Raw genomic sequence first — 57,671 nt, 5'->3', positions numbered from 1 at the left:
TCGTAATGCCCCCATTTTCAACTTGATTTAAGAATGGTCGAGACATACCTACAGCTTTAGCCCCTAATGCTAGGCTCTTAACAACATCTAGAGGTGTACGTACACCCCCACTAGCAAAGACATTAAGTGAATCTTGATAAGCTGAACTTTCAAGCAATGACTCTACAGTTGACTGTCCCCAATTTGCAAGATAGTCCATATCTTTATTTGAACGACGCTCATTTTCAATTGTGACAAAGTTTGTTCCACCTTTACCACTTACATCAACGTATGTAACACCAACATCAATTAAATCTTTATATAGTTCTTTGCTCATGCCGAAGCCAACTTCTTTAATAATAACTGGAACATCAACACGTTGAACAATAGCTGCTACATTATCTAACCAAGTCGAGAATTCACGATTTCCTTCAGGCATCACAAGTTCTTGTGGTGCGTTCACATGAATTTGTAAAGCCTGTGCATCTAATAAACTAACCGCTTCTACGGCTTTATCTACAGGAACATCTGCACCAACATTACTAAAAATTATACCTTCTGGGTTGGTTTGACGTGCAATACTGAATGATTCCGCCATTTTAGGATTTCTCAAAGCGGCATGTGTAGAGCCTACAGCCATTGCTAATCCAGTTTCTCTAGCGACAACTGCAAGTTTCTCATTAATTTGTTTTGTCCATTCACTGCCGCCTGTCATCGCATTGATATAAATAGGATATGTCATATCAAAATCTGTTATTTGACTTGTTAAGTCTACTTCATCTACATTTATGCTAGGGATTGAATGATGCACGAATCTCACTCGATCAAAGTCTGATTGAGGTGCATCACTTTGAGCCATTGCTATTTCAACATGTTCATTTTTCCTCTGTTCTCTTTGAAAGTCACTCATCTTTGTACCTACCTTTGCTTAAATTAATAAAGTTTCATATTATATTAGAACCATTTTTTTCTTTTGAAAAAGATAATCAATGCAATAGCTATAATTAACATGACGATCATACAAATTGGATAACTATATTGCCATTTAAGTTCTGGCATATATTCGAAATTCATGCCATAGACACCTGCAATAAATGTCAAAGGTGAGAAAATGACTGAAACCAATGTTAATACTTGCATGATACTATTCATTCGAAATGATGAATAAGATTCGAAGTTCTCTCTTATTTCATTAGCCATCTCCTGTGATGTTCTTATGATATTATTTTGCTTTATAAGATGGTCATCGATATGTTGAATATACATCGAATGCTTACTATCTACAACCAAATTACCTTCAGTTTTAATTGTATTAACTAATTCTTGCATAGGGAATAATACCCTTTTAATTTTGATTAAATCAGATTTAATTTGAAAAACATTATCCATTATTTTTTTACTTTGAGTATCATCTACATGTGCATCTTCAAAGTTATATGTTTTATCCTCAATTGTATATACGAATTCAAAATATTTATCAACCATCATATCTAAAATATGTATCACTATATCTGCACAATCCAAGTCTGAATCATGATGTTGTGCATTCATTTTAGCCACTTCATTTAACGATTCAAAATGTTTGTGGTGATATGTAACAAGTACTTTCTCACTTAAAAATACATTTAAAGAAATTGGAGAAAAATCATCTTTGTACATACTGTGAAATACTAAATATTGATACGATTCATAGGATTTATATTTTACACGTGGCACACCTGTAATGGCGTCTTCTAACTCTAAATAGTTAAATTCAAATTGACTTATTAAATAGTCATTCTCTGCTTGTGTTGCATTTTCAAAATCAAACCATACAATTGTTGCTGTTTCAGGAATCTCCTTCACACTATCAACTTGAGTGAGCGATTGATTTTTAGTTTGATATCGAATTGTCATTGTCATTGTTACGTTTACCTCCTACATAACCATACGTCTTTCATTCTACCATGATTTAAATCATGTGTATGTGTTATTTTTATTTAGTAAAATAGAACTATCAATATATGAGCGAGGTCTTTAGTAATGAGTAATCCTGTAATTATTAATAAAGTGGTAGCAACAAATCAAATTGATCATAACAACCACATGCATGACTCAGAATATAATAAAGTGTTTAGTGAAGCTGTAAATGAATTTAACTACACGCATGGACTTTCTTTAAAGGAACGTGAGGTACTTCAATACACAATGTTCACTTTAGAAGAACATACAACGTACCTAGCAGAGTTATCACTCAATTCAGCATACCGAATCGAAGTTTATATTTATGATTATGATTATAAACGTGTACATTTCTTTTTAATGCTTTATACAGATGAAGATGAACTAGCTGCAACTAACGAAGTTATCATGATGGGAATTGATAGTAACAAACATAAGTCTGCTCCTTTTCCAAGTGATTATCATCAAAGCATTGCTAATTATTATAGTCAACAAGGTACTATTGAATGGCCTAAACAATTAGGTCATCAAATAGGAATACCTAAAAAGGAGAACTAAAAATGGTATCACAATTCCGCAGTCAACTTTTAGAATTATTATATGATTTAAATGATGAGCTTAAAGTAAACTTAATAGAACTCAATATTACTAAACAATTATTTATGAATGGTCCCAGTCAGGAATTGCTTAAAAGAGCATTTAATATTAGTTATTATCAAGGACAGAAACAAGCTATTGAAGCATTACAAAATATCGTTGCATCAGAGGAAAATGAAGAAGTTTTAAAACATTTATTAAATGACTATGCAAGTCAATTTGCGAACTTATCATCGAATTTAGTGAATTTGTTAAATCAACAAGATGTATCTCAAATAGATTTGGCACAAGGCATAGACAATTATTATCATAACTTAGGTCAACAAACAGTTATAACTAAAGTTCAAAATTTAATTTAAAATTTTGAACAATGAAGTTATTCATATTTCATGATTTGAAGTGACAGAAGACGAGAACTCATCTTCAACAAAAAGAACTGAGAAGGGACAATTAAATGCCCTTCTCAGTTCAATTACCTGCGTCATATCTGCTAAGTAGACTTAGAGTACTTTTTTATATCAAACTATGTTTTGTTTGATGTTAATTAAGCATCAATCGTCTTAGTAATTTGTTTAATTACTTTGTGTGACTCACGTATAGGGAATAAAGGGAAATCGTGGAACATTTTCGGATACTCAAAGAATTGAACTGGTTGTCCCTTATCCTCCAAATTATATACAAAACGCTTCATATCTGGATGATAAATTTCTCTGCCACCACCGAATAAAACGATGGGTGGTAAATCGTGTAGTTGTCCATAAATTGGTGATATTAATGGATTAGCTAGTGCTTTTCCTTGCGTCCATACATTGAATATACGTTGTAAACCATCCCTATTGACGAAACGGTCTTTATTGCTTAAATCCTCAGTTATTTCAGGATTAGTCAATGTTGCATCCAACATTGGTGAAAGTAGATAAACTTTATTAGGTAATGGTTGATTTTTAGCCACAAGTTGTTGAACGTAACTTAGTGCTAATGCGCCCCCAGTACCATCCCCCATAATAACGATATGCTTGGCATCCACTTCTTCTAATAAAGATTGATATATCCCATCGATTGCTTTAAATGTGTCTTGAATATGGTGTTCTGGTGCTTTAGGATAAATTGGCAACACAACTTCATAAAGCGTACTAAGTGCAAGTTTATCCATAAACCTCCAATGAAATGGTGAGGGTTGTAACGTATTATAACCACCATGAATATAGAGAATTTTCTTTTTTGTTTCATGACGAAAATTAAATCTAAATACTTGCATATCATCGTGTGACAACTTATCTAAATTAGATTTAACATTTAAACTTGAAGGTTGCTTATGCTTCGCTTTATTAATATCTTTTCTTTTATCCATGAACTTATCGAAATCTGAATCATTATCAAACATTATTGAACGATTGTGCAGTAAGTATCGATTGATGATTCGATTAACCATATGTGATCTCATAAAATTCTACCTACCTTAATTAATAATAAATTACTTAAACGTCATTACATTAAGCACAAAAAGCGATATAATGAAAACTATGTTCTAAAAAATCATGATTAAATATTTAATATAATATTGTTAATTGCATATTAAATTCAGTATAAATTAGTCAATCTTAGAAAACAAATGAATTATAGAAAAGGAGTTAGAAAAGTGTCAGAAAGAAAAACAACACAATATGATAATAAATCTCCTATTGATAATCACAACTATCTTCGTTCTAATCGTAACAACCGAAAAAGAAGATCTTGGGTGAGTTTAATTATCCAAATCATAACTTTCATATTAGTAGCTATTACGGGTTATAGTATGTACAAACAACCTATCTTTAATTTAGCATTTGCTAATCAACCCATTAGTTACGGTCAGATTAAAGATTTTCAGTATACGGTTACACAAATAGGTACACTTAATATTAATTTAAGCCAATTAGCTAATCTTGAAGATGTGGCCAATCGTCTCGTATTTGTTTTTAATACATTTTTCATTTTAACAATTGTAAGTTTAGTTATCACTATTTTGACTATTATCTTCAATCGAACTTTATTAAAGATTTTAAATTTTATTGTGATTTCAATATTATTGATCATGTCACTGTATTTTGGATATGCAATACAAGTAATTGGTCAACGAATTGCTGATAAACTACAAAGTTTCTCGTTAAATGTTTCTGCTAATCAAATTATTAGTGAAGCGGATGCTATTCATAATGCGCTTATTTTATTAGTATGTAGTCTAGCTTTATTAATTATTAGTTTCTTTTTCAGAAATCGAAAAACGAACCATCCTAAAATCAAATAATATATTTTTTGCCATTGTAGACGCGTTCATTTAGTCACAATGGCTTTTTTCTAATAAAAAAGTATCGATCACACTTAAAGAAGTGTACCGATACTTTAAAAATAATGTCCCCCAACATCATTTTATTTAAATTTATTACTTTCTGCATGCATCATTCTTTCATGTTCTGCATCAGCGCCTTTTTTACCTTTTAAGAATAAACTTAAAATAAATGCTAAGACTGCTAATCCAGTCGCAATCCAGAATGCATCGTTAATGCCTTCGATATATGCAAGCTGATTTACGTATTTTAAGATAGCTTGTACTGCTTCAGATTGACCACCATATTGTGCTGCCATTTGACGGACGTGGTCTTGGATCACAGGATTTGTTTTATCTAATTCATCTGTAAATGCACCAACATGATTTGTTGTTTGCGTCGTCATAACAGTAACAAGAATCGCAGTACCAATTGAACCAGCTAATTGTCTCATCGTGTTTAGGAATGCATTACCATGAGAAATAAGTCTTGGTGGCAGTGCGTTAATGGCCGCTGTCATAAGTGGCATCATTACAAACGCCATACCGAATGATCGAATCACATAAATACTCATTATATGAAGATATGGTGTATCCATATTTAATTTAGTAAGTTCCCATGTTCCGTAAGCCATTACAGCTATACCAAACAATGCTAAAGGTTTTAAACCAATTGTATCAAGTAGCTTACCAGTAATTGGTCCTAATATACCCATCACTAATGAACCAGGAAGTAATAACAATCCTGAATCAAGTGCTGAGAAGCCACGTAAATTTTGTAAGTAGATTGGTAATAAAATCATACCACCGAATAAACTCATCATAACAACCATGTTAATAATAGTTGTTAGTGTAAATGTTGATGATTTCAACACTTCAAGATTTAACATTGGCGCTCTCATTGTTAATTCACGAATGACGAATGCAGAAATGAATATCGCACCAATTATGAACATCGTTACGATTTCAGCTGAACCCCAACCTTTATTACCGGCTTCACTGAATCCGTATAATAGTGCACCAAATCCAATCGTACTGTAGACGATACCTTGATAGTCGGCTCTTGGATTTGTTGTTCTTTGATATAATCTGAACCAGAAATAACCGAGTATCATTGCAGCAATTCCTAGGAAGAACATACCATAGAACATAACGTTCCAATGATAATTTTGAACGATGTAACCTGATAAAGTTGGTCCAATAGCTGGCGCCAATATCATTGCTATACCCATCGTTCCCATTGCAACGCCACGTTTTTCTGGTGGGAAGATTGTAACGATTACGTTAGAACCTAATGGCATTAACACACCAGCACCAATGGCTTGTAATACACGTCCACCCATCATCATAGGGAAGTTATTAGAAAGTGCACAGACTAGTGAACCAATAGTGAATAATAAAAGTGCAATAATAAATAACTTACGATAAGAGTATTTATTAAATAAGAATGCACTTATTGGAATTAAAATACCATTTACTAACATGAATCCTGTCATCAACCATTGTCCAGTTGACGCAGAAATATTGAATTCTGTATTAATCTTAGGCAATGCAACGTTTAATAACGTTTGGTTTAAGATGGCTATAAACATACCAAACAACATTGCTGCTAAAATTTTATTTCTTGTAATCCCTTTTCCAAAAACAAAATCTTCTTTTTGTTTCTTAATACGTTCGTTTACACGTCCTTCTTGAGAATCAGGATTAATCGGTTCATAAATTGAATCATTAGGTAGATGGTGATTGTTTACATCACCATCTTTTTTGTCATCCTCAGTAGCATCATCAGCATAATGTAAGGAATGTGATGCTTGCTTTTGCTCAGGATGTATTTGCTCTGATGCATGATCTTGCTGATCTTGTTCATTCTCGAAATGATTTTTTCGTTTATCATTTTCAATGTGTCTATCTTCAGAGTTCGTGTGACCCTGTTTATCATCGTCTCTTTGAGAATCTTGCGTGCGATTCGACGCTTTATCTCGGTCTAAGTCACTGATTTTAAATTTAGATGGATTACTTTGACTTTTAGATTCTTCATTTACGTGTTGTCCCTTAGCTTGGTTCTTACGCTTCTTACGTGATTTCAACACAAGAACGTTAACTAAACCAACTAAAATGACCGCTAAAACAATATATCCAACAATGAAGGTCGTTGTCATTCTATGACCTCCTTAGTCTTTATGAATTTTTACTTCAGCGTTCATTCCAGGAACAACATTTTTAGATGGTGCAGAATCTAAAGAAATTTTAACTGGTACTACTTGAGATACTTTAGTGTAGTTACCGTCAGTGTTAGATGATGGCATTAATGAGAAGCTAGCTGCAGTTGCTTGGCCTACTTCTTCAACTTTACCGTCAACGTCAGAATCTTCACCGTCGATTGTTACGTCAACTTTGTCGCCTTTTTCTACACTGCTAACATCTTTTTCGTCAATATTTGCTGTAATATATAAATCATCTAAATTGTAAGCATAAGCAATTGGTGAACCTGCTTGTGCAACTGAACCTTCCATACCACTTGTTTTAACGATAGTTCCGTTTTGTGGCATTTTGATATCCATTGTTTGTGACTCACCACTTTGGCTTTGACCACTCACTTCTGCTACTTTGTCACCTTTTTTAACTTTGTCCCCTTGTTTTACATCAAGAGATTTAATTTGACCTGAAGTTGGGCTAGAGATTTGAATTTGTTCTCCATCAACTTTGGCATTATCAGTTGTTACAAAGCTTGTAGCATTATGATATAAGTAGAAACCTACAATACCAACTACAACTAGAACAACGATTGTAATGATATTAATTAACACCATTTTCTTCATTGAACATTTCCTCCTATTTGCTTTTCAAAATCACTTATAATATTATAAAGACATATAAATAAAATTAACACCAACAATTATTAGTAAATTGTCGGCTAAATGAAGTACAAGTTAAATCAGGTGTCAAGATGAAGCAAAACGCTAAATATAAAATTATAAAAAGTTTAATTGATTTATTAGAAATTTATCCCTTCGAAAATATATCTATAAAGATGATTTGTGCAAATAGTAATGTCAATCGGTCAACTTTCTATGATCACTTTCAAGATAAATTTGACTTGCTATCTAAAATCCAAAATTATCATTTGAATAAATACGAACACTTACTCAACACATTCTCTTTTAATTTTGATAATATTAAAAAAAATCCTGAAAAAGTTTATAAATTCTTCCATATTATTCTAAAATATATCTATAGAAAAAAAGCGTTTTACCACGCTATTTTTATTTCTCATCCAAATAAAGAATTAGTTATGGAATATATTGATATTACGAAACAGTATTACACGAGAATTTTAGGAGAAAATAATACAACCATTCAAAACGTGCCTTTTTTTATAACTTATACAATGAGTGGTCAAATAGGTGTCATTTTAAATTGGTTAAGATTAGGGTGTCAAGAAAGCCCGGATGAAGTAGCAAGTGCATTACTAGCTAATACTTTAAAAGTTCAAAGATAGTTGTATTTAACCAATGAAGAAGCCATTAATTGAGTTAACTCGATTAATGGCTTCTTCATTTTGATACTGTATTAAATTGTTTCATCGTAGCATAGTAATTAATTTCTTTTATAATTTGTCATGTTTAAATACTTTAATATTTAATAATTGTAAAATGATAAGTAAAATTGCTGTGAGACTAATAATAATGATATAAGGCATACTGTTATATTCACCTTTTAGATTAACAAGTGGTGTCACAAGGCCGCCTAATAAAGATTGTAATAATCCCAATAAACTTGATGCGCTCCCGCTTCCGGTTGTACGTTCTTCCATTGCAATTGAAAATCCTAATGTCGCGACGCCTGTAACAGGTGCCACTAAAACGATAAAACCTATAACTAATAACGCAAAATGCCAATGATTTATTAATGTTAATGACACAATCACAACGCCAAAGATTTGGATAATTGTAAATGTACGTAGTAGCACTTGTGGGTGAAAATAGTCTACTAATTTTCCAGCAATCTGACTCGCAATAATAAGTGTGATTCCCACTCCTGCAAACATCCAACTAAAGTGTAATGGCGAAACACCATATACTTTTTGAACTAAAAATGGTGATGCAGAAATGTAACTAAATAACATGATGAATGTAACGCCTTGAATGAGCATTGGTAAGACAAATCGTGGTGTTGTGAGTAGACTTTTAAAGTTACTAAAAATCACATTCACTCCACTGCTATCACGATTTTCTACCGATAAAGATTCAGGAACTTTGAACAATGAACCTAACACCATTAATACACCAAATAGCGTTAAAATGACAAAAACCATTCGCCAAACAGCAAAACTCAAAATCAAGCCCCCTAAAGCTGGCGCAATCACAGGTGCTACACCATTAACTAGCATGAGCAGTGCTAAAAATTTAGTCAGTTCATTTCCACGATACATGTCACTAGCAATCGCTCTTGATATAACAGCTCCAGCGCCTCCAGTAAACCCTTGAATAAATCTAAGAAATACCATAATCCAAATATTTTCAACGAAGACAATACCTAAACTTGCTAAAGCAAATATAATCATTGATATAACTAGTGGTTTCTTTCGCCCAATACTATCGGATATTGGACCTACAATCAGATTACCTAACCCTAAACCTATCATAAACAAAGATAAAGTTAGTTGTGCATTAGCAGTAGTCGTATTAAAATCTTTTTTTAATTCTGGTAGCCCTGGCAAAAACATATCTATAGATAAAGCACCTATAGCAGTTAAAGCACCCAATATAATAATAAATAACGGTGAATTTTTCTTTTGCTTTTGCTCTATATCCATTATATTATCCCACCTTTTTAGGTTTCATATTTTTATGTATTGATTAAAATTTAATAAGTTGGAATAAAACATGCTTCAATATTACTCTAGCTTTCGAATTTTTAAACCACTTACTGAAATTTTAAGTTTGTGTTTCGTTCATTCTCTTATAAATGACTAGAACTGAGAAAAGCTTCATTTAATCACCTTCTCAGTTCAGTCTACAAATACTTATTTAGAATGAATGTTAAAGATACAATTTCGATCGCTACTCATTCATTTATTTTGAATCAACTAATTGAATATTACCCGTATCACTATCTTCTCTTAATTCATAATTAGTGATTTCATACTGCCCATTACTATTTAAATGTTGCACTTTAGTATTAATCGTGTTGCCTTTTTGACTAGCACTTACAACTTGTGGATTAATAAAAGCAACTGATTGGTTTAAATTGTTTTTTATAGACTTATAGATACTCGATTTATCTTTTAAAAATGTACTCACTAAATTGAAATCACTTTGTGAAATAGCTGAATTCAAAGTGAAAGAATAATTACTAAAGAAATTACTTAGCTTTGTTTTCAAACTATTTTCTTCCGCTTCTTTTTCCTCGATATAATCACTAATCTCTTCATCATCAAACTCTAATGTAGCACTATTAATATTACCTAAATCTCTTGCTTTGATTGTTTTTGTCTCTGCATGGAATGTTTTACCTTTTGCCTTACCTAGTGCAGAAACTGTAACATCTTTCGTTTGAGGATAAGGTCCATATTCTCTAGAACTGCTATATTTCATTTGTTTATCATTTATTTCAACTTTTAATGAGCCTTTGTCTAAATCACTTTTTCCTTTTAATTTGACTGTTAATAATGCTTCGTTGAAATTTTCATTTACTTCAACTGTGTTACTCTTTCCATATCTAAAGTCAAATTTAAGTTGACCACTAAACTCTCCATATTCTGTTTCTTTTTTAGCATCAACAGAATATATACCGGGGATATAAGTACCTAGTGAAGTCGTCTTATTCGCATCAGCAATAACTGTTTTCTTTTTTCCACCATCTTTAAATTCATATTTCGTATCCAATTTAGGTTTCACAATTGCCTTCTTTGTAGGAGCAGTGTAACTCATATTATCGAATATTAATAATCGTGTACCATCTTTACTTACACGTAAGTAGTTATTACCTGCACGCGTTTTTAAATTAATTGCCTCTTTAGAATCACTTTTATTGAGTGTTTCTACTGTAGATTTAATATCGCGCGCAAACTTCTTCATTCCAACTTCACTTCTAATATAGTCTATATATACACTTGCCTCATCAGAATCTATATGAGAATTTTTAGAGCTTAATAGCGTCGCTACTTTTTGTGAATCATTATTATCAATTGCATTAACTAAAATCTTTGTTTGCGCATTAGGTGAATTGTAATTTCTAACCAATACAAACACAATAATTAGTAAAACAATGATAAACGCAACGATAGCCCAAGGAATAAACTTTCTTATCCTAATATTAGATGTGTTGATTTGAGGGGAATTTATTTGATTGTCTTTATTGTCTAATTTATTCCCACAATTAGGACATTTGTTTAAGTTACTATCAATTTTCTGTCCACATTTCGGACATGTACTCATTTAGTCACCAACTTCCCCTCTACTAGAATATATTTATCGATTGATATTTTAATTTCAAATTAAGAATATGATTTCTATTATATAATAATCATTCTAGACCTTCATACTAATTTAAACTTTTGAATTAAATTTTTTTACTCTCTCATCTATTATATATAATACAGTTAAAGCTTTCTCAATATCTTTACTTGATAAATCAGCTACCATATCACTAACCATATCGCTAACTATTTTATTGTTTTCTTCAGTATATTTTCTACCTTTTTCCGTTAGAGCAACATATTTTAGTCGTTGATCAATATTGTTATTTGGCTTTTGTAATGCTACGAAGCCACTATCGATTAGTTTCTTGATACGTCGACTTACTGCTGCTTTATTAACACCTTGTTTTTCAATTATTTCAGTAATTGATAATACTTGATGATGGCTTAGCAATCTTAGAACATTGGATTGCTCCATTGAAATACCATACTTGCTTTGCTGATCTTTTAATAACTTTGCAGTTAAAGTATTAGTATCATCAATGAATTGCTTCATAAATTCGATGTGGTTTCTTGAAATTATGCTCATTACTTTACTCCTTGTTAAATAGTAATCAATAGCGTTTTACATACTCTGTTAAATAATATCAATAAACAATTCTCTTGAAAACCTCATTACTTTATTAATAGTTGCTAATTGGTAAGTTGTTCGATTACATTTATATATATAAAGAAATTAGAGGTATTCCTTATGATTGCAATTATCTTAGCTCTCGTTGTGTTATTGATTGTACTAGGTGTATTATTCAACGTGAAATGGCTTCTGAATTTAAGAATGTTTATTACAACTATTATATTATGTATGTTAATTTCTGTTTTGAATCTATTAACAATGACACTCCCTACTACACTAATAATAATCATGATTATTACTATGGGTGGTTTACTAGTGAAGCACAACCATCTTTTCTCCTTACAAAAAGGTCAAACTTTTTTAAATAAAATGACGAAACTTCTCATACTAGGAGTACTCTTTACATCGATTCTTGCATATCTTAGCACTATGCCTATTCCTATAATTAATGGTGTTTTCTTATGGCTAACTATGATTGCGATAAGTACTTGTTATGCATTATTGCTTTACATGTCTTGGTCATCAGCTTTAGGTCGCATCTCAACTCATAAGCAGTACGACTTAATTATGGTATTAGGAGCTGGAATCTTCACAGAAAAAGTTACACCAATGTTAGCCGAAAGATTAAATCGTGCACTTAGTGTATATCAACATCAAACTGACAAATGTAAAATAATTGTTAGTGGTGGTCAGGGGCCAGATGAACCCATATCTGAAGCATTAGCAATGCAGCGTTATTTAATACAACATGGGGTTCCCCAATCTAGTATTATTATGGAATCTCAATCTGCAAATACGTTTGAAAACTTCTATTATTCAAAAAAAGGCATACACAACCTATACTTAAATAGCCCCAATATACTTTGTGTTACGAGCCAATTTCATATCTTACGAGGAATGAAATTGGCGCATACGAATCGAATGAAAGTTGACGGTATAGGAAGTCACACTCCTTATCATTTTTTTGATGTCGCATTAGTGAGAGATTTCTTAGCACTAATGTATCAATATAAATTACTATTGACCATTTACTTTGCAGTTTTATTTTTTGCTTCTCTTTTCATTCTATTTTAAAAAAGCAGGAGTGGAACAGTATGTTTTGTTCCACTCCCGCAAAATGAATATAGCTGAGAGAAGTTTGATTATTTTGTGGTTTAAATGACACAACTAATTAAACTTTCTAAGTTTATTTTTTATAACTCGATTTTACCATCTTCAATTTCAATCACTCTATTCGCATATTCAAATAATCTTTTATCATGCGTAATCATAATACCAATCATATTTTTAGTTTGAACATGTGCTTTAATCATTTGCACAACAGATGTCGCTCTATCTGCATCTAAACTGGCAGTTGGCTCATCTGCTAATATGATTTTAGGTTCATTCATAAAAGCTCTCATTATAGCGACGCGTTGTTTCTCTCCTCCAGATAACATATGGGGATAAACATCTAAACGATGACTCAGACCTATCTCATTTAATAGTCTTTGTGCTTTATCTTTAGCCTCTTTACGCTTTATACCCGCTTCTTTAGCTACAATCATTAATTGTTCTCTAACTGTTAGATAAGGAACTAAATGAGATGATTGAAAAATAAAACCTATATCATTTAGTCTTAGACTTGTTTTATCTACTTCATTTGACAATAAATGCTCACCATTATACAAAACATCTCCACTAGACGGACTTAGTAATCCACCTAAAATATTAAGAAGTGTAGATTTACCAGATCCAGATGCGCCACTTAGTATGATGAATTCACCTTGATTCACATTAAAATTAATATTCTTTAATACTTCTGTTTGTGCATCTCCCTTGCCAAATGTCTTAGTAATGTGTTTGAGTTGTAATGCCATTATTCCATACCTCCAATTGCTTCTATAGGATCTACTTTTAGAACTTTTATAAAGGATAATAATGCACCGATTAACCCTACAATTAGAAATACGACTATCATTAATAACACCTGACTATAACTTAAATAAAATGGCATAGTTACAGGCATAAAGGCATTTAATATAAGTATGAGAGAAAATGCTAAAATAACACCTAACATTGTCGTTAAAATAATTTGTAGTAAAAGTGCAGTTAATAAATGTTTCGTTTTAATACCTATGGCTTTAAGAATGCCTATTTGAGGTATTTTTTGAATCGTCATCACATAGAAGAACGCACTTAAAACGATTGCTGTAATCACGAATAGACTAATAATCATTAAATTAAGTGGCATTTGTTCTGCTTGATAACTAGCAATGTTATCAGTTAATGTCTTTTCATTTACAACCTTGATGCCTTTAATTTGTTTAAGTGATTGTTTTTCATCTTTGTTGATTTTGTCAACCGGATAAAATGTTGATACTTGTTTATTTAATGACTTAAACGCTTCTTTATTCATTAATATCATTGAACTATGTGCGTACATTGACTCATTCATTATGCCGCTAATTTTATAGTCTTGATTATGTCCTTTAAAAGTTACAGTATCTCCAACTTTCAAGTCATTTCCAGTCAGTTTCTCACTAATAGCTATTTCATTCTGTTTTTTTGGATAATTACCACTTACAAGTTTTGGCGTAAGATGTTTAGGCGTATTTAGCGTGATGACATCTTGATCTTGTTGGTTTATTTTAAGTGTTTGCGTCCCCATTTGAGTTGCATTTTCATGAATGATATTCTCTATTTTGTTTTGTTGTGATTGGTTCAACTGAGAACTTTCTAACTTCGGTTCCTTATTATCTTCGACTATATAATGTTCAGCTGGCATATTATTTAAATATGATATATTTTCTCGTGCTAAGCCTTGAGCTAATCCACTAATAAATAACACCATGCTTCCTAATAGAAATATAATTAACATGATTAATGTATAACGAAATCTGTAAAATTTTATTTCTTTCCATGCTAAATTCATATTTAGTACCTCCCACTGCTATTTCAATACATAGTTTAATGACACATTGTGAACTGAATATGAACTTTAAGAAGAATTGTTTTCTGATATAGTTATTCATATAATCATTTTATGAATAATAAAGGAGTAAAACTAATGGTGAAGTGTTTAATAGTAGATGACGACTATAAGATATTACATTATGTATCTCAACATCTCGAAGCAGCCCAAATTCAAACCGTCACTCACGCAAGTGGTGAAAGTGCCATCGCGTACCTTGCAAATAATAAAGTCGACATTGCAGTTGTTGATATTATGATGACTGGCATGGATGGATTTGAATTATGTCAATTGCTTAAAAATGATTATGATCTACCTGTCATAATGTTGACGGCAAGAGATGCTTTGAGTGATAAAGAACGTGCATTTGTAAGTGGGACAGACGATTACGTTACCAAGCCTTTTGAAATAAAAGAATTGTTATTTAGAATACAAGCTGTGTTAAGACGTTACCAAATTAATTCTCAAGACATTATAAAGTTAGGAAATGTTACTTTAATTCAAGAGTATATGGAATTATCTGTCGACTCTAAAAATGTCAATTTGCCTACAAAAGAGTTTCAATTATTATTTTTATTGTGCGGTAAACCAAAACATATTTTCACAAGAAACACACTAATTGAGCGAATTTGGGGATTCGATTATGAGGGAGATGAAAGAACTATAGACGTTCACATTAAGCGACTACGTCATCGTTTAAATCAATTAAAAGCCACAATTGAGATACAAACAGTTCGTGGACAAGGATACAGGGTGATTACACATGTTTAAGACGCTTTATACACGTATTGCGATTTACACGATTACAGTCATTCTTTTTAGTGCTTTAGTCAGTTTTCTTTTTGCAAACGTGTACTATCATTTCAATTTAAAAGCACATAATGACGCAAAAATTATGCGTACTTTAGAAGAGGCAAGAGCATTTCATACATCTTCAAATCAATCTGACACTCAATCATATTTTAAACATTTAGGAGATATGAACTATCAAATTATGATTGTAGATCACTCACATCATAAAACATTTTTTGGTGAACCATTCCGAAAAGACACTATTTCAGATTCAGCTATTAACCAAGTACTAAAAGGTAAAACCTACCATGGTATTAAAAATAAACCTTTCGAACTATTTATAACTGGCTTTTTTGATAATGAAACGGATAATACTGTGGGTATCCCTTTTAATCAAAATAATCAAAAACTTGCCGTATTCATGCGTCCTGATATAGGTGAAACATTTAGTGAGTTTCGCACTTTTCTTGCTGTTCTTTTAATATGCTTATTAAGTATATCTATCACACTCGTTATTGCATCTACATATTCAATTATTAAACCTATAAAAATATTGAAGCAAGCAACTGAACGTTTAATGCATGGTGATTTTAATTCACCAATTTATCAAAGTCGTCATGACGAAATTGGTACGTTACAATATCGATTTGAAGCGATGCGACAATCTTTAAAACAAGTAGATGATATGCGACAACACTTTGTTCAAAATGTTTCACATGAAATCAAGACGCCATTAACGCACATTCATCGTCTACTTAGTACGTTACAAAGCAATGTAAATCAAGGAGAGCGTGATCAGATTATTCACGAAATTCATGAAGAGGTTACTCATTTAAGTAATTTAACAAAAGAATTATTATTATTATCCGAACTAGATAACGCTACTCATCTAAAATTTGAAGATAATGTTCACTTTAAAGAATTAATAACTGACATCATTCGTCACGAGCAATATGGGATAGATAACAAACAATTAATGTTGATGTCTGATATAGATACGATTCATTTCCGAGGAAATAATCGTTTATTACATCAAGCATGTTCTAATCTCATTCAAAATGCAATTAAGTATTCTAATCCCAATAGTATGATTGATGTGAAATTATTTATTAACGAAGGAATTATTTATTTTACCGTTAAAAATGAAGGGCATACCATTCCAGAATCAGTGCAACCTCATCTATTCGATCGTTTTTATAAGCGTAATGCTGAGGATAATAGCAATGGATTAGGATTAGCAATTACTCAATCTATCATTCATTTACATCGTGGACAAATATCAGTAACTAGTAATGAACGTGACGGAACGACGTTTACAGTGACATTGCCTGAAACTAACTAATTAATTTAGTTAGATATTATTTTACAAAGCTAACCACTTACTTCAATATATCTACCATTTAATATTGTTCTAAAAATTTTCTATACATTTGTGGTTAAATGACGTTGAGGAGGCATTAGTCAAATGAAACTACGGTTACATATATCGCCCGAAGAAGATGAGAAGTATATCGCGATTCACGCACCTGAATTTGATGATGAAGTACAACAAGTTATTACAAATATTGAAGATTTGAATAGTTTAAAGCAACTCTATGGCAAACAAGATGACATGATCCATATTATAGAAATTCAAACCATCATTAGTTTTCGTACACATAAAAATCAAGTCATTGCAATTAGAGACGGCGAACAATTTAAATTGAAAGAACGATTATATGAACTTGAAGAAAAACTTCCTACTTCATTTATTCGAATTTCTAAATCTGAAATTGTAAATATTAATAAGATTAAAAAATTGCAATTAGAACCTAATGGTTTGATTAGAATTTATTTGCAACATATTGATTATACCTACTCCTCTAGAAGATATTTAAAATCCATAAAGGAGAGACTTTCATTATGAGAAAATTATATCAATTTGTTAGTATTTCTTTAGTGATAGGTTTAGCACTTTCTATCATTTTTAGTTATATCAATGCTGGCGGTGAATATTATCCAATTTCACCAGTTACAACACTAGGTAAGTTATATTATTCACACTTGTCTGAACCATTAGTAATGTTCATCGCCATTTGTTTGTGGCTTTTAATTGGTGCATTATTTTACTTAGCAAACTTTTTCTTTACGCACACAGATTGGAGCATCACACGTAGCACATTAATGCATTTTATATTGAGTTATGTTGGATTATTACCAATTGGTATTTTATCCGGATGGTTTTCGATAAGTGTTTCAAATATATTTATTTTTACATTCTATTTCATCATTATCTACATCATTATTTGGATTATAGAGTTTTTAAAAAGTAGAAAATATGTTTCTGAAATCAATAACCAATTAAATAAAAAATAATTACTAATGGAAAAGCTCCTTATAAAGCAAACACTTAAAGTGCAAACTTTATAAGGAGCTTAATGTTATTTTATATTGAAATGATACTTATTTTACATTTAAGTATTTTTGAATTTCTTTATTAACAGCGCGATAGACGTCCTCATGCTCTGTTAATTTAAGTCCGAAAGAAGGTACCATTTCTTTAATTTTCGGAATCCAATTTTTAAATTCATTACCATAACAACGTTGTAATAAATCTAACATAATATCTACTGCAGTTGATGCACCAGGTGAAGCACCTAATAATGCTGCAAGAGAACCATCATCAGATGTAATTACCTCAGTACCAAACTGTAACTTACCTTTACTATCTTCAGTATCTTTAATCACTTGTACACGTTGACCTGCAACAATAACCTCCCAATCTTCGTCTTTTGCATTAGGCACAAATACACGTAAATCATTCATACGATCTTCATGTTTTAACATAAGTTGTGATACGAGATATTTAGTTAGATCTATTTCTTTAACACCTGCTGATAGCATTGTTAATAAATTATTAGGTTTAACTGAACGTATTAAGTCTAAATTTGAACCTGTTTTTAAGAATTTAGGTGAAAAGCCTGCAAATGGACCGAATAATAAAGCACGTTCACCATTTACAAATCGTGTATCTAAATGAGGTACCGACATTGGTGGTGCACCTACACTTGCCTTACCATAAACTTTAGCATGATGTTTTTCGATAACGTCTTTATTAGTACAACGTAAGAACAGACCACTTACTGGGAAACCACCGATATGTTTTGATTGCTTGATACCTGTTTTTTGGAGTAACGGTAAACTTGCACCGCCGGCCCCAATAAATACAAATTCTGATTCATACGTATGACTTTGTCCAGAATTAAGATCTTTAACAGTCACTTTCCAGTTTCCATTATCTATCTTCTCAATATTTTCAACTTCTTGTTTATAAGAGACTTCTACATTTCTTTCTTTTAAATTAGAGATGAGTTTTTTTGTTAACGCACCAAAGTTTACATCTGTCCCACTTTCATCACGAGATAATGCAATTGGAACATGTGATGTTCTTCCTTCAACCATTAAAGGTACCCATTCTTTAATTTTTTCACGATCTTCAGTAATATCCATTTTTTCAAATAGTATATTTTCTTTTAATGCTGCCACTCTGTTTTTAAGGAATTTTACATTGAAGATACCTTTTACGAAACTCATATGTGGCACTGATTGAATGAAGTTAGATGGATTTTCTAATTGTCCAGTTCTTACTAAATGTGCCCAAAATTGCTTAGATACTTGGAATTGTTCATTGATTTTAATTGCTTTTGAAATATCAACAGAGCCTTCTTTGCCTTCTTTAGTATAATTCAATTCACAAAGTGCAGAATGCCCTGTGCCAGCATTATTCCAAACATTTGAACTTTCTTCACCAGATTGTTCTAATTTTTCAAATATTTTAATTTCTTTGTCTGGAGATAATTCTTTTAATAACGTACCGAGTGTTGCGCTCATTATACCGCCACCTATTAAGATGACATCTGTTTTGCTATGTTCTGAACTCATAACAATACAGTCCCCCTTTTTTTCACATCTTTAGTCGATAGGAAATTGATCTTGGCTTAATAAATTAAAACGCTTTCTTTATTTATTAAAATTTTTAATATTAACTTTACGCAGAACGTAAATCGACTTTTTTAATAACTAGTTTAATTATATACATAATCGTTCTATGAAAAAAGTGTTAACATAAAGTTTTCATCTTTTATCTAGAATAAAGGATAGACACCTAATATCTTAGTTAGCATTGGCTATTACTATTAGACACATCTCAGAAATGCTATAATTTTCTATTATGAATTATTTGAGGTGTAACTATGAAATCATTCACATTTTTCATGCATAATATTTATGCATTAGGTGGAACAGTTAAAGCAGTTTCTGAATTAGCTAATACACTTGCTGACAAAGGACATCACATAGAAATTATTTCTGTGTTTCGAGCTCAAGACGAGCCTTACTTTGAAATAAATGACAAAATAAAAATAAAGACATTAGTAGACTACCGTTTAAAACTTCAGAACACTAAAGCAATAATGATGAATCGTTTAAATAAATATACTTCACTATTGAAACCAAAAGAAATAAATCAGTTTGAGCCGGGGTTAAATCAATTTTCCAAATATGTAGAACATAAAATGATTAAAGCAATTAAAAAAGTAGATACAGATGTACTCGTAGGTACTAGAGCGAGCTTTAATATTTTAATTTCAAAGTATCATTCAAACGATGTCATAACTGTGGGAATGGAACATATGAACCTACATGCTCATCCAGAAAATTATCAACAAGATATACTCACTGCCTATCACAACATAGATTTAGTCACAACGCTTACTCAACAAGATCAATTGAATTACGAGCAACAAATCGACACACCTGTTTATACAATTCCAAATATCATCAATCCAGTAAAACATGCTACTAAGAAAGAAAATATCATTATTAGTGCAGGTAGATTAGAATTTGAAAAAGGGTTTGATATTTTAATAGAAAGTGTTCGCCGTATTCAAAACGACCTTAAGCGATTGAATTTTAAAGTAGAAATATACGGTGATGGTCAAGAGCGTGAACATTTGCAACAATTAATTAATCAGCATCAATTAAATGATTTAATTACTATCTATCCTGCAACTCAACAACTTAATACCAAATTATCTAACAGTAAAATTACTGTGGTTCCGTCGAGAAATGAAGGCTTTGGTATGGTTTTATTAGAAGCTATGGCTCGAGATAATATTGTTATCAGCTTTAAAGATATACTTGGACCTGGTAGCATTATTAATCATAATTCCAATGGCTATTTAGCCAATTATGGTGATGCTGGTTCATTAGCAAAATATATAGACATCGCTATGAATCACGTCGATGAAGCTAGTCAGATGATCAATGAAGGACATGTTACTTTGAAACAATATACGCCTAACACGGTTTATGAAAAATTTATGACCGCAATTAATAACGTTTAATTCTACTTATAATTATGTTTATTTATGGGGACTGCTATGAATATTGAAAAAGCCCGTAAACGAATTTTTACAATTCATTTACGGGCAATTTTTGAAATAATTATGTCTTAGAATAATATTGTATATTAATTACAGAATTAGAGATAAGATAAATGTCCAAATACAGATGAAGATTAGTAATCCAACACTGTAACGTAATGTCATTTTAAGTAATTCTGATTCTTTACCTACTTCTTTAACAGCAGCAGTCGCAATTGCTATTGATTGAGGTGAAATTAATTTCGCCGCTACACCACCCACTGTATTTGAAGCTACTAGTAATGAACCACTTGTTCCAATTTGTTGTGCAACTGAAGCTTGAATTGGTGCGAATAATGAGTTGTTATTAACAACTGATCCTGTCATAAATACGCCTATCCAACCTAAGATTGGTGATAACACTGGGAACACGTTTCCAGCTTTAGCAATACCTTGACCCATTGCTGCACTTAAACCACCATATGTAGTGATTTTTGAGATTGCTAAGATGAAACAAATTGTTAAAACTGGTAACCATAGTTCTTTAAAAGTTACACCGAATAAACGTCCTGCATCTCCGAAACTTACTTTCTTAGCCATTAATATTGTAATAATAATTGTAATTAAAATCGCAGTACCAGTTTGACCAATAAAATTGAAACTTAACATAATTGGTTTATGAGCGACTTCACTGAAAGTACCTGGTAAATTAAAGTTAAGCACTAATGAAGATAATTTACCATTTGGTAAGAATAAGTTTTTAAAGAATGGTGCGCTCCAAATCATAACTACAACTGTTAATATAACAAATGGACTCCATGCATAGATAATTTCTTTTGCATTGTGATGTTTCGCCGGTTCAGGTTCCACATCTTTCTGTACTCTGAAAATATGTTTTGGTTGGAATTTTCTAGAGAATAAAGCTAAAGCTCCCATAGTTACTAATGGTGGGATAATATCAGCTAATTCAGGTCCGTTAAATACTGTTAGTAAACCTTGTAATACTGTATACGTAACAGATACAACTAAGATAGCAGGTAATGTTTCTTTTACACCTTTTAAACCATCAATGATAAAGATAAGTAAAAATGGTATAAAGAAGTTAATAATTGCTAATGTTAATGTAGATGTTTGAGATACGCCCATTGCGTGAACGCCACCTGGTAAGTGTAGTGTATCTACAACACCTACTGGAATTCCTATAGCACCAAAAGCACCTGAAGCAGCATTTGCTACTAAACATAACATTGCAGCTTGTAAAGGTCTAAAACCTAATTGAGCAAGTAATAACGCACAAATTGCAATCGGTACACCAAAACCAGCTGCACCTTCTAAAAATGCATTAAATGAGAAACCAATGAGTAATAATTGTATACGTTGGTCTTGTGAAATACTTGTAATACTGTCTTGAATCGTATTAAATTGACCAGATTCTTGAGTGATTTTATAAAGTAATACTGCCATCATGACAATATAACCAATCGGAATAATACCTTGATAGAATCCTTCTACAACACCACCTGTTGCAATGCCAAGTGGTAATTTGAAGAACGGGATAGCAATAAGTAATGTAACAACTAACGTTGTGATAGCTGCATAGATACCTTTCATTTTAAAAACGGTTAAGCATAATAAGAATAGAATAATAGGTACTGCGGCTATTAAACTAGATAATACCAAATTATCAAATGGATTAAATGTTTGAACTAACATAATTCTGACTCTTCTTTCCTTTAGTTTGTATTAATGATCACTCTAGCGATATTGACAATTGAAGTTTGACCATACTTCTAATTGTTATATTGTTTATTAGTTTGTCGACAAGTTAATAATGCTAGATTTCACAAATTTATATCTTGTGAACTTTTTCACAATAAAAATATACCATCTTTCTACTTAAATGACAATACTATATAGTACTTTTTATAAAATTTTTGTTAAATTTTCAACAAAATAAAATCCCACTATTTTTCAATGAAAATTTCCAAACATTTCAATTATATAATGATGTAATTTTTGTAAATATGAATTTTTTTTAGTCACATGGTAAAATATATTTAAGAAATTTAAGAGTTAAAGGACAATGTATGATGATTAAACAAATAAATATTTCTAACATGCGCCATCTTGCATTACAATTAAACAAAGCCAAATCAGCTGGTTTTTCACATTTCATTCCTTATTCAAATGATATTAAAATCAATCATGATATGTTGGAAGCTATAGACTTAACACATAATTCAATAGCAGTAGATTATACTTTAAATGGTTTATATTTAAATGACTGTCGTTATTTTGGTGAAAATACATTAACATTTTTATCATGGATGAAAAATATTAACCACTATCCTAATATTATTTTCAATATTGAACGTGCTTTATTACATTTATCTAAGTATAACATTAAATCTATTATGGATTTAGCCGTCATTTCTGTTTTAAAAGACGAAATTGATATAGACAATCACGTCGTTTTTAATTTCATCAATGAATGTCGCACTAGCCATGCTTTCTGGGCATCATTAGATACTTTTGATATTAAAAAAATAAATCATTTTGATTTGAACAAATTGGCATACATTCATGGTCACTCTATACCTTACAGTAAATTCAAATATCCTGGTAAAGAAGAAGAAATGCGATTTGTGGATAGTTGGCTTGTTACAACTAAGTTTAAATTACCAAAATGGCTATATAACAAAATGCAAAATCATGCATTAAACAAACATCGTAATCTAAGCTATGTATATGATAAAGATTCTTCAAAAGTAAAAAACCATGTTGTTTTTTTAGGTTTTGATTATGGTTATAGAGGCAATTCTAAGTATTTATTTAATTATTTTGTGAAGAGAAATCCTACCACTGAAGCTTATTTCATTACTAACGATAGACGTGGACCATACTTTTTACCTACTGATGCTGAGAATAATAAAGAACTTATTGAAACAGCAAAAATTGTAGTCATTGAAAGTTATATTCCTGATGAATTCAAACCAAATGGTACAGTTATTCAATTGTGGCATGGGACCCCAATTAAAAAATTATTCTTAGATAGTAAAGAACCAGATCAAAATAAAAATATTTATAATTACAAAGCACGAAAGTATAATAAATGGCTCAAACAAGATTATCTTTTAACAGATTCTGAATCAGCTGAGGGATTATTTGAAACAGCCTTCCCTAATCAACATACTCAAATGATACCTTATGGTTATCCAAGAATTAGCTATTTACTACATTATCAGAATGATAAAAATCATCAGAAGAAAATTAAAGATGCATTAAATGTTGATCGAACAAAGCCAATTTTATTGTATGCACCAACATGGCATGCGACAAAAGATTCAACTGAATTGATGTCGATTTCACCAGAATTATTAGAAGAATATCACGTCATTTTTAAAGGTCACATAGAGGATGACATGACACTTCCAGAAGGTGCAATTGAAGCGCCAAATCATATTGAAACGCAAGATTTATTATTAATATCTGATGTCGTAATTACCGATTATTCTTCAATTATCTTTGATGCTTTAACTATTGGCAAAAAAGTATGTCTCTATACACCAAATCATTCATCATATCAGCAAGAGCGTGGTGTTTATGATGATGTTGTGGAAAGTTTATCTAAAGTTTGGTATACAGATGAAGATTTATTACACAATAACTTAATCCATCATACATTAACTGATATTTCAAATCATCAACTCGTGAACCGTAATAACACCTCACTAAAAAGACTAACTCAACTTATGCGAGATATTATCAATAATAAATAAACATTATATATAGCCTGGGACATAATTCAATGCCTCAGGCTACATATATATTGGCAGTAGTTGACTGAATTAAAAGCGCACTTGTAACAAGCTTTTTTAATTCTAGCCAACTTTACCAAGGGATGGTGCCCCGAACCCCAACTCCCCTATTTTATTAGACCAAGCTTTATTCGTTCTATAGCTAAACTTCTCTTTCCATTATTAAATCTATATCGACTACTTCACCTGTTATAAATTCATGTTGTCCAGTGACTTCAAAGCCGTGCTTCTTATAGAATGATAATGCTTGTTGATTATGTTCCCATACACCTAACCAAACTTTATTTTTATTTAGTTCTTTCGCTTTATCAAGAGCCAATTGAATAAACTTTTGTCCTCTTCCCCCACCTTGATAAGTCTTGTAGAAATAAATTCTTTGAATCTCCAAGTAATCTACACCTTTAGGTTCAGTTTGAGCATTACCGACATTAAGTTTTAAATACCCTGCAATCTGATCATTCACCTTGTAAAAATAATGAAATGAATTAGGATTATTTAATTCATTTAACAACACTTTTTCATTATAGCTTTCTTTGAAAAATTGATTAAAATCATCATCTGAATATTCTCCTTCAAACGTGTCATAAAACGTTGTCTCAGAAATTTGTCGTAAGTCACTCACATCCATATTTTCAATCATTGTTATATATTCACTCATCATTCTTACCTCCTAAAATACCGCTCATTATCCATTTATTATTTTGTAACTTATTCCCTATTAACATGCCCCTATGCATTAAATTCGTTTTATTTGTGAACAGAGTAAATTTCTATTGATAATATTTATCAATAAGTATAAAGTATAGATGATATTATTAACAATAATGAGTGAGGTTATCAATATGTTTGTATTAGGAATTACAGGACCGACAAGTTTAGTCGTTATTAGCATAATTGCATTAATTATTTTTGGACCTAAAAAATTACCACAATTTGGTCGAGCAATTGGTAGTACTTTGAAAGAATTTAAATCTGCAGCAGAAAATATAGATACAGATGAAAGTCATGATACTCCCAGTAAAGAGTCAAAACAACAACGAGAACACATTAAATAGTAATACACTTCTAGGACACTTTGATGAACTACGATCGCGTCTCGTCAAAGTGTTCATCGCTTTTATTGTTGCAACGATAATCGTATATGTATCATCACATTGGTGGATGAAACTATTTATACACTATATTAAACGTGCACATGTAACACTACATGCATTTTCATTTACTGAAATGATTCAGATTTACATTATGATTATCTTCTTTATAGCGTTGTGTTTAATTATACCTATTATGTTTTACCAATTATGGGCTTTTATTGCACCTGGCCTCCATGTTAATGAACGGGGATTTATTATTAAATATAGCTTATGGTGTGCACTGTTATTTATAATTGGAGTAGCATTTGCGTTTTTTATAGGATTTCCATTAATTATAAATTTCTCTTTAATATTATCTGAAGTTTTAAGTATTGAGCCTGTTATTGGTTTTAAAGCCTATTTGCATGAGTTAATACGATGGTTGCTAATTTTTGGTGTTCTTTTTCAACTCCCAACATTATTTATGGGTCTAGCTAAATTTAACCTAATCAATGTTAATGAACTAAAACACTATCGTAAGTATATTTATTTTGGTTGTTTTGTGGTGGCGAGTATTATTGCCCCACCAGATATTACTTTGAATTTATTATTAACATTGCCTTTGATTATTTTATTTGAATTCAGTATGTTTATCGCAAGAATTTCACAACGATCATAATAACTAATAAACCTCGAGTACTTGTTATTCCCACAAGTCTCGAGGTTTTATTTTACTATTCATGATAATTAGTTTGGATTAGTATTCTTTTGTTTGTTTTGGCGATTTTTTAAAATGAAGAACACAATGAACACTATATATATTAATTGAGCTACTATTGACTCAATATTAGGATAAAATCCTATAAAACCAATTGTAGGTAAACCTTCAATACCATGTTGCGGAAGTGTGCCTAACAATTGTAGTTTTTGAACACTTACACCAAGCATTTTGAATGCCATAATAAAAATTAAAATTGAAAGTACTCTAAAGATGTAATAAATTGGAATAAGTTTCACTATAAATCTAAATAATAATGCGAAGATAATTAAAATTACAATCGCTAAAGCAATACCAATAACGAAGTCCATTGTTGTAATACTGCCTATCATACCCATGTAGAAAATAATCACTTCTACACCTTCACGTAAAACAGAAATCAATCCAATTGTACCTAACAATACTAGATTACCGTTACTAATAGCGTTTTGATACATATTTTGAATCATATCATTCCAACGTTTTGCACTTGATCGTCTATGCATCCAAATACCAACGATATACATTAGAACCACTGCAATTATTCCTAGTGTTGCTTCCATTCCCTCTCGTAGTAATCCATTATTGCCTAGCGTTTGTATGAATACAACTGCTAACGTAATACTTAGTATTAAGCCTAATATTGAACCACCGATAACACTAGCTGTACCTTTATTATCTTTAACATTACATGTCATTGTAGTTAATGTCATAATGACCAACAATACCTCTAAACCTTCACGTAAAAAGATAATCATAACATCTACAAATGTATAACCGTCTTGACCAACAGTGTCTTTGATATCATTGTTGATGTCTTTTAATCCGTCTTTAACGCGATCTTTGTTACTCTGGTCTAGAATACTTTGATAATACGGTATTTTATCTTCAATTGTAGTATATAATGAACCGTTTTTTGTTTGAATTTTCCCTTCAACATATGGCCAAATTTGAACAAATTTAGATAATGCCGCATCAGTTTGATCTAAATTATTATCTTCTATCCCTTTAATCGCTTTATCTAACTCATCATTTAGTTGCGTTACTTTATATTTATCATTATCTGAGCTGGATTGTTTTTGATCGACCGTATCAATACTTGATTTGAAGGTTGTCCAGGCATTGTCAACTTTCTTAGTATCTAAAGGTTCTTTTTGGATAGCAACACGTAGTTGCATTAAGTTCACTTCAATTTGTCCATATTTACCTTCATCATAATTTCTTATGGCTGTTTCATGAGTCGTCCAAATTTGATTTAAACTATTGTTAATAGATTGTAGCTCTGACTCATTTTTACTTTTGATTGCTTTTTTAATAGGATCATCTTTTGCAGCAACTTGTTGCTTCAATGTTTTAATTTCACCACTGATATCTTTGGTAGAAACTGCATCTTCATAAGCGATTAATGATTTAGTTAATTGTGATAATTTATCAGCTTTAGCATTCATTGAAGAGGCTTTATCTACCGCTTCAAGTTTTGACTTTACGTCTTTACCTTCTTTGTTATCTTTAATGTTTAAAGATTTTACTTTTTCTTCAATATCAGCAAGTGCACTTTGTTTTTCTTTATTACTTTTACCTTTATCTTCTATAGTTGATTTTGCATCAGTTATCGCTACATACACATCACTTATTTTGCTATCATCTGCAGCATTTACTTGATGTGCTGGGACAATTCTAATAACCGTGAGAATAAGGACTAGCGCAACGACTAATTTAGTTAAATAAGGTTTCACCGATATAGCCTCCCTTTTTTACACCTGGTAACACAAGGAAGGATGCAGAACCTCGATGCGTAATATATTCATTTAACTTATCACTGTGTCCTAAATTGTTTTGAATATCAATAAATTGTTGAGTTGCTTTTTGGAAACAAATAAACATTAATCCTGTTTCCAACGCCCCCGTTTTGGCATTTGTTCCATCATTATAATTATATGCACGTCGTTTGATTGATGTTTTCACTTCACGTGCTAGACGCGCATGCGCATTTGGATCGATAACATATTGACCACTGCTATCTTTAGCGTCTAAATCTATATTGTCGAATTCTTTTTTACCGGTTAATGGTGCTCCGGATGCTCGTTTACGTCCGAAAGTAGCTTCTTGCTCTTCTAATGATGTACGGTCCCATGTTTCTATATGAATTTGAATGCGTCGAATAATGCAATACGTTCCATTTTTAGCCCAACCGTCGTCAATGAAGACATACTTTTTAAGCTCGTCATTTTTACGAGGATTAACTGTACCATCTTTAAATGCCATTAAATTTCTAGGCGTTTCTTCTAGTTTGCCAGAGACAAAACCATTTTGTGACCATTTCATTTTAACAACATCTCTAAATGGTCGAATTAAGTTGTGAATCGCATGGAATGTTACTTGTGGATCATTTGAACACGCTTGAATCATGATATCTCCATCACTGTATTCATCATCTAATTGGTCATTAGGAAAATGTGGTAAATCTTTAAATCCATATGGGATTTTTGATGACATACGAATCTTTTTCAAAAATGATTTACTAATACCGTATGTCAATGTTAATTTACTAGCGCCTAATCCAATTGATTCTCCAGTATCCACAGGAGGTAATAATACATTTTGACTATCTTTTTCAGCAGGTGCACCATCAGTCATATTGACTGACATTTGCGTCCACTTCTTAAACATGTCTTTAATCGCTTGTTTATCTTTAGTCTTTAACTCTAATGCAACGAAGTTACAATTTTTTTGTGTCGGCGTTGTAATACCTGCTTGTACACGTCCATAAAATTCAAATGCATCTTTATCTTCATTCTCAGGCGTATCGAACATCGATTTAAATGAAAAAATACTGCCTGCCCCACTAGCACCGATAACCACACCAGCGCCACCTATTCCTAACATTTTTAGAAAAGAGCGACGAGATACTTGGTCACTTTGATTATGATCTACTTTACTCATTCTGTAACCACAGCCATTTTACTTAGTGGTTCACCAAGTGAATTCACAGCATCTGATAGAGCTTTTCTATCTTCTTTAGTAACTGCACTATAATCTTTGAAGCCATCACCGTCTTTATACTTGTCTAATAGTTGGTTAACTTTATCAAAGTTCTTTTGAATATCAGCACTTAATTTTTTATCTTTTTTATTTAACTCGGGTTTAAACAATTCGTAGATTTTTTGTGCACCTTCGATATTAGCTTTAAAATCGTATAAGTCTGCATGTGAATAAATCTCTTCTTCACCTGTAATTTTTGAAGTTGAAACTTCATTTAATAAATCAACTGATCCTTGTAACATTAATTTAGGAGTAATATCTAAAGTATCTGCTTTGGCATCTAATTCTTTAGCATCTTTTAATAATTGATCAGCATCTTTTTTAGTTGTTTCATCTATTTTATTATCTTGATAAAGTGATTTCTCAATCTTATGATAACCTGTCCATTGATCTTCTTTTTTCTCTTCTTTCATATCTGCTAAACGAGCATCAATCTTAGGATCTAAATCACCAAAAGCTTCCGCAACAGGTTCTGATCTTTCATAATACATACGTACTTTAGGATATAATTCTTTCGCTTTATCCATATCATCTGCTTTTATAGCTGCAACAAATTTTTCAGTTCCATCCAAGAATTTATCAAGTTGACCATCTGTATACTTTTCATATTCTTTAGTTGCTTTTTGTAATGCTGCTTTGTTATCCCCTTTACTACTCTGCGATTGCTTATCTTTATTACTATTATCGTCACTATGACTATTGTTGCCACAAGCCGCTAAAAATAAAGAAGATGCTAATAAAATAGTTGGTATTTTTTTCATTATGTATTCACCTCAATATAGTTTAGAAGATTATCATTTGAAGATGAATCGTGTAATTATGTATACATCATATTTAACACCAACTTAATATCGTTGTTATGTCGTCTTTTATATTCATATAAACACTTTTAATTTTTCAATTGATAATCATTATCAAATTTATTATAGATTTAGCCCAATAAAGTGTCAATAACAATTCAAATACATTTTTAAATAAAAATTTTTTTATTTTTTGAAGCCAAGAGACTTTTAATTTACCTTTTATTTATAAGGCTTTAAAGCATACAATTGGTTTATTAAGGGTATAAAATAAGCACTAATACAATATATAAAGGAGTCACATAATATGAGTAATCAATTTAAAGCTTTTTTAGTGGATAAAAACAACGATGGAAGCGTTAATAGTGACTTTACTCAGTTAACAACTGATGATTTACCTGAAGGTGAAGTCTTAATCAAAGTTCATTATTCAGGTATTAATTATAAAGACGCATTAGCTACAACGGATAATAATCAAATCCTTAAATCTTATCCTATGGTTCCTGGTATAGATTTAGCTGGTACCGTTGTTGAATCAGAAGATCCAACAATTAATGAAGGTGAAGAAGTCATTGTAACAAGCTATGATATGGGTGTAAGTCATTATGGAGGATTTAGTGAATACGCACGTGTAAATTCCGATTGGGTAGTTAAATTGCCTGATAATATGACTTTAGAAGAAGCTATGATTTATGGTACAGCAGGCTATACTGCCGGTTTAGCTATTGAAAAATTGGAAAAAGCTGGTTTCATGACACTGGAGGGCGGCAAAGTACTTGTACGTGGCGCATCTGGTGGTGTAGGCGCATTGGCAGTGCTTATGCTTTCTAATTTAGGATATAAAGTAGTTGCTAGTACAGGAAACAAACATGCCGGTGACAAACTAGAAGCTTTAGGGGCGAATGAAATTATTGATCGTATTAAAGATAATGATGAAAAGCCATTAGGTTCAAGAACTTGGCAAGCTGCCATTGACCCTATTGGAGGAAATGGAACACCTTTTGTCACTAATCGTATAGATAATAATGGTGGTGTCGCGCTAATTGGCTTAACAGGTGGTGTTTCTTTTGATACAACTGTCTATCCATTTATTTTAAGAGGCGTAAGTCTAGTTGGTATAGATTCTGTATTCACACCAATGAAATTACGTGAACGTGTTTGGAGACGTTTAGCAACTGACTTAAAATCTGACAAACTTCATGATATTAAAAAAGTCATTTCATTTTCAGAATTACCAGATGCGATCTCAACTGTTTTAAACCACGATAATTTCGGTCGTATTATTATTGATTTTGATGCATAGTTAAATCGAAAAAACCACTAGGACAATCCAGTCTCAATATCATAGAATGAAACAATATAAATACATGTTCTTCTATGATTTCGATTTGTCCTAGTGGTTTTTATAATTAAAACACGATATACATGCCACCTGATTTTGGCTCAGTAGTCTTGAATCCAAATTTTTCGTATAGTTTGTCAGCTGGATAGTCTGCTATCAAACTAACATAAGTTCCCTTTTCAGCTACGGAATTAATATATGCCATTATTTTTTTCAAAATAAGCCTACCATAGCCTTGTCCTTGATAATCTGGATCAACGGCTATATCTACAATTTGAAATGTCGTTCCACCATCACCTATAACTCTGCCCATTCCAATCAATTGTTGATTTTCATAAATCGTAATATTGAAACAGCCATTTGGTAAACCGTTTCGAGCTGCAGTTTCTGATTTAGGGCTCATTCCTGCTTTAACTCTTAAGTCACAATACGCTTGAGCCTCTGGTGGCTCATTAGAATATCTAATCATTATTTTCTATCCCCTTAATATAATCTTATAAATATTGATTAATAACTTTTTTATTTGATTCTTTGAATACATCATTGTGACTTGAAACATATCCTTCTTTGTATGCATCAGGGTCAATGTAAGTTTTAGCTAAGTTTGCTGCATTTCCAGCATCACTAAACGCGCTAGCAATGAGGTGTACTTTGGCATCATGATGTACGATATCCCCACAAGCAAAGATACCAGGAATATTTGTTGTCGTGTTGCCAAAGCCTTTAACACGATATTCATCATATAAATCAAGTTTAGATGTACAGTCTTTAAGTAGTGGATTCTCATGATCAAAGCCATGACTAACAATAACATCATCAAACGCTTGTGTCGTAACTTCTCCAGTCTCAATATTTTCAAGTTTTACTTCTTTAATACATTTACATTTATTGTCACCTATTAACTCTTTAATTTGTGTTTTAGACAACAGGTTCACATTTAACGCTTTAAGTACACTTATCATTGCTTCATAGCCTTTAATGTCTGATTTTCTATAAACAAGTGTAATCGAATTTGCAATATTAGCTAAATCTCTTGCCCAATCTAAAGCAGTGTTACCCCCACCAGAAATTAGAATATCTTTTCCCTTAAATTTTGAGAAAGATTGCACAACATAATGTAAATTTGTTAAACGATAACGCTCTGCATCTTTAATTTGAAGAGGCTTAGGATTAATAATCCCTCCGCCGACAGCAAATATTACAGCTTTTGAGTCATAAATTTTTCCGCTATCTGTTTCTACTTCAAAGTGTCTTTCTTCTATTTTGCGTATATCTGTTACACGTTCGTTCAAATTAACTTTAGGGTTAAAATGTAAGCCTTGGTTAATCATATCTTTAATGATTTCATTGCATGGTTTAGGCGCTACACCACCAATATCCCAAATAATCTTTTCTGGATAGATTTGCATCTTTCCACCTAATTTATCTTGTACGTCAATGATTCGCACAGACATTCCTCGTAAACCAGCATAGAAACTCGCAAATAATCCAGCAGGTCCACCACCAATAATAGTTACATCTTGCATTGTAAAACCTCCCAAGATTATGTCCCGTTTCGAATGATAATTATTATCATTATTTTGCCTTAATTATACTATATGTGCATATATTATTGAAGAAACTCATATTTTAATTGCAATTCTACTTTTATTAGCTAAAAAAAGACTTTTCACCAATAACACGATTGTGCTATTAAAAATGAAAAGTCTCACTTCAAATCGATTAATCTCTTGGTTCTTTGATTGCTGCTTGTCGAATTAAGAAAAATAACAATAATAATCCTGCTAGCATTCCTGTATGACCAATACCTGCAAATCCAGCAAATGCTTCTGGAGAAAAACTTTTTCCTAATACTTGGAACGTTCCTTTCGTTACCATCATACCAATGGTTGCGATAACACTAATGTTATAAACGATGAAGAACCAGTTAAATAAATAGTAACTACTTAATTTAAATACTTTTTCTAATGGTATCAGTATTAAAAACATAAACATACCTAAAATAAGTGTATGCGTATGTACAATAGATAATTGTGTATCACCCGTAAAATGATGTGCTTTTGTCAATTCTCTATAGTAGAATCCGCTGAAAAGTCCTAAGATCATATAGACCAAAAATGCATATAGTAATCGTCGCATAAACAATACCTCCCTCACATTAATATTATAATTTATTATCATCAACTTTACAGTGACAATATTTGTAATATTGAGTCACTTGTTAATAAATAGAATTATGAGAGTGAGGGACTTTAACTGAGTCAAACTTGATATATAATTCAATTCAGTTAAATAAGTTATGCCTATTTACAAAGAGACTTGTTCCTAGCTTCACTTGTAATATTATTTATTTCTTGAATGTTTAAATAATGCGACTAATGATAATATAATTGCGATGATTGACACGATCCATAAAGCAATTGAACCGCTTGAAGAAGTTTGTTCACTAGCAGTATCTTTTGATTTTTCATCTTTTACATCTATTGCATTAGCATTCTTTTTAACTTCTAACGTAGGCGCTGGGTGTTCGCTATTTTCTTTTCCAGTCCATTTAACTTTATCATCGTTATCATAGGTTTGAATTGCTTTAAATGCATACTTGCCTTCATCTTTAGGGCTGGCTACAACAATTGGAAAATCCATAAATTCATCTGGCCCAATTCCTTTACCTTTAGCAGTCCAAATAATTTTAGTAATGTTACCTTTTTTATCTTTATCTAATTTATACTTATAGCCCTCTATTGGTTGTATATTAACAACTTGAACTTCTTTTGGAACTTCTAATTCTATTTTTTCAGTATGCTCTTTTTGTTCTACAGGAACTCTAACATCTACTTTTTCATAAGATTCTGGGTCAACTGCTTTTGGGTTTAAAGTAACATGCGCATCTGCTACTTTAAAGAAACCTAATGTAAAAAAGAGTATGAAACTTGTAGCTAATAATTTTTTTATCATCTTTTTTCTCCTTCTATGGAATACTGATTTGGCTCATAATTACTCCGACTAAAATAAGTAATATACCAATTAAAACTTCTATAATTAATGAAGATTTATTTACTCTATTACGTTTATTGAGTGCACGTGTTGTTTGCAATAATCCCAATAACATCATTATTAAAGTACCAAAAACTTTAAATAATAAGAATACCGTCCAAGTTTGCATATTTGTCCAAATTGACAAAATCTTCGTTTGATCAATAGACATTAATACACCTGAAATAATGATTATTGCTACCGCAGCAGCATTAACTTTAAATAATATTTCTCGCAATAATTCTACGGCATCTTTTTTACGTGTAAATACTGAAATCAATAAATAGCTTAATGCACCTAACCATAAACTAATACCTATTAAATGTAGTGTTCTTAGTATGATGGACCATAATGGTACGCTTTGTGACCATGCATGTCCTGACATACTCATAGCTAGAATCATTGCAATCGATACAATCCAGTACCATGATTTCTCCATGTTTCTTAAGACGAATAAACCACTTAAAACAATTAAAGCAATGACACTTAATATGTAAGGGAATTGTGTTATTGCACTAGGCTCAAAGGATAATATTGCATCTAATATATCCGAAGACAATGTCATCAAATAAAGTACAAGTGACATCAAGTATGCCATCATCATTATTAAAGACACTGCAACATGTCTAGGAAATACATCGAATGTAGATAGGTTATTACGTCGTGCAATACCATTTAACCAATATAGACCTACAAGAATAATCGTTGCACCTTCAGCTATGTATCTGAATAATCCAAACCAGAAATTAGGTGTTTCGTAAAATGCTGGAGATGTATCAACACCGTTAGCTGTCTTCTTACCTACTGAGAACTCAAAACGATCACTAATCTCATGACCGTCAGCAGATACTGTATGCCATTCTAATTTCTGTGTCCCTTGTTGAACTTTATCAGTAGGAAATGTAAGTGTCTTAGAATGTCCGGTTGTTGTAGGATCTATATCCCCTACTTTATTCCCTTTATCATTATATATTGTGATGCCTGAGTATTCAGCGTTAACGGGTTCATTAAATGTTAACTCTATCGTATCAGGCGCTTTCGATATAACCCCATTTTGTGGTGGTGTAGTTTTTTCCAAAGTTGCATGCGCAGATGCGACATTATGAAGTATCGGAATTAACAATAATAAAAACATCATTATCAATGCAAAAGCTACTTTAAAACTTCGCTGTAAATTCACCATTGACGTCCTCCCATAAAATTTTGCTCATTTACTTATGATAAAATAATGCGTGCTATTTAACAATAATTATTCTAATTTGCCACTTTTTATCCAAAAATAAAAGCGAGACTGAAATCGATATCATTTCATCCCCTCGCTTACCCAATTTATAAAATTATAGATTATAAATAACTTATTGTTAGTACTATTGACGGTTTCAATTCATTTAGCCAGTAGTTTTTCGGGCTAAAGCCACTATCCTATGTTATTCCGCTTCAATTAAAGTTGCTTTATCAACTGTTAATCGATTTCTTAATGAATACACAATAAACATAGCTAAAAATGCACATACTGTTTCAGCTATTAATAATGACCAAATGACACCACTTAAGCCAAATAAGCTATTTAAGACAAATAAAACTGGAATAATAACTGTTCCTTGTGCGATTGCCATTATTATAGCCCCACGACCCTGTCCAGTAGCTTGCAGCATGCCAATAAATAAAAATCCAATGCCATTTAGAAGTAATGATGTCATAGTCACTTTTAAAATAAATGTAGCTAGAATAACAATTTGAGGATCAGTACTAAATAATTGAACAATTGAATGTCCGGCTACAAGAACGACAGTCATGCAAACTGTAAATATAACAGCAATAGACACGATGACCACTTTAATGGTATCTTTCATTTTTGTTTTATTAGATACGAAATTATATGCAATTAGAGGTACAACACCTTCTGAAAGTCCCATTATGATTAGTTCTGGGAATTGAACAAGTCAAAATGAGATGCCGTAACTTGCTATCGCATAGTTACCATATGTTGCTAAGAATAAATTAAAGACTAAACCAGTTACTCCCATTAGAACTACCATCAAGAAGGCTGGAATTTCACCAGATTCAACTTTTTCCTTCATTTCTGCTTTTTTACTATCCATTACTACTTTTTGCGTTTTACTCATTGCATTTTTTGAAAAGTCTTTGTTAAAAATAGCTACCCCATAGTATTTTTCATCTTTAAGACCTTTTTTAATATTTGATTCTTTATCAACTTTAACCCACTTAACAGTATCAGAATCACTATCCATTAATTTATCTTCAATTTTTCCTGATATTTACTTTATTACCTTGAATGTCTACACCTTTATCATTGTTTACAACGGCTATTGGCAATTGTTTTGGTTTTGGATTAAACGCTGGATAAAAAGCCAAAGAGAATATAACTAATACTAATATCGCTGCAATAGGTGCAAGCCATAATAGTTTGCTTTTAAAAATATTCATGAAATCTAACCTTCTAAAATTTATTGAACAATGTGTTGAATATTTAATACCTTGTAAATTATAATGAGATAGTCAAAAATAAACAATAATCAATTATTCAAATACCGTACGTTATTGAACAGATTGTAAATTTTTGTCTATTTACTATTAGGAGGTCGATATTTAATGAAGGAAGACAGGAGAATAAGAAAAACAAAATCAGCTATTAAACGTGCATTTACAGACCTTTTAAAAAAGAAAGACCTCGACAAAATCACTGTTCAAGATATTTCAAATCAAGCAGATATTAATCGTGGTACATTTTATTTACATTATGAAGATAAATACATGTTATTAACTGATATGGAAGATGAATGCATTTCACAAATTTGGTCATCAACTCAATTTAATCAACTCGACACTAGTACACCAGAAAATACAGCTGATGATTTTATTAATAATATTTTGACCAAAGTATTACAACATATCTCCGATAATATGGACTTTTACCATACGATTCTTCAATTAGAACGTAAAAGTAGACTTGAAGAAAAAATTCATTCCTTAATGAAAGAAAATATGCAAAAATATATTAGTATTGACCATGAGATAGATGGTATACCTGAAATGTATTTTCATAGTTATGTTTCAGGTGCTACTATTTCAATCATCAAATATTGGGTACAAGACGATAGTCGTATTTCTGTAAATGATTTAACAAAGCATATTTTTAATATTATTTATAACGGCCCATTACGTATTATGATTCAAAATCATTATGAACGTACCCAACCCAACTGAGACTAAATGAATATGAAAGGAATCATTAACCATGCTAACTGCATATAAACATTCAACTAACAATGACATTGTTGAAACAACTCTAGATCACTCTGCATCATGGATTAATGTTGTAGAACCTGAAAGAGAAGAAATTGAACAATTAATTGAAACATATAATTTGCCCGAGGATTTTATTCGAGATCCATTAGATGCTGATGAAAGCGCACGTATTGAATATGATGACGATACAGGCTATTCCCTTATCATTATCGACTTACCTATTGTAAGTTCTACGCACCGTCGCGTCTTATCTTTCGTTACAATCCCATTAGGAATTGTTATCGGAAAAGGACTTATTTTGACAATCTGTGATGCTGAAAATGAATTCTTAGAGAATTATGCACGACAAGATGATGTTAATTTAAATTTCCATAGTCGCTTTGCGCTAGATATTTTATTAACTATTTCAAACCACTACAACAGAAATTTAAGACTTTTAAATAAATCACGAATCCGCATTGAACGTGAACTAAAAAATAATATTACCAATAAACAGCTATACAAATTAATGGAAGTTGAAAAAAGTTTGGTATACTTTCTAGCTGCTTTAAAAGGGAATGATACAATTATTAAAAAATTATTCCGTTTACCTGCTATAAAACGCTTTGAAGAAGATGAAGATTTATTAGAAGATTTAGTGATTGAAAACAACCAAGCGATTGAAACGACAGAATTATATACTGGCATTTTAGAGAGTATTACGACTTCGTATTCTTCATTGTTATCTAATGAAATGAATAATATTATGAAGACACTTACATTATTTACAGTATTACTCACATTACCAACACTTGTGTTTAGTTTCTTCGGTATGAACGTTCCGCTTCCACTCGATGAGAAAAGTTATTCATCATGGCTCTTCATCGTAGGAATTTCACTCGTTCTCGTGACTATAGTAAGTATCTTCTTATGGAGAAAACAAAAATTATAATTATAATAGATACAAAAAAGCCTGGGACATAATCAATGACTCAGGCTAAAAATATATATTGGCAGTTGTTGACTGATTTAAAAATGCACTTCTAACAAGCTTTTTTATTTTAGTCAACCTTGCCGGGGTGCGAGACCCCAACAAAGAGAATTTCCTAAAGAAATTCTACAGGCTAAGCAAGTTGGGGTTCGGGGCCCCAACAAAGAGAATTTCCTAAAGAAATTCTACAGGCTAAGCAAGTTGGGGTTAAAACGAAATAAATTTTGGAAAATATTATTTCTGTTCCACCCCTTATTTTTGTTTATTCAGCTGCTGCTTGATAAGCTTTGCGTCGAGATAAGACTAAAGTAATAGCTACAGAGACAATAAAAGCAATGAGCATACCAATAAAGTAATGCAACCACCCAGCATGCGCTGGATTAATAGAAATAAAGCCTGGTAGGCCAGCTGTACCTAAAGCGATGGCTTTAACTTTAAAGAATGAGATATAAGCTGATCCAATAGCTGATCCAATGATTGAACCTATAAATGGATATCTTAATTTAAGATTTACACCAAACATTGCTGGTTCTGTAATACCTAATAGCGCTGATACACCAGCTGCAGATGCAACACCTTTTAATTTTTTGTTATTTTTAATAATGATAAATGCTGCTAATGCTGCACCACCTTGTGCTACGTTAGACATTGTTGCAATTGGGAAGATAAATGAACCTCCCGTTTTTGCTTGATCAGCGATTAATGTTGTTTCAACAGCGATAAAGCTATGGTGCATACCTGTTATAACAATTGGCGCATAGAATAAACCGAAGATAAACCCACCAATTGCACCACCAAATTCATATAACCATGTTAATCCGTCTGATAACCAATAACCAAGCTGTCTTGTTAATGGTCCTACAAATAAAAATGTTAGAAATGCCGTAACTAAAATAGATAATAATGGTGTTAATAAATTATCTAATACAGTTGGTATAACCTTACGTAACCACTTTTCAATAGTTGCTAAAATATATGCTGCCACCAACATTGGTAACACCTGTCCTTGATAACCCACTTGATTAATATGTAAACCAAATAAGTCCCAATGTGGAATTGCTTTACCCGCTTCTACAGCCTTAGGAAAATCGTATGCGCTCATTAATGATGGATGTACTAAAATCATTCCTAAAGCTGCACCTAAGAATGGATTACCTCCAAATCGTTTCGCTGCACTAAATCCAATTAATATTGGTAATAACGTAAATGGTGCATTTGCAAAGATGTTAATCATATCTGCTAATCCAGCAAACTGACTATGAACATCTATTAAAGACTTATTATCATAAAAGAGATCTGGTGCAGTTAGAATATTATTAATTCCCATTAATAACCCACCAGCAACAATGGCTGGAATAATAGGAACAAATATATCTGATAGCATCTTAACGAATCGTTGTAATGGATTCATGTTTCGAGCAGATTTATCTTTAACATCCGCTGTTGTAGAAGCCTCTTTCCCTGTTATTTTTTCAAGTTCATTAAATACTTTATTGACTGTACCTGAACCAATAATGATTTGATATTGACCGCCAGTTGAAAATGTACCTTTAACAACATCCATCTTCGATAAAGTGTCCTCATCTACTTTACTTTCATCATTAAGTACGAGTCTCAATCTTGTGGCGCAATGGGCCATCGCATCTAAATTATCTTCCCCACCTATAGCTTCAAGAATTTCTTCAGCCGACTTTTTATAGTTCATTAAATTTCCCTCCTATTGAATGGAACCGGTTCTATTTATTAATTTTATTGTAACCGGTTCCAAAAAATAACGCAATAACCTTTTTTATCTTCACCAATTATTCATATTTTAGATTTGTAATCTAAGTTTCTGGGAAAAACATATTAAAACTTATAAAATAAGTGAGCGAGGCGGTATTTGATGAAAGAACGTGGCTATATTGAAAAGTTATGGAGAGAAGAAAAATATAATGTCTTGTACCATAGTCAACAACATTATAATTATATTCGTGAATTACTTAAGCAATCTCCAACTTTAAATGAAGTTCAACTCGCTATCAATGAAGCATTCCAAACGACTCCATCCAATGGTTCAATAATCAATGCATACGATCATATGTGGGGATACTTTAAACACAAAGCTAATGAAATTGAAAAAAACAAATCAGCTCAATTAAAAACTGATTTCAAACAAGATAAAGTTCAAAGTAAAGAATTGCTGATTTTTATAAAATACTTAGCCGACAAATATGAAGTATATTACCTTCAAAAAAGTACCCTGCTTAATTTCCAATGAGAATACTTAAAGTATGAAAATTTTATTGCCACGGAAATAAGTAGCACCTACTATGTTTGAATTAAGTACTTATAATAATAAAAATGCTACTGTTATTCGCTAAATTTTAAAAAAAGTTGAGACAACGTATGTGTTGTCCCAACTTTTTTAAAATTAATTCTGTTTTTCTGTAAAATATTATTCTTGATGTTACGCCTATAATAAAATCAGTATATTAAAGGATGGTAGATATTAAAACTGTTACTTATACATCAGTGATTTAGTAATTGGGGGAGTTAGGTTCCTTAGTAATATACATTAGCTTGCTACTGCTAATACCACTGTTAATAATACGCATACATATTCTTATTCTAAGTTGAATGGCAAATCTTAGGTGTGGTGTCTGACTATTATTTAATTTATTAATTCTCACTCTCTCTAGTTGTTTAATTTATGATGAAGATGAGTTGAATTTCTATATCACGCACAAAATAATTTACTTTACTTGTGTAAGATGGAAAATTCTTGTTGTCGAGTCTAATCATTGATATAGAATTTAATAATTTTAATATGTTGTTGGTACTTGTATCATTAACTTTAATATGTTGGCAGATTTGAACTCAATGATTTAATTATAGCTTTTCTTGTTGTGGAAATACTTTATGTTGCTTTTTCATGATGTTGATACAGAACTAATGAATGTAAGATTTCGAATCATCAATTAAATTAATGAAAATGATGTTTAATCAATTCTGTTTCGAAATCTATATTTATTATGCATCAAATTAAGTTGTACCACGCTATTAAAATTTTCCAAATCAGTCACACTATATTTTCAATTTTTCATTTAAGTTGCTTCTTTGAGAAAATTTTTATCGCTTTCACAAAATAATCGCAATTTTTTTTTTATTTTTAGTTATTAATTTTTTCTTACTTTTATTTTATAATAGCTTTTATTATTCACAATTCAATTGAACAGTAATATTTAGCCAATAAATATAAAAGCTAGGAGAACAACATACATGAGTAATTCCATTCTATTACATGAACATTTAACAACTGCCCCATCTCGTAATATAAATTATATTATTATATATTTTTCTTTAACAAATGAATTAACGATTACTATTAATGGTGAAAAGAATGATATTCAAAACCATATTGCTATAGTCAATCAAGGTGATTTATTTAATATCGATCATGCTAAAGATTTAATTGAGTTAAAAATTCCAATAGCTTACTTCTATATAGAAGATAATGATTTCTTTAATTGTTTCTTTGACCGTTATTTATTGCATTCGAATCATTTTATTAAATCTCAAATTTTGCAATGTATTTCTAACTTTTCAAATAATGAAGAACAAGATAGTGAAACAGTATCTAAAATTATAAGAACGTTATATAAAGAAGCCGTAGTTAGAAACACAACATTATATGTACCGACTATGTCTATCGATAATCAGTTACTGTCTAATATTGTCATGTTTATTAACAATAACATTACTTCTAATCTATCTTTGTTAGATATTGCACAACATGCACTTATTTCAGAATCATATTGTTCTAATTTGTTTGCTCGCATATTAAATGTAAATTTTAAAGATTATTATACCAGTCTAAAAGTTAATCACTCTGTACAATTACTAATGACAACGAATCACTCTATAACAACGATTTCCGAATTATCAGGTTTTAGTAGTCACACAAATTTTACTAATCAATTTAAAAAACATTTGGAAGCGAGCCCTATGCAATTTCGTACGATGCTAAATCAATTAGAACCTCTGCCCTCTATTTTAATAAGAAGTTCAGTTAGTCAACCTTTTTTAAATTTAATTTCACAATTTGAGTTTACGAATCATTTGACCACGGAAACCACACAAATTGATATTGCTAATTACGATCCTAAAGATCAGACGCAATTTTCAACGGCTTTTATAGATTTTCAAAACATAAATGAATTATTTCAATTTGTGTTTAATGATTACTTTGATATTGATTTATCCTATTTACCTAGACCAGCAATTTTAATTAATGATGTGAGTGACATGGTAGGTCGTCACACAAATTTAAATTTATTAAATCGTTGCTTTGAGAAATTATTTGAAAAAAATATTAGATTAGCTGTCACTATTAAAAATGATCAAGAATTTAAAATGATATACCAACTAATCATGATATTCTTACAAAATAATAGAGATTATAAATGGAATAAAAAATTAGTGAAATTCATGCTTGTATTTGATACTGAAACAATGTCCATTCATGATATCCACCTTGCACACCTTAAACTCAAGAATAAAAACCGTGCTATCAAATTTAGTTTAATGGTTGATGGTTTGTTAAGACAACTGGGGTCATTACAAGAAACATATGATATTATGCATCGTATGAACTTTGATTTTTACTTTGTCGATATTGAAAATATTGATACCAAGAATGTGCTTATTGATATACAACGTGGCTTTACTCACTCATCGACGCACTTTGAAAATTATTTGCGTTTTATAGAGGGATCTAATATACCTTCAACTCAGTTTATTTATAGCAACCTATCATTAAAATGTTTCAAATACACTAATAATGGTACACAATCACTTCAATTGTCAGATCTCGTATGTCATCTATATCAGTTAATGAGACACGGTGGTGGCGTGTGCTATAAATTAATAGAAACAGATCCAATGTATATCTCACTCTTTAATAATCATGGTAGTTTATTACCTATCATGCATTTATATCGATTTGTTTCTACATTTAGTAATGAGTCATTTCAAATATCAAATAATTATTTAATGTGTTATAAAGATGGGAATTATCATGTGATACTTTTCAATAAAATCAATGACCGTTATTTATCTGATAGCCAACAACACTATATCTTTGAAAATGACTTTAAAGAAAACACCCTATTTATTGTAAATACATTAAATAATGAACATGGCTCAATACAACATTTAATTCCACAATATAAGCGTGATGTTTACATTGAAAAAGATATCATTCAACAATTAGATAGATGTAATCATCCAAAGACTGAACTATTGATTCAAGAAAATGATTATGCCGCATTTCAAATAACGCTAAAACATGATGAAGTGAAATATATTTGTATTAAACCTTCTTAGTATACTTTTGATGTAAGTTTAAAAAAACATTATTTAGGCTAAAAATAGTGTAAGGAGATGATAACTTTGGATAAACAACAAGTGATTCAATCAATTGAAAAAGTCTTAGATACTTCAAAAGTCGGCGTCTTATCAACAGCATATAATAATCAACCAAATAGTCGTTATATGGTATTTTATAATGATGAATTAACTTTATATACGAAGACAAGTAATGAGAGTACTAAAGTTGAAGAAATTAAAAATAATCCTCATGCATATATTTTATTAGGTTACAATGAAACAACAAATAATAGCTTTGTTGAAATTGAAGCAAATATAGAAATTGTTGAAGATCAAAAAGTAATTGACTGGCTATGGGAAACGCAAGATAAAACATTCTTTAATTCAAAAGAAGATCCAAATCTATGTGTGCTCAAAGTCGTACCTAAAACCATCAAGTTAATGAATGATGATGACATCGATACACCTGTAACGATTACTGTATAGAATTTAAATAACTGTTTATAATAAAGAGTTTAGGACTGAGTTAATCAAGTTCTGAACTCTCTTTTTTTGATTAATTGGTTAACACCTTTGATGTAGTTTATGTCATTAAATTATAATTCAATTTAATACAGATTATTATTTTATTGCAATTTAATAGTATTTTATGTATAAAAGAGATAGAACTTTTTAAAGGAGTCTATAAAATGAAGAATAAAAAGGGTTTAGGCATCGGTATTGCACTTATTGCTATCATGTTAATTGTATGCATCGTTCTTGTTGTCATGATGATGACAGGTGGTCAAAAAGAAACGTATTATGGCTATATGAAAAACGACCATACAATTGATAAGATGGTAAATGAACAGACTGAAAAAATTGAAAAAAATGTTGAATTGCCTTCTAGCAAAGCTAATGTTAAGAAAGGCGACTTCGTTTTTTTAGTCAAAGAAAAAGGATCAGATAAATTTTCAAGAGTATCTAAAGTAGATCACGATGACGTACCACATGGTTTAATGATGAAAATTCATGAAATGCATGATATGAAAGGTATGTAAATTACAATAAATCACTGTCAATGAAGAGAAATCTTCGTTGGCAGTTTTTTAAATATCATAAAGTATTTATACACTAATCTTTATAATTTTAAGCAATAAAAAAGTATCGAGCCTATGCGCTCGATACTAAAAATGTCAGATTTCTTTTTTAAATTGATTCTAAGTATTTTTTACCTTGTTCTTTGTCATAAACCTTTTCCCATTTAGAGATAACAACAGCTGATAGTGCATTACCTATTACGTTAACACATGTACGAACCATATCTAATAAACGGTCTACACCGATAATTAACGCAAGTCCTTGTGCTGGTAAGCCCATAGCTCCTAATGTCGTTAATAATACTACGATTGAAACGCCTGGTACTCCAGCCATACCTTTAGAGGCAACCATTAATGTCACCATTAAGATAATTTGTTCCGATATAGATAAATGAATGCCATACATTTGTGCAACAAATAATGCTGCAATTGATTGGTATAGCGCTGATCCATCAAGGTTGAATGAGTAACCTATTGGAATAACAAAGGATGTGACATCTCTTGGCGCTCCGAATTTTTCCATTTTATTCATCATTACTGGTAATACTGCTTCTGAACTTGAAGTAGAGAATGCTAGTAATAACTCATCTTTCAAAATTTTAATGATTGAGAAGATACTAATACCACAGATTCTTGCTACAATTCCTAGAACAACGATAATGAAGAACACCATCGCGAACACTACTACTAATACTAATTTTAATAATGGAATTAAAGCAGATGCTCCAAAAGTCATTACTGTTGTACAAATAAATGCAAATACACCTATTGGTGCTAATTTTAAAATTTTATTAATCATCCAGAATACTGCTTCAAGCGTTCCATTTAAAAAGCCTTTCACAGGATCTGCTTTTTCTCCTATTGCAGCCAATCCTAAACCGAAGAATACTGCGAAGAAGATGATTGGTAATAATTCGCCTTTAGTTAATGCTTCAAATATGTTTGTTGGTACAATATTTACAATGGTATCAATAAAGTGATTGCCATATGTAGATTGTTCTGCTGCGGATGCAGATGATTGATATTTAGAAATATCGCCTTTTGGTAATTTGTCTGGATCTAAACCAGCACCTGGTTTGAATAAGTTACCAATGATTAGTCCTAAACCAATGGCGATTGTTGTTATAATTTCAAAGTAAAGAATTGCTTTCCATCCATAGCTACCTATCTTCTTTGAGTCCCCTAAGTTAGATATAGATAATGCTAATGCACAGAATACAATTGGTATGATGATCATTTTAATTAAATTTAAGAAAATATCACCGAACGGTTTTATATAATTTGCTACGTTATCTTGTCCAAATAATAATAAACCTACAACTACACCTAGCACCAATGCGATGATAACCTGCATCGGTAAACTAATTTTTCTCTTGAACAGAGCCATGTTGAAACCCCCTTCATCTGACATCGCTTAATTATATCAGATAATTATGAAATGGGATATAATATTTTTAAAGCTAACTATATATATACTATTCAATCAAGCTAAAATAATTAAAAATACTATAAAAAGGAGAACAGAAATAATTACGAATTCTGTTCTCCTTATTTTTCATTACTTGTAAAATATTAATCCTCATTTAATGCGAAATTAAGGTTTGAAATTTTGGTTAAAATAATTATGTTTTGCATCTTTAATACTTTTTTTAGTTTCAGTATCAAAGCCTTCAGCAAAGATACCTTTACGTGTTCCTATAGGTTGAATGACATATGTCATATGAGGTTCATCTTTAAAAACAACTTCTTTGTAATAAACCCCTTTTTTTGCACTATATTGTGTTTTTTCAGATTTAATATCATCACTTAAATGTTTTTGCTCTATATAACTATCTACCATTTTAATATTTCTATGACCTTGATACGTTTTCATAGCAAAAAAGAAAGCAATTGCCACTACTAATGAAATCGCCAAAATAATACAAATTCTAATCCATTTTTGTTTTTTACTCATTTTGAACTCCTTTGTACACAACCTAGTCTCATCATCTCTAGTTACTATCTAAATTATTATGAATGATAGTTAGAAAATTTTAAAGTATTTCAGTATTTCTGTAACAAAATATCCTAACAATTTATCTCTAATTAAAAATAAATCGACACTTAAATTAAACATGTAGACGTACTTTCAAATATAGTTCAAAAGCCTATAAAAGTCCATGAAATACTATGGCAACAGTCTTGACATTACTTTTAGTTCATAATATCTTTAAATAAGTTAAGGGAGGAATTGTATGTATATTAAAGATAGTTATTTAAGTAATCAATTATGTTTTTTATTATATGTTACTTCTAAAGAAGTCATAAAAAAATATACTTACTATTTAAAAAAGCATGATTTAACATATACAAGCTTTATGGTCATCATGGCCATCGAAAATGAAGAAAAGATAAATATTAAATCACTTGGTCGTCGCGTATTTTTAGATTCTGGAACACTAACACCTCTCTTAAAGAAATTAGAGAAAAAAGGCTACGTACAACGTATGCGTGAAAAAGAAGATGAAAGAAATCTTCAAATTACACTGACTGAAAGCGGTATTAATATTAAACCTACATTGGAAGCTATCTCTGACCAAGTTTTTGAGGACTTTGATATTTCACAAGACGAAAAAGATAATCTTGTTAACAGCTTAAAACATGTTATTTCAAATAACTTCGATTATACTACTCACTAATATTTAATCCTGGCAAAAGCGAAACACTTTATTTCACAATTACTAGGCTTTATACATATTGAGACTTTTGCCATGGATTTACTATTCCGCACTTTATCTGCGCCTTATTCTTTTATAATTCCTTTCGCTTTACGTTAATCCTCTCTATTACTATAATGTACTTGAAAAGTATCATTTTACAATTTTGGTATGCACGCTTAAATAAAGGAGAGACATTAGTATGAATAATAGAGAGTTTTTTGAACAATCCATTTTCAAGAATAATCCAAAAGATGTATTTCGTGATTTAGGTGAACAAGTTTTTAATCAATTTTCATCAAAAAGTTTCCCGACAAATATTTATAATCAAACAGATCAATACGTATTAGAAGCTGAACTACCTGGTGTCAATAAGTCTGAAATTGAACTTAAATTTGAACATGCGGCGTTAACAATTAAAGTTCAAAAGCATGTATCTGAACAAACAGGTAGCGTTCAATTAAGTGAACGTGCAAGTGGTGAATTAGTTAGACATTTTGAATTTAACGATATTGATAAGTCACAAATTAAAGCAAGCTACGAAGACGGGATTCTAGTTGTTATTTTACCTAAAGAAGTTAGCGCACAAGATCAATCAACAACAATTACAGTAGAATAAATAGATATACAAAATAAAATGTTAAAGAGCAATACAAAACTTTCTTTAGCTTTGTATTGTTCTTTTTTAATGTATAAAATTATTTTGCATATTCTTTTTTATATAAGTGTCCCATAGTAATAAATGCTAAGATACCAAATATTGCTAAAAGAATAAACGCTAAATGACTTGAACCTGTTAATCCTGTTACATAAGTAATTACTAAAGGTGGGAAGAATCCTCCTAAACCACCCATCATAGAAACAATACCATTAGCTGCACCAGATTCTTTTGCGAAGTAAGATGGTACAAGTTTAAATATTAAACCATTACCTAAACCAGCACAGATACTGATAGTTAAACAACCGATAGTAAATAAAGCAATATGACTTGAAATTCCTAAAATAACAGCACCTATAATCATAATAATAAAATCGATCATTAGTACTTTCACAGCATTAAATTTATCTCCAAGTATACCGCCAATTGGTCTTAAGAAAGTTGCTAAAGCAATGAATACACCTGAACGAATACCTGCATCGACTTTATCAATTCCAAAGTTATTTACTAAGTAGTTAGGTAAGAATAATCCAAATGCTACAAATGCACCAAACGTAATAAAATACCAAAGACTTAAGTAATATAGCTTATAATTCGATGATAATTTTTTAAACTGAGATGCTAAAGGAACTTTCACTTTCGGTTCATTTTTATCGCCAAAAATAAACATTAAAATTGCAAAAATAGCAATAATAATTAAGTAACTTCTTACTGTTGTTTGCCAACCTATAATACCTGCAATTGGTGGTGCTAAGAATGATGATACTGCCGTACCAATGTTACCCATACCATAAATTCCATTTGCAAGCCCTACTTTATCTTTTGAAAAATATTTAGGTATCGATGTAACACCTACAGAGAATATCGCACCTCCAACACCTAAAAAGAATCCTGATAACATTAGCATTCCTGGCGTTTGTGCTTGTCCTAAAAAGAAGATAGGAAATAATAAAACGACAAAACTACAAAAGAATACCCATTTCGCACCAATAACATTCGTTAAATAACCGAATGGTACACGTAAAATCGAACCTAATATTACTGGAATTGCCAGTATAATTGACAACTGCCCAGGATTAACTTTAATATCTTGAGAGATATATGGCATTAACGGAGAAATAATACTCCATGCCATGAAACCTACTACAAGACTTAACGTTTGTAATGTAAGTTGAAAGCCACCTTTTGTCTTATACATTTTTTCACCTTCATCATTTAATTTTCTATATCAGTAATTGTTATATAAAAGAGGTCAAAAATTTATAATACAATCACATTACTGATTACAATTAAATTTTAGTGTAATTGTGAAAAAATGAACATAAGGATATTCCCTTATACTGCCTGGGAATCCCCCTATATTTTCATTGTTAAATGCACAAAAAAACTGAGACATTGCTGAATTGTCTCAGTATCATTTTCATCATTTAAAAATCTAATAATTTCTTTTTTAATGCATATTCAACTAACTCAGGTTTAGATTTTAAATCGAGTTTAGTCATTATATGTGTTTTATGCGCTTCGACCGTTTTGACCGACACGAATAACTTTTCAGCAATATCTTTATTACCATACCCCTTTGCAATTAAAGGTAGTATTTCTAGTTCACGCTTAGACAATATCTTAAATGGATCGTTAGTAGATACATCATCAGAATGTTTATGATTTACAAATTCATTCACTAATGACGTTGTTAATTTCATATCTACATATGTTTCGCCCTTATAAACTGTTCGCACGGCTAGTAATAATTGTTCATCAGGTGCATTCTTTAATATATATCCTTTAGCACCATTACGAAGAACGTGGAATAGATATTCTTCATCATCATACATCGTAAGTATTAATATTTTAGTTTCTGGAAAACTTTCTGATATTTTACTAGTTGCAATTAAGCCTGATTCACCAGGTGGCATACTTAAGTCCATAATTAAGACGTCTGGCTTATGCTCCATCACCTTTTGATAAGCTTCTCCCCCATCAGCAGCAGTTGCAACCACTTCCATATCCTCTTGAAAGTTTAATATCATTGAAAATCCTGTTCTAACGACTGCATGATCGTCTGCAATTACAATTTTCACTTTATATTCCCCTAACATATTTTAGACTGGCACATCCAATGTAATAATTGTACCTTTACCAATATGTGTTTCAATATTCACTGTACCTTTAACAAGTTCTGCTCTTTCATTCATACCATATAGTCCTAATCCCGTGCCTTGCGGTTTTAAATTAGGATCAAAGCCTTTACCTCGATCAATAATTTCAGCGATAAGGCCTGCTTCCGTTTGTTGAATCGTCACTTCCACTTCATAAACACCTGCATACTTTAATGCATTAAATATCGCTTCTTGAACAACGCGATAAACAACCGTTTCAATTTCACTATCGAAACGTATATTTTGAATATTAGATTGATAGACAACGTTTAATCCATAATTATGCTCTAATTGTTTGAAATAGGATTTAAAAGCCGCTTCTAATCCTAAATCATCAAGTGATGAAGGTCTTAATTCTACTGATAGATTGCGAATATCATTAATTAAATTAGACATTAACATTTCGATGTGTTCAGATTTTTCTATGAGTTGAGCCATATCTTGTTGATATTTCAATAATCTCAATTCAACATCTACATTTAACATCTCTTGAACAACACTGTCATGTAATTCTCTAGATATACGTTTTCTTTCATTTTCTTGTGCAGCAATAGTTTTACGTAACATCTGACGTTGATACATCTTTTCTTGTCGCTCTATTTGTGGAGATATATCTTGTAATGTAAAAGCGTAGATTTGTGCCTCATCATCAATACATTGATACGAAGCAGTAAATGGTTGAATTTTATTATCTACCGTCTTCATGAATACTTGGAAGTTCATATCATTAGGCTTTGTCGTATCAAGATAACAGTTAATGCAACTTTGTAATGCAAATTCGTTAGAGTAACCTTCACAGCGATTACATATCGCATTGGTCATCGCACTATAATTATTATCCTTTGAAATTATCTCTTGTGCTGCGTCATTCATCGCGATAACCTTACCATCATTATTTACAAATACGATTTTTTCATTCGTCTTTTCGTAATATTTTTTTAGTAAGTTCTCTAAATCAAGATTATCAACATCCAACATTTTAAACACCTACATTTCTTCTGAAAATGTCCAAAGCTTGCCACTAATATCCAAAGTTTCATAATCAGGAAGAGGCTTGCCATCTCTCTGACCTAAGAGTAATACACCATACACCTGATTTTTGTAACACAGTGGGATAGCTACCATTGCAGTTAGATTTTCGGCAATTAAGATTGGATATTTAATCTTATCTTCTGGTGATAATCTTGCTACTACGTCGGCAATGATCATGCGTTTTCCAGTTTTCATAACCATACCAGCTAGACCTCGCCCTTTACGCAAGATAATCATTTTATAGCGATCATTCAAGTTACCTGAGACATAATGCCATTTAATCGGTGCTGAAGTCATATGATGCTCATAAAGTGCAACCCCTGCAAAATCATACCCTTCACTGACCCTTAGATTATTCAATTGTTGTTGGAAATCCTGTTTTTCAAATACTGGATTCGTAATCACATTTGAATCTCCTCTCATACTCATGAACGTGTTTTATGTTTACGATAAACAATATATCTACGATTAGTATACGATAGCGGTACACTCCAAACATGCACTAAACGAGTGAATGGCCAACAAGCTAAAATTGTAAACCCAAGTAAGATGTGAATTTTAAAAGATAAAGGAACACTCGACATCAGACTCGCATCTGGTGAAAATGTAAATAAGTGTCTAAACCATATAGATATCGTTTGACGATAATCAAAATCACTCACCATCGCATTCGTAACTAATGTTGAATAACAACCCATGAAAATAATTAATATTAATAAGAAATTTACAAATATATCAGAAGCTGAACTTAGCTTTCTAACATTTTTAATAGTAATTCGTCGTGCTGTTAATAGTAACATACCAATAAACGTCATTATACCAAAGATACTACCGATGTATACAGCACCAAAATGATACATTTCTTCGCTTACACCTAATCCATCAATCCATTTAGCTGGTATAGCGAGACCTACGACGTGACCAAAAAACACCGGGATGATGCCCAAATGGAATAATAAGCTACCCCATTTTAATTGTTTTTTCTCTAAAAATTCACTCGATTTAGCAGTCCATGAGAATTGATCATATTTATAACGAGCGATGTGTCCAACAATGAAAATGGCTACACACAAATATGGAAATATAATCCATAAAAATTGATTAAGCATGAGATGTCACCTCATTTGGAATTTCTAGACAAGCTTTTAATGTATTTCTTAAAGCACGTATCACATAAGCATAAGGATTGTTATCTTGAGCTAAATGATTTGCCATTTCATACGTACCGTCTTCAATAATCATAATAACTAGTTCAATATTACCTTCTGCTCGTGAATCATTTTGCCATGATGCTACGTGTAAGAATTGGAGCATCAATGGTAGATAATCTGATAACTCGTTATCTACCATTTTCAACCCAAACATTTCATATAACACTTTAAGTTTAGCCAACATTTGGCCTCTTTCTTTTTGAGTGTCAAATTTGTTGTAAGTCATATAAAGCGGTGATTTCTTATTAAAATCAAAGGTATCTGTATATATTGCTTTAATTTCTGACAATGTGAATTGATGTATAATCTCTCTGTATTTTACTAAATCATCATAACCAGGATGAGAGGGCTCAATCGTTTCTTCAAATGTTTTTGGATGAAACGTTAATTTCTCTGGAAAATTAAGCTGCTGAGCGATATAACCAAAACTTTCTTGATAATAATGAAATTGTTGTAAATTAATCACGGAAAATCCCTCCATAGAAATTCTCATTATAAATTTCTTGTCCTGTTTTTCCTGAACCTACTGGAACACCACAGCCTTCACAATTGTCTCCAAAGTATTCGCCACCATACCCTTGGCTACCTTGCGCATGATACGTATCTAAATATGTTTCTTTATGAGATGTTGGTACAACAAAGCGATCTTCATATTTTGCTAACCCTAATAAACGATACATATCTTTAGTTTGAATTTCTGATAATCCAAGTCTTTCTAATTTAGAAGTATCAAACTCTTTACCTGTAACTTGTGAGCGCATGTAACTTCTCATCATAGCCATTTTTTGTAAAGATTCCTTAACAGGTTGAACATCACCGGCAGTAAATAAATTAGCTAAGTATTCTATTGGTAAACGCATTTCTTCAATAGCTGGGAAAATCATATCTGGGTTTTGTCCTGCATTTTTACCTTCAAAATAACTCATGATAGGACTTAATGGTGGGCAGTACCAAACCATAGGCATTGTTCTAAATTCTGGATGTAAAGGAAATGCTAATTTATATTCAATTGCCAGTTTATACACTGGTGAATTTTGAGCTACTTCAATCCATTCATAGCTAATGCCATCTTTTTCAGCTTGTTCAATCACTTCTTCATCAAATGGATTTAAGAAAATATCTAATTGCTTTTCATATAAATCTTTTTCATTTTCAGCTGAAGCTGCTTCATGAACTCTATCGGCATCATATAATAATACACCTAAATATCTCATTCTACCTGTACATGTTTCAGAACAAACAGTTGGTAATCCAGCTTCAATTCTTGGGAAACAGAATGTACATTTCTCAGCTTTGTTTGTTTTCCAGTTGAAGTAAACTTTTTTATAAGGGCAACCAGTCATACAGTAGCGCCAACCACGACATGCATCTTGGTCAACTAAAACAATACCATCTTCATCACGTTTATACATTGCACCAGATGGACATGAAGCTACACAACTAGGATTTAAACAATGTTCACAGAGACGAGGTAAATACATCATAAATGTTTCATCAAATTGGAATTTAATGTCTTCTTCAATTTTTTGAATATTTGGATCTTCTGGACCAGTAATATGTGCACCGGCTAAGTCATCTTCCCAGTTAGGCCCCCACTCAAGATTAAGTTTCTCACCTGAGATAAGTGAGTGCGCTTTAGCAACAGGAGAATGCTTACCTTCTTTAGCAGTAGTTAAATGTTCGTAATTGTATGTCCAAGGTTCATAATAATCTTTAATAAGAGGCATATCTGGGTTGTAAAAGATTTTACCTAACGCCATTTTTGTCCAACGACTACCAGATTTAAGTTCTAATTTTCCTTTTTTATTTAAGACCTATCCACCTTTATAATGTTCTTGGTCTTCCCATCGTTTAGGATATCCTACACCTGGTTTAGTTTCTACGTTGTTGAACCACATGTATTCTGCACCTGGACGGTTAGTCCAAGTGTTCTTACATGTTACGCTGCAAGTGTGGCAACCTATGCATTTATCTAAATTTAACACCATTGCAATTTGCGCTTTAATCTTCAAGCCAATTTACCTCCTTCATCTTTCTCACTGCTACATATACGTCCCGTTGATTTCCTATTGGTCCATAATAGTTAAAGTGATAACTAATTTGTGCGTAACCACCTACAAGTTGGGTAGGTTTCAAATGAATTCTTGTTGGTGCATTATGTGAACCGCCACGAGTATCTGTAATTTCTGATCCTGGTGTTTCAATGTGTTTATCTTGTGCATGATACATAAACATTGTTCCTCTTGGCATACGGTGTGATGTGACTGCTCTTGCAGTTACAACACCATTTCTGTTATAAACTTCTAACCAATCGTTGTCATTGATGCCATGCTCATCAGCATCCTCATTAGATAACCAAACGACCGGACCACCTCTAAATAATGTCAACATACGTTCATTATCTTGATATGTTGAGTGTATATTCCATTTACCATGAGGTGTTAAATAACGTAATACTATTGCATCTTGTCCACCTTTAACTTGTTTATCTCTAGTACCAAATACCATTGGTGGTAATGTTGGTTTGTATACTGGTAAACTTTCGCCGAATTGTTGGAATACTTCGTGATCGATGTAATAACTTTGTCTACCTGTTAATGTTCTAAATGGTACGAGTCGTTCTATATTAGTTGTGAATGGAGAATATCTACGTCCATTTTTGTTTGAACCAGGGAACACAGCTGTCGGTATCACTTCGCGTGGTTGTGAAGTAATGTTTAAAAATGAAATCTTTTCAGATGCACGTTCTTTTGAAATGTCTTTTAATTCCATACCTGTTTGATTTTCTAAATCTTCGTATGATTTTTGTGATAATTTGCCGTTAGTAGCTGATGATACATTTAAGATTGCATCTGCTACTTTTCTAGCAGTATCGATACGTGGACGATTATTTCTGACTGATTCAGGGTCCTCATCATTCCAAGTACCTATCATACTTTTAAGTTCTTCATATTCATCTTTCACGCTGAAACTTACACCATGTGCACCAACTTTTCCTTTTTCAAGTAATGGACCTAAAGTCACATATTTATCGTAAATTTTAGTGTAATCTCTATCTACGACTGCGAAGTTTGGCATTGTTTTACCTGGAATGGCTTCAACTTCTCCTTTAGACCAATCTTTAACAATACCGTATTCTGAACCTAATTCTTGTTTAGAATCATGGCCAAGTGGTGTCGTTACAATATCTTTAAATGTTCCTGGCAAGTAATCTTTCGCCATTTCTGAAACAGCTTTACTTAATGTTTTATAAATATCCCAGTCTGAACGTGATTCCCATAATGGATCAATCGCTGGATTAAATGGATGAATGAATGGATGCATATCTGTTGATGACAAATCGTGTTTTTCATACCATGTTGCAGCTGGTAATACGATATCTGAGTACAATGGTGTCGCAGTCATTCTGAAATCTAGTGACACTAATAAGTCTAATTTACCTTCTGTATCTTCACGCCATTGAATTTCTTCTGGTTTGTCTTCTTCGTTAGGTTCAGCCATTAGTCCTGAACGTGTACCTAATAAATGTTTCATAAAGTACTCTTGTCCTTTGGCAGAACTTGAAATTAAATTTGAACGCCATACGAATAATGTTTTCGGATGGTTCTTTCTTAAATCAGGATCTTCTATCGCAAATTGAGTTTCTCTATTTTTAACTGATTCGATTGCTCTATTTAATATCGCTTCATTAGAGTCATCGCCGGCATCTTTTGCCTCTTCTCCGAATAACAAACTATTCTTATTGAATTGAGGGTATGACGGCAACCAACCTAATCTAGCAGCTGTGACGTTATAGTCAGCTGGGTGTTGATGTTTAATATTATTAGCTAATGGAGATTTTAATTTATCAACATTAGATTCCTCATATTTCCATTGATCAGTCGCAAAATAGAACCAACTTGTACCATTTTGTAGACGTGGTGGTCCTTGCCAGTCTTTGGCAAAGGCTACCGTATTCCAACCTTCTATTGGTCTACATTTTTCTTGTCCAACGTAGTGAGCCCATCCACCACCGTTAACACCTTGACAGCCACATAAAAGAACAAGATTTAAAATCGCTCGATAAATCGTATCTGAATTGAACCAGTGGTTAATACCAGCACCCATGATTATCATTGAGCGTCCTTTTGTATCGATTGCATTTTGCGCAAATTCTCTAGCTACTTGTGTTACTAATTCTGGTTTAATACCAGTTACTCGTTGTTGGCATGCAGGTGTATATTTTGATTCGGCATCGTCGTATGAAGTTGCTTCTAATTCATGATTAAATCGTTTAATGCCATATTGACTTGTCATTAAGTCATATACTGTCGCTACATACACTTCTAGATCGGAAG

Annotated in this window: 54 protein-coding genes and 2 pseudogenes (1 of these 56 only partly in view); 22 read left to right on the top strand and 34 right to left on the bottom strand. The window is 31.6% G+C overall.

Translation table 11 applies throughout. The features are described 5' to 3' along the window. Window positions 1-889, bottom strand: partial view of a type 2 isopentenyl-diphosphate Delta-isomerase gene (gene fni / locus HMPREF2737_RS09410; protein WP_037549931.1) — the 5' portion only. The gene continues 161 nt to the left of window position 1, outside the view; 889 of the gene's 1,050 nt are visible here — the first part of the coding sequence; its start codon is at window positions 887-889; its stop codon lies beyond the left edge, outside the window. 44 nt (window positions 890-933) lie between these two features. Continuing rightward, complete coding sequence (corA, locus tag HMPREF2737_RS09405) at window positions 934-1,881, bottom strand: magnesium/cobalt transporter CorA (RefSeq protein ID WP_037549934.1); 948 nt, start codon at window positions 1,879-1,881, stop codon at window positions 934-936. 120 nt (window positions 1,882-2,001) lie between these two features. Between corA and HMPREF2737_RS09400 the strand changes: the two genes are divergently transcribed. Next, entirely contained in the window at window positions 2,002-2,478 is a 477-nt protein-coding gene (locus tag HMPREF2737_RS09400; RefSeq protein WP_037549937.1) for a thioesterase family protein, read from the top strand. 2 nt (window positions 2,479-2,480) lie between these two features. Then, window positions 2,481-2,876, top strand: coding sequence for a hypothetical protein (locus HMPREF2737_RS09395; protein WP_037549939.1), 396 nt, complete (start codon window positions 2,481-2,483; stop codon window positions 2,874-2,876). Window positions 2,877-3,061: 185 nt separating this feature from the next. On the opposite strand, the gene HMPREF2737_RS09390 is transcribed toward HMPREF2737_RS09395, so the two are convergent. Next, complete coding sequence (locus HMPREF2737_RS09390; protein WP_037549942.1) at window positions 3,062-3,961, bottom strand: alpha/beta hydrolase fold domain-containing protein; 900 nt, start codon at window positions 3,959-3,961, stop codon at window positions 3,062-3,064. 195 nt (window positions 3,962-4,156) lie between these two features. On the opposite strand from HMPREF2737_RS09390, the gene HMPREF2737_RS09385 reads away from it, so the two are divergent. After that, window positions 4,157-4,804, top strand: a complete 648-nt coding sequence (locus HMPREF2737_RS09385; RefSeq protein WP_037549945.1) for a hypothetical protein — start codon at window positions 4,157-4,159, stop codon at window positions 4,802-4,804. A gap of 122 nt (window positions 4,805-4,926) precedes the next feature. Here the strand turns inward: HMPREF2737_RS09385 and HMPREF2737_RS09380 are convergent, their stop codons facing one another. After that, window positions 4,927-6,981 carry a DHA2 family efflux MFS transporter permease subunit gene (locus tag HMPREF2737_RS09380; protein WP_037549948.1) on the bottom strand — a complete coding sequence of 685 codons (2,055 nt, stop codon included), beginning with the start codon at window positions 6,979-6,981 and terminating at the stop codon, window positions 4,927-4,929. Window positions 6,982-6,993: 12 nt separating this feature from the next. Then, entirely contained in the window at window positions 6,994-7,641 is a 648-nt protein-coding gene (locus HMPREF2737_RS09375; RefSeq protein WP_011275030.1) for an HlyD family secretion protein, read from the bottom strand. A 128-nt stretch (window positions 7,642-7,769) separates the two neighbouring features. Between HMPREF2737_RS09375 and HMPREF2737_RS09370 the strand changes: the two genes are divergently transcribed. Beyond that, window positions 7,770-8,321 carry a TetR/AcrR family transcriptional regulator gene (locus tag HMPREF2737_RS09370; protein WP_037535842.1) on the top strand — a complete coding sequence of 184 codons (552 nt, stop codon included), beginning with the start codon at window positions 7,770-7,772 and terminating at the stop codon, window positions 8,319-8,321. Window positions 8,322-8,429: 108 nt separating this feature from the next. Here the strand turns inward: HMPREF2737_RS09370 and HMPREF2737_RS09365 are convergent, their stop codons facing one another. From HMPREF2737_RS09365 to HMPREF2737_RS09355, 3 genes are all read right to left on the bottom strand, one after another. Continuing rightward, entirely contained in the window at window positions 8,430-9,638 is a 1,209-nt protein-coding gene (locus tag HMPREF2737_RS09365) for a putative multidrug effflux MFS transporter TcaB (protein ID WP_037549951.1), read from the bottom strand. A gap of 259 nt (window positions 9,639-9,897) precedes the next feature. After that, window positions 9,898-11,262: a membrane-associated protein TcaA gene (locus HMPREF2737_RS09360; protein ID WP_037549954.1), complete on the bottom strand. Its 1,365-nt coding sequence runs from the start codon at window positions 11,260-11,262 to the stop codon at window positions 9,898-9,900. A 111-nt stretch (window positions 11,263-11,373) separates the two neighbouring features. Further along, the gene (locus HMPREF2737_RS09355; RefSeq protein WP_037549957.1) at window positions 11,374-11,832 is read right to left on the bottom strand and encodes a MarR family transcriptional regulator TcaR; all 459 of its coding nucleotides are present in this window, start codon (window positions 11,830-11,832) and stop codon (window positions 11,374-11,376) included. Window positions 11,833-11,994: 162 nt separating this feature from the next. On the opposite strand from HMPREF2737_RS09355, the gene HMPREF2737_RS09350 reads away from it, so the two are divergent. Further along, complete coding sequence (locus tag HMPREF2737_RS09350; RefSeq protein WP_037549960.1) at window positions 11,995-12,951, top strand: YdcF family protein; 957 nt, start codon at window positions 11,995-11,997, stop codon at window positions 12,949-12,951. 119 nt (window positions 12,952-13,070) lie between these two features. Here the strand turns inward: HMPREF2737_RS09350 and HMPREF2737_RS09345 are convergent, their stop codons facing one another. Then, window positions 13,071-13,736, bottom strand: coding sequence for an ABC transporter ATP-binding protein (locus tag HMPREF2737_RS09345; protein WP_037549962.1), 666 nt, complete (start codon window positions 13,734-13,736; stop codon window positions 13,071-13,073). Continuing rightward, a complete protein-coding gene (locus HMPREF2737_RS09340) occupies window positions 13,736-14,791 on the bottom strand; it encodes an ABC transporter permease (protein WP_037549965.1) in 1,056 nt (351 codons plus the stop codon). Before HMPREF2737_RS09340 ends, HMPREF2737_RS09345 begins: the two co-directional genes overlap by 1 nt. Window positions 14,792-14,926: 135 nt before the next feature. Here HMPREF2737_RS09340 and HMPREF2737_RS09335 point away from each other — a divergent pair, with 135 nt between their 5' ends. The 4 genes from HMPREF2737_RS09335 (at window position 14,927) to HMPREF2737_RS09320 (ending at window position 17,977) form a co-directional block, all read left to right on the top strand. Next, complete coding sequence (locus HMPREF2737_RS09335) at window positions 14,927-15,601, top strand: response regulator transcription factor (protein WP_037549968.1); 675 nt, start codon at window positions 14,927-14,929, stop codon at window positions 15,599-15,601. After that, on the top strand, window positions 15,594-16,964 hold the full coding sequence (locus HMPREF2737_RS09330) for a sensor histidine kinase (RefSeq protein WP_037549970.1): 1,371 nt from the start codon (window positions 15,594-15,596) through the stop codon (window positions 16,962-16,964). Before HMPREF2737_RS09335 ends, HMPREF2737_RS09330 begins: the two co-directional genes overlap by 8 nt. 123 nt (window positions 16,965-17,087) lie before the next feature. After that, window positions 17,088-17,528 (top strand): LytTR family DNA-binding domain-containing protein, encoded by a 441-nt coding sequence (locus HMPREF2737_RS09325; protein ID WP_011275020.1) that lies wholly within the window; start codon window positions 17,088-17,090, stop codon window positions 17,526-17,528. Further along, window positions 17,525-17,977 (top strand): DUF3021 domain-containing protein, encoded by a 453-nt coding sequence (locus HMPREF2737_RS09320; protein WP_037549972.1) that lies wholly within the window; start codon window positions 17,525-17,527, stop codon window positions 17,975-17,977. The genes HMPREF2737_RS09325 and HMPREF2737_RS09320 overlap by 4 nt, the downstream gene beginning before the upstream one ends. Before the next feature lie 87 nt (window positions 17,978-18,064). Here HMPREF2737_RS09320 and mqo read toward each other — a convergent pair whose 3' ends face one another. Then, complete coding sequence (gene mqo / locus HMPREF2737_RS09315; RefSeq protein WP_037549976.1) at window positions 18,065-19,543, bottom strand: malate dehydrogenase (quinone); 1,479 nt, start codon at window positions 19,541-19,543, stop codon at window positions 18,065-18,067. Between the two features lie 311 nt (window positions 19,544-19,854). Between mqo and HMPREF2737_RS09310 the strand changes: the two genes are divergently transcribed. After that, a complete protein-coding gene (locus HMPREF2737_RS09310; RefSeq protein WP_037549978.1) occupies window positions 19,855-21,006 on the top strand; it encodes a glycosyltransferase family 4 protein in 1,152 nt (383 codons plus the stop codon). 129 nt (window positions 21,007-21,135) lie between these two features. Here HMPREF2737_RS09310 and HMPREF2737_RS09305 read toward each other — a convergent pair whose 3' ends face one another. After that, window positions 21,136-22,737, bottom strand: coding sequence for an L-lactate permease (locus HMPREF2737_RS09305; RefSeq protein WP_037549980.1), 1,602 nt, complete (start codon window positions 22,735-22,737; stop codon window positions 21,136-21,138). A 377-nt stretch (window positions 22,738-23,114) separates the two neighbouring features. On the opposite strand from HMPREF2737_RS09305, the gene HMPREF2737_RS09300 reads away from it, so the two are divergent. Further along, a complete protein-coding gene (locus HMPREF2737_RS09300; protein ID WP_037550022.1) occupies window positions 23,115-24,803 on the top strand; it encodes a CDP-glycerol glycerophosphotransferase family protein in 1,689 nt (562 codons plus the stop codon). Window positions 24,804-24,984: 181 nt separating this feature from the next. Here the strand turns inward: HMPREF2737_RS09300 and HMPREF2737_RS09295 are convergent, their stop codons facing one another. Beyond that, window positions 24,985-25,500, bottom strand: coding sequence for a GNAT family N-acetyltransferase (locus HMPREF2737_RS09295; RefSeq protein ID WP_037549983.1), 516 nt, complete (start codon window positions 25,498-25,500; stop codon window positions 24,985-24,987). 166 nt (window positions 25,501-25,666) lie between these two features. Here HMPREF2737_RS09295 and HMPREF2737_RS09290 point away from each other — a divergent pair, with 166 nt between their 5' ends. Together HMPREF2737_RS09290 and tatC are read left to right on the top strand one after the other, a co-directional pair. Further along, a complete protein-coding gene (locus HMPREF2737_RS09290; RefSeq protein ID WP_370444502.1) occupies window positions 25,667-25,897 on the top strand; it encodes a twin-arginine translocase TatA/TatE family subunit in 231 nt (76 codons plus the stop codon). Continuing rightward, window positions 25,848-26,594, top strand: a complete 747-nt coding sequence (gene tatC, locus HMPREF2737_RS09285; protein WP_037549986.1) for a twin-arginine translocase subunit TatC — start codon at window positions 25,848-25,850, stop codon at window positions 26,592-26,594. Before HMPREF2737_RS09290 ends, tatC begins: the two co-directional genes overlap by 50 nt. A gap of 68 nt (window positions 26,595-26,662) precedes the next feature. On the opposite strand, the gene HMPREF2737_RS09280 is transcribed toward tatC, so the two are convergent. The 3 genes from HMPREF2737_RS09280 to efeO are packed head-to-tail and all read right to left on the bottom strand — an operon-like array spanning window position 26,663 to window position 30,475. Beyond that, entirely contained in the window at window positions 26,663-28,408 is a 1,746-nt protein-coding gene (locus tag HMPREF2737_RS09280) for an FTR1 family protein (RefSeq protein WP_037549989.1), read from the bottom strand. Continuing rightward, a complete protein-coding gene (gene efeB / locus HMPREF2737_RS09275) occupies window positions 28,389-29,615 on the bottom strand; it encodes an iron uptake transporter deferrochelatase/peroxidase subunit (protein WP_037549992.1) in 1,227 nt (408 codons plus the stop codon). The genes HMPREF2737_RS09280 and efeB overlap by 20 nt, the downstream gene beginning before the upstream one ends. Next, window positions 29,612-30,475, bottom strand: a complete 864-nt coding sequence (gene efeO / locus HMPREF2737_RS09270; RefSeq protein WP_037549994.1) for an iron uptake system protein EfeO — start codon at window positions 30,473-30,475, stop codon at window positions 29,612-29,614. The genes efeB and efeO overlap by 4 nt, the downstream gene beginning before the upstream one ends. 346 nt (window positions 30,476-30,821) lie before the next feature. Between efeO and HMPREF2737_RS09265 the strand changes: the two genes are divergently transcribed. Beyond that, window positions 30,822-31,817, top strand: coding sequence for an acrylyl-CoA reductase family protein (locus tag HMPREF2737_RS09265; RefSeq protein WP_037549996.1), 996 nt, complete (start codon window positions 30,822-30,824; stop codon window positions 31,815-31,817). Window positions 31,818-31,923: 106 nt separating this feature from the next. On the opposite strand, the gene HMPREF2737_RS09260 is transcribed toward HMPREF2737_RS09265, so the two are convergent. The 7 genes and pseudogenes from HMPREF2737_RS09260 to HMPREF2737_RS11900 all read right to left on the bottom strand — a co-directional run bounded on the left by HMPREF2737_RS09260 (window position 31,924) and on the right by HMPREF2737_RS11900 (window position 37,337). Continuing rightward, complete coding sequence (locus HMPREF2737_RS09260; protein WP_037549998.1) at window positions 31,924-32,325, bottom strand: GNAT family N-acetyltransferase; 402 nt, start codon at window positions 32,323-32,325, stop codon at window positions 31,924-31,926. A 25-nt stretch (window positions 32,326-32,350) separates the two neighbouring features. After that, window positions 32,351-33,382, bottom strand: a complete 1,032-nt coding sequence (locus HMPREF2737_RS09255; protein WP_037550000.1) for an NAD(P)/FAD-dependent oxidoreductase — start codon at window positions 33,380-33,382, stop codon at window positions 32,351-32,353. A gap of 196 nt (window positions 33,383-33,578) precedes the next feature. After that, window positions 33,579-33,995: a DUF2871 domain-containing protein gene (locus tag HMPREF2737_RS09250; protein ID WP_037550002.1), complete on the bottom strand. Its 417-nt coding sequence runs from the start codon at window positions 33,993-33,995 to the stop codon at window positions 33,579-33,581. A 204-nt stretch (window positions 33,996-34,199) separates the two neighbouring features. Next, window positions 34,200-34,811 carry a YcnI family protein gene (locus HMPREF2737_RS09245; protein WP_037550005.1) on the bottom strand — a complete coding sequence of 204 codons (612 nt, stop codon included), beginning with the start codon at window positions 34,809-34,811 and terminating at the stop codon, window positions 34,200-34,202. Between the two features lie 13 nt (window positions 34,812-34,824). Then, a complete protein-coding gene (locus HMPREF2737_RS09240; RefSeq protein ID WP_037550008.1) occupies window positions 34,825-36,072 on the bottom strand; it encodes a copper resistance CopC/CopD family protein in 1,248 nt (415 codons plus the stop codon). Window positions 36,073-36,316: 244 nt separating this feature from the next. Further along, window positions 36,317-36,946: pseudogene (locus tag HMPREF2737_RS09235) on the bottom strand (MATE family efflux transporter); the annotation flags it as partial. A gap of 205 nt (window positions 36,947-37,151) precedes the next feature. Next, entirely contained in the window at window positions 37,152-37,337 is a 186-nt protein-coding gene (locus tag HMPREF2737_RS11900) for a YhgE/Pip domain-containing protein (protein ID WP_037550011.1), read from the bottom strand. Window positions 37,338-37,502: 165 nt separating this feature from the next. Between HMPREF2737_RS11900 and HMPREF2737_RS09225 the strand changes: the two genes are divergently transcribed. After that, the gene (locus HMPREF2737_RS09225; protein ID WP_037550013.1) at window positions 37,503-38,117 is read left to right on the top strand and encodes a TetR/AcrR family transcriptional regulator; all 615 of its coding nucleotides are present in this window, start codon (window positions 37,503-37,505) and stop codon (window positions 38,115-38,117) included. Between the two features lie 31 nt (window positions 38,118-38,148). Beyond that, complete coding sequence (locus HMPREF2737_RS09220; protein ID WP_037535792.1) at window positions 38,149-39,090, top strand: magnesium transporter CorA family protein; 942 nt, start codon at window positions 38,149-38,151, stop codon at window positions 39,088-39,090. A 301-nt stretch (window positions 39,091-39,391) separates the two neighbouring features. Here the strand turns inward: HMPREF2737_RS09220 and HMPREF2737_RS09215 are convergent, their stop codons facing one another. Then, window positions 39,392-40,834 (bottom strand): sucrose-specific PTS transporter subunit IIBC, encoded by a 1,443-nt coding sequence (locus HMPREF2737_RS09215; protein ID WP_037550032.1) that lies wholly within the window; start codon window positions 40,832-40,834, stop codon window positions 39,392-39,394. A 180-nt stretch (window positions 40,835-41,014) separates the two neighbouring features. On the opposite strand from HMPREF2737_RS09215, the gene HMPREF2737_RS09210 reads away from it, so the two are divergent. The 4 genes from HMPREF2737_RS09210 (at window position 41,015) to HMPREF2737_RS09195 (ending at window position 45,539) form a co-directional block, all read left to right on the top strand. Continuing rightward, window positions 41,015-41,389 carry a YbgA family protein gene (locus tag HMPREF2737_RS09210; RefSeq protein ID WP_037550035.1) on the top strand — a complete coding sequence of 125 codons (375 nt, stop codon included), beginning with the start codon at window positions 41,015-41,017 and terminating at the stop codon, window positions 41,387-41,389. A gap of 1,001 nt (window positions 41,390-42,390) precedes the next feature. Beyond that, the gene (rsp, locus tag HMPREF2737_RS09205) at window positions 42,391-44,496 is read left to right on the top strand and encodes an AraC family transcriptional regulator Rsp (RefSeq protein WP_037550038.1); all 2,106 of its coding nucleotides are present in this window, start codon (window positions 42,391-42,393) and stop codon (window positions 44,494-44,496) included. 66 nt (window positions 44,497-44,562) lie between these two features. Continuing rightward, a complete protein-coding gene (locus HMPREF2737_RS09200) occupies window positions 44,563-44,985 on the top strand; it encodes a pyridoxamine 5'-phosphate oxidase family protein (RefSeq protein ID WP_037535786.1) in 423 nt (140 codons plus the stop codon). A 203-nt stretch (window positions 44,986-45,188) separates the two neighbouring features. After that, complete coding sequence (locus HMPREF2737_RS09195; RefSeq protein ID WP_037550040.1) at window positions 45,189-45,539, top strand: DUF4889 domain-containing protein; 351 nt, start codon at window positions 45,189-45,191, stop codon at window positions 45,537-45,539. 148 nt (window positions 45,540-45,687) lie between these two features. Here HMPREF2737_RS09195 and HMPREF2737_RS09190 read toward each other — a convergent pair whose 3' ends face one another. Both HMPREF2737_RS09190 and HMPREF2737_RS09185 read right to left on the bottom strand, forming a co-directional pair. Beyond that, window positions 45,688-46,965 carry a cation:dicarboxylate symporter family transporter gene (locus HMPREF2737_RS09190; RefSeq protein WP_037550044.1) on the bottom strand — a complete coding sequence of 426 codons (1,278 nt, stop codon included), beginning with the start codon at window positions 46,963-46,965 and terminating at the stop codon, window positions 45,688-45,690. 207 nt (window positions 46,966-47,172) lie between these two features. Then, the gene (locus HMPREF2737_RS09185) at window positions 47,173-47,532 is read right to left on the bottom strand and encodes a DUF3139 domain-containing protein (protein ID WP_011274989.1); all 360 of its coding nucleotides are present in this window, start codon (window positions 47,530-47,532) and stop codon (window positions 47,173-47,175) included. A gap of 280 nt (window positions 47,533-47,812) precedes the next feature. Here HMPREF2737_RS09185 and HMPREF2737_RS09180 point away from each other — a divergent pair, with 280 nt between their 5' ends. Together HMPREF2737_RS09180 and HMPREF2737_RS09175 are read left to right on the top strand one after the other, a co-directional pair. Further along, the gene (locus HMPREF2737_RS09180; protein ID WP_037550047.1) at window positions 47,813-48,256 is read left to right on the top strand and encodes a MarR family winged helix-turn-helix transcriptional regulator; all 444 of its coding nucleotides are present in this window, start codon (window positions 47,813-47,815) and stop codon (window positions 48,254-48,256) included. 220 nt (window positions 48,257-48,476) lie between these two features. After that, window positions 48,477-48,893 (top strand): Hsp20/alpha crystallin family protein, encoded by a 417-nt coding sequence (locus HMPREF2737_RS09175; protein WP_037550049.1) that lies wholly within the window; start codon window positions 48,477-48,479, stop codon window positions 48,891-48,893. A gap of 79 nt (window positions 48,894-48,972) precedes the next feature. Here the strand turns inward: HMPREF2737_RS09175 and HMPREF2737_RS09170 are convergent, their stop codons facing one another. The 8 genes and pseudogenes from HMPREF2737_RS09170 to HMPREF2737_RS09135 all read right to left on the bottom strand — a co-directional run. Then, window positions 48,973-50,130: a nitrate/nitrite transporter gene (locus tag HMPREF2737_RS09170; protein WP_037550052.1), complete on the bottom strand. Its 1,158-nt coding sequence runs from the start codon at window positions 50,128-50,130 to the stop codon at window positions 48,973-48,975. A gap of 229 nt (window positions 50,131-50,359) precedes the next feature. Further along, window positions 50,360-51,013: a nitrate respiration regulation response regulator NreC gene (nreC, locus tag HMPREF2737_RS09165; RefSeq protein WP_011274985.1), complete on the bottom strand. Its 654-nt coding sequence runs from the start codon at window positions 51,011-51,013 to the stop codon at window positions 50,360-50,362. Window positions 51,014-51,034: 21 nt separating this feature from the next. Further along, complete coding sequence (gene nreB / locus HMPREF2737_RS09160) at window positions 51,035-52,069, bottom strand: nitrate respiration regulation sensor histidine kinase NreB (RefSeq protein WP_037535780.1); 1,035 nt, start codon at window positions 52,067-52,069, stop codon at window positions 51,035-51,037. Window positions 52,070-52,078: 9 nt separating this feature from the next. Beyond that, complete coding sequence (gene nreA / locus HMPREF2737_RS09155; protein ID WP_037550055.1) at window positions 52,079-52,528, bottom strand: nitrate respiration regulation accessory nitrate sensor NreA; 450 nt, start codon at window positions 52,526-52,528, stop codon at window positions 52,079-52,081. A 20-nt stretch (window positions 52,529-52,548) separates the two neighbouring features. After that, the gene (gene narI, locus HMPREF2737_RS09150; RefSeq protein ID WP_037550058.1) at window positions 52,549-53,232 is read right to left on the bottom strand and encodes a respiratory nitrate reductase subunit gamma; all 684 of its coding nucleotides are present in this window, start codon (window positions 53,230-53,232) and stop codon (window positions 52,549-52,551) included. Next, on the bottom strand, window positions 53,225-53,800 hold the full coding sequence (gene narJ, locus HMPREF2737_RS09145) for a nitrate reductase molybdenum cofactor assembly chaperone (protein ID WP_037550061.1): 576 nt from the start codon (window positions 53,798-53,800) through the stop codon (window positions 53,225-53,227). The genes narI and narJ overlap by 8 nt, the downstream gene beginning before the upstream one ends. Then, window positions 53,793-55,346: pseudogene (gene narH / locus HMPREF2737_RS09140) on the bottom strand (nitrate reductase subunit beta). The gene narJ and the pseudogene narH overlap by 8 nt, the downstream one beginning before the upstream one ends. After that, window positions 55,336-57,671: nitrate reductase subunit alpha (locus HMPREF2737_RS09135; protein ID WP_070650058.1), on the bottom strand; the 2,336-nt coding region annotated here is incomplete at its 5' end. The pseudogene narH and the gene HMPREF2737_RS09135, both read right to left, overlap by 11 nt.

This window comes from Staphylococcus sp. HMSC069D12, from assembly GCF_001810405.1.
In the GTDB taxonomy this organism is placed as follows: Bacteria; Bacillota; Bacilli; order Staphylococcales; family Staphylococcaceae; genus Staphylococcus; species Staphylococcus haemolyticus.
Note: the sequence above shows the minus strand (reverse complement) of the source record. Positions and strands in the feature narration are given on the sequence as shown.

Excerpts from the sequence above, each read along its gene's own strand:
- HMPREF2737_RS09345 (WP_037549962.1), bottom strand. The coding sequence starts at position 13,736 with ATGGCATTACAACTCAAACACATTACTAAGACATTTGGCAAGGGAGAT.
- HMPREF2737_RS09215 (WP_037550032.1), bottom strand. The coding sequence starts at position 40,834 with ATGAACTATAAAAAGTCGGCTGAAGAAATTCTTGAAGCTATAGGTGGG.
- HMPREF2737_RS09320 (WP_037549972.1), top strand. The coding sequence starts at position 17,525 with ATGAGAAAATTATATCAATTTGTTAGTATTTCTTTAGTGATAGGTTTA.
- HMPREF2737_RS11900 (WP_037550011.1), bottom strand. The coding sequence starts at position 37,337 with ATGAATATTTTTAAAAGCAAACTATTATGGCTTGCACCTATTGCAGCG.
- HMPREF2737_RS09365 (WP_037549951.1), bottom strand. The coding sequence starts at position 9,638 with ATGGATATAGAGCAAAAGCAAAAGAAAAATTCACCGTTATTTATTATT.
- HMPREF2737_RS09350 (WP_037549960.1), top strand. The coding sequence starts at position 11,995 with ATGATTGCAATTATCTTAGCTCTCGTTGTGTTATTGATTGTACTAGGT.
- HMPREF2737_RS09355 (WP_037549957.1), bottom strand. The coding sequence starts at position 11,832 with ATGAGCATAATTTCAAGAAACCACATCGAATTTATGAAGCAATTCATT.
- HMPREF2737_RS09390 (WP_037549942.1), bottom strand. The coding sequence starts at position 3,961 with ATGAGATCACATATGGTTAATCGAATCATCAATCGATACTTACTGCAC.
- HMPREF2737_RS09370 (WP_037535842.1), top strand. The coding sequence starts at position 7,770 with ATGAAGCAAAACGCTAAATATAAAATTATAAAAAGTTTAATTGATTTA.
- narI (WP_037550058.1), bottom strand. The coding sequence starts at position 53,232 with ATGCTTAATCAATTTTTATGGATTATATTTCCATATTTGTGTGTAGCC.
- efeO (WP_037549994.1), bottom strand. The coding sequence starts at position 30,475 with ATGAAAAAAATACCAACTATTTTATTAGCATCTTCTTTATTTTTAGCG.
- HMPREF2737_RS09210 (WP_037550035.1), top strand. The coding sequence starts at position 41,015 with ATGAAAGAACGTGGCTATATTGAAAAGTTATGGAGAGAAGAAAAATAT.
- HMPREF2737_RS09310 (WP_037549978.1), top strand. The coding sequence starts at position 19,855 with ATGAAATCATTCACATTTTTCATGCATAATATTTATGCATTAGGTGGA.
- HMPREF2737_RS09245 (WP_037550005.1), bottom strand. The coding sequence starts at position 34,811 with ATGATAAAAAAATTATTAGCTACAAGTTTCATACTCTTTTTTACATTA.
- HMPREF2737_RS09295 (WP_037549983.1), bottom strand. The coding sequence starts at position 25,500 with ATGAGTGAATATATAACAATGATTGAAAATATGGATGTGAGTGACTTA.
- HMPREF2737_RS09305 (WP_037549980.1), bottom strand. The coding sequence starts at position 22,737 with ATGTTAGTTCAAACATTTAATCCATTTGATAATTTGGTATTATCTAGT.
- HMPREF2737_RS09360 (WP_037549954.1), bottom strand. The coding sequence starts at position 11,262 with ATGAGTACATGTCCGAAATGTGGACAGAAAATTGATAGTAACTTAAAC.
- HMPREF2737_RS09265 (WP_037549996.1), top strand. The coding sequence starts at position 30,822 with ATGAGTAATCAATTTAAAGCTTTTTTAGTGGATAAAAACAACGATGGA.
- efeB (WP_037549992.1), bottom strand. The coding sequence starts at position 29,615 with ATGAGTAAAGTAGATCATAATCAAAGTGACCAAGTATCTCGTCGCTCT.
- HMPREF2737_RS09195 (WP_037550040.1), top strand. The coding sequence starts at position 45,189 with ATGAAGAATAAAAAGGGTTTAGGCATCGGTATTGCACTTATTGCTATC.
- HMPREF2737_RS09375 (WP_011275030.1), bottom strand. The coding sequence starts at position 7,641 with ATGAAGAAAATGGTGTTAATTAATATCATTACAATCGTTGTTCTAGTT.
- HMPREF2737_RS09395 (WP_037549939.1), top strand. The coding sequence starts at position 2,481 with ATGGTATCACAATTCCGCAGTCAACTTTTAGAATTATTATATGATTTA.
- HMPREF2737_RS09180 (WP_037550047.1), top strand. The coding sequence starts at position 47,813 with ATGTATATTAAAGATAGTTATTTAAGTAATCAATTATGTTTTTTATTA.
- HMPREF2737_RS09225 (WP_037550013.1), top strand. The coding sequence starts at position 37,503 with ATGAAGGAAGACAGGAGAATAAGAAAAACAAAATCAGCTATTAAACGT.
- mqo (WP_037549976.1), bottom strand. The coding sequence starts at position 19,543 with ATGAGTTCAGAACATAGCAAAACAGATGTCATCTTAATAGGTGGCGGT.
- corA (WP_037549934.1), bottom strand. The coding sequence starts at position 1,881 with ATGACAATGACAATTCGATATCAAACTAAAAATCAATCGCTCACTCAA.
- tatC (WP_037549986.1), top strand. The coding sequence starts at position 25,848 with ATGATACTCCCAGTAAAGAGTCAAAACAACAACGAGAACACATTAAAT.
- HMPREF2737_RS09250 (WP_037550002.1), bottom strand. The coding sequence starts at position 33,995 with ATGCGACGATTACTATATGCATTTTTGGTCTATATGATCTTAGGACTT.
- HMPREF2737_RS09190 (WP_037550044.1), bottom strand. The coding sequence starts at position 46,965 with ATGGCTCTGTTCAAGAGAAAAATTAGTTTACCGATGCAGGTTATCATC.
- HMPREF2737_RS09240 (WP_037550008.1), bottom strand. The coding sequence starts at position 36,072 with ATGGTGAATTTACAGCGAAGTTTTAAAGTAGCTTTTGCATTGATAATG.
- HMPREF2737_RS09290 (WP_370444502.1), top strand. The coding sequence starts at position 25,667 with ATGAGTGAGGTTATCAATATGTTTGTATTAGGAATTACAGGACCGACA.
- HMPREF2737_RS09170 (WP_037550052.1), bottom strand. The coding sequence starts at position 50,130 with ATGTATAAGACAAAAGGTGGCTTTCAACTTACATTACAAACGTTAAGT.
- HMPREF2737_RS09325 (WP_011275020.1), top strand. The coding sequence starts at position 17,088 with ATGAAACTACGGTTACATATATCGCCCGAAGAAGATGAGAAGTATATC.
- HMPREF2737_RS09380 (WP_037549948.1), bottom strand. The coding sequence starts at position 6,981 with ATGACAACGACCTTCATTGTTGGATATATTGTTTTAGCGGTCATTTTA.
- HMPREF2737_RS09300 (WP_037550022.1), top strand. The coding sequence starts at position 23,115 with ATGATTAAACAAATAAATATTTCTAACATGCGCCATCTTGCATTACAA.
- HMPREF2737_RS09175 (WP_037550049.1), top strand. The coding sequence starts at position 48,477 with ATGAATAATAGAGAGTTTTTTGAACAATCCATTTTCAAGAATAATCCA.
- HMPREF2737_RS09400 (WP_037549937.1), top strand. The coding sequence starts at position 2,002 with ATGAGTAATCCTGTAATTATTAATAAAGTGGTAGCAACAAATCAAATT.
- HMPREF2737_RS09335 (WP_037549968.1), top strand. The coding sequence starts at position 14,927 with ATGGTGAAGTGTTTAATAGTAGATGACGACTATAAGATATTACATTAT.
- rsp (WP_037550038.1), top strand. The coding sequence starts at position 42,391 with ATGAGTAATTCCATTCTATTACATGAACATTTAACAACTGCCCCATCT.
- nreB (WP_037535780.1), bottom strand. The coding sequence starts at position 52,069 with ATGTTGGATGTTGATAATCTTGATTTAGAGAACTTACTAAAAAAATAT.
- HMPREF2737_RS09185 (WP_011274989.1), bottom strand. The coding sequence starts at position 47,532 with ATGAGTAAAAAACAAAAATGGATTAGAATTTGTATTATTTTGGCGATT.
- HMPREF2737_RS09330 (WP_037549970.1), top strand. The coding sequence starts at position 15,594 with ATGTTTAAGACGCTTTATACACGTATTGCGATTTACACGATTACAGTC.
- HMPREF2737_RS09260 (WP_037549998.1), bottom strand. The coding sequence starts at position 32,325 with ATGATTAGATATTCTAATGAGCCACCAGAGGCTCAAGCGTATTGTGAC.
- HMPREF2737_RS09340 (WP_037549965.1), bottom strand. The coding sequence starts at position 14,791 with ATGAATTTAGCATGGAAAGAAATAAAATTTTACAGATTTCGTTATACA.
- HMPREF2737_RS09255 (WP_037550000.1), bottom strand. The coding sequence starts at position 33,382 with ATGCAAGATGTAACTATTATTGGTGGTGGACCTGCTGGATTATTTGCG.
- HMPREF2737_RS09220 (WP_037535792.1), top strand. The coding sequence starts at position 38,149 with ATGCTAACTGCATATAAACATTCAACTAACAATGACATTGTTGAAACA.